Raw genomic sequence first — 56,541 nt, forward strand, 5'->3', positions numbered from 1 at the left:
AGCGGGGAGGAGACCATATATGGTTTCCGTGGCACAAAACCTTTTCTTTTCGTGTTCTTTCGTGGATTTAGTGGCAAAAATCAGCCTTTAAGGCCCAAAACATCCTGCATGTCATACAAACCAGCCGCCTTACCCTCAAGCCACAAAGCAGCCCGCATAGCACCTTTGGCAAAGGTCATCCGGCTACTGGCCTTATGGGTAATCTCGATGCGCTCGCCTTCGGTGGCGAACAGCACGGTGTGGTCGCCTACCACGTCCCCGGCACGGATGGTTTCGAAACCGATTTCCTTGCGGGTGCGTTCGCCGGTGAAGCCTTCGCGGCCGTACACTGCACACTCTTTCAGGTCGCGGCCCAGGGCGTCAGCCACGACTTCGCCCATACGCAGGGCTGTGCCGGAGGGGGCGTCTTTTTTGTGGCGGTGGTGGGCTTCGATGATTTCCACGTCGTAGTCGTCGCCCAGGGTCGCAGCGGCGGTGCGCAGGAGGTTGAGGACGACGTTAACGCCCACGCTCATGTTGGGAGCGAAGACGACCGGGGTGGATTCAGCGGCCAGGGCGAGCTGTTCTTTTTCGGCGTCGGTCATGCCGGTGGTGCCGATGACCAGCATCTTGCCGTTAGCGCTGCAGAACTTGGCGTTTTCCAGGGTTAGATCCGGGAAGGTGAAGTCCACCAGTACGTCGAAGTCGTCTTTGACGTCGTCCAGGCTGCCAGCCATTTTTACGCCGGTTTTGCCAACGCTGGTCATTTCGCCGGCGTCGGCGCCGATCAGGCTGCTGCCCGGCTCGACGATGGCGGCGCCGAGTTCAAGGCCCTCGGTGCCGTCTACCGCTTCGATCAGTACCTTGCCCATGCGCCCGGCGGCGCCAATGATTGCTACCCGCATCTGTTCTGCCCTCAGAATTTCATTTCGTCGAAGAAGTTTTTCACACCCTCAAACCAGGAGGTTTTCTTCGGAGCATGATGGGTGCCGTTGCTGCCGTCCAGCGTTTGCTGGAATTCTTCCAGCAGTTCTTTCTGGCGCTTGGTCAGTTTCACCGGGGTTTCCACCATCACCCGGCACAGCATGTCGCCGGCAGGGCCACCACGCACCGGGCTAACGCCTTTGTTGCGCAGGCGGAAAAGCTTGCCGGTCTGGGTTTCGGCCGGGATTTTCAGTTTCACGCGGCCATCCAGCGTAGGCACTTCCAGCTCACCACCCAGGGCAGCATCCACGATGCTGATGGGCACTTCGCAGTACAGGTTGCGGCCGTCGCGGGTGAAGATGGAGTGTTCACGCACAGCCACCTGAACGTACAGGTCGCCTGGCGGGCCACCATCTACGCCCATTTCCCCTTCGCCAGACAGGCGGATGCGGTCGCCGGTATCCACGCCGGGCGGCACTTTGACCGACAGGGTTTTGTCCTGGCGAACACGACCCTGACCGTGGCAGGCCTTGCAGGGATCCTTGATGATCTGGCCAGAGCCACGGCATGTCGGACAGGCCTGCTGCACGGTGAAGAAGCCCTGCTGCATGCGTACCTGACCCATGCCCTGACAGGTGCCACAGGTTTCCGGCCGGGAGCCTTTCTCGGCGCCACTGCCTTCACAGACGTCACATTCCTTGTGGCCCGGAATCTTGATTTCGACGGACTTGCCCTTAACGGCTTCTTCAAGGTCCAGCTCCAGGGTGTAGCGCAGGTCTGAGCCACGGGTATTGCGGCCACGACCGCCACCACCACCGAAGATATCGCCAAACACGTCTCCGAAGATGTCGGAGAAGCTGCCGCCACCGCCGAAGCCACCGGCACCGGCCTGGCCGTCTACACCGGCATGACCGAACTGGTCATACGCAGCACGCTTGCCGGAGTCAGCGAGCACCTCGTAGGCTTCGGTGGCCTCTTTGAATTTACTGTCGGCATCCTGGTCATCCGGGTTACGGTCTGGATGGTATTTCATCGCGAGCTTCCGATATGCCCGCTTTATTTCCTTCTCATCCGCTCCCCGGGCAACCCCGAGTACTTCGTAATAATCGCGCTTGGCCATACTTCAAAACCCTGTTGCTATAACGCGGAAAACGCGGGGCTACCCCCGCGTTTTCCAACTGCCTGATGTACTTCGGATTTACTTCTTGTCGTCGTCTTTGACTTCTTCGAACTCGGCATCAACCGCGTCGTCTGCAGCTTGGGCACCTTCCTGCCCGTCGGCCTGCTGCGCCTGGTCAGCCTGATCCGCGTACATTTTCTGGGCCAGCTCGGAAGAGACTTCAGTCAGCTTCTGGGTCTTGGCTTCGATATCTTCCTTATCGGTGCCCTTCAGAGCTTCTTCGAGGTCCTTGATGGCGCCTTCGATGGACTCTTTCTCAGCCTCGGTGACTTTGTCGCCGGCTTCGGTCAGGGTCTTGCGTACAGCGTGAACCATGGCGTCGCCCTGGTTACGAGCCTGTACCAGCTCTTCGAACTTGCGATCTTCCTCGGCGTTGGCCTCGGCATCGCGCACCATTTTCTCGATTTCGTCATCGTTCAGGCCGGAAGAGGCCTTGATTACGATGGACTGCTCTTTACCGGTCGCCTTGTCTTTGGCAGACACGTTCAGGATACCGTTGGCATCGATGTCGAAAGTCACTTCGATCTGCGGTACACCGCGGGGTGCCGGCGGAATGTCGGCCAGGTCGAAACGACCCAGTGACTTGTTCTGTGCCGCCTGCTTACGCTCACCCTGAACAACGTGGATGGTTACCGCAGTCTGGTTGTCGTCCGCTGTGGAGAAGGTCTGCGATTTCTTGGTCGGAATCGTGGTGTTCTTCTCGATCAGCGGAGTGGCCACACCACCCATGGTTTCGATACCCAGGGTCAGCGGGGTGACGTCCAGCAGCAGTACGTCTTTCACGTCGCCAGACAGTACCGCACCCTGAATGGCAGCACCCATGGCTACGGCTTCGTCCGGGTTTACGTCTTTGCGCGGCTCTTTGCCGAAGAATTCCTTAACCTTCTCCTGCACCAGCGGCATACGGGTCTGACCGCCCACCAGGATAACTTCGTCGATTTCAGAGGCCTTCATGCCAGCGTCCTGCAGAGCCACTTTACAGGGCTCGAGGCTGCGCTGAACCAGCTCTTCTACCAGCGATTCCAGCTTGGCGCGGGTCAGTTTCACGTTCATGTGCTTGGGACCAGACGCATCTGCAGTGATGTACGGCAGGTTTACGTCGGTCTGCTGGCTGCTGGACAGCTCGATCTTGGCCTTTTCGCCGGCTTCCTTCAGGCGCTGCATTGCCAGGGAGTCACCGCGCAGGTCGATGCCGCTGTCTTTCTTGAACTGGTCCGCCAGGTATTCGATGACCTTCATGTCGAAGTCTTCACCACCCAGGAAGGTGTCACCGTTGGTAGCCAGCACTTCAAACTGGTGCTCACCGTCTACGTCGGCAATCTCGATGATGGACAGGTCAAAGGTACCACCGCCCAGATCGTAGACCGCCACGGTACGGTCGCCGCTCTGCTTGTCCATGCCGTAGGCCAGCGCTGCGGCGGTCGGCTCGTTGATGATCCGCTTAACTTCCAGGCCGGCAATCCTGCCTGCATCTTTGGTGGCCTGGCGCTGGCTGTCGTTGAAGTAAGCCGGCACGGTGATAACCGCTTCGGTTACTGTCTCGCCCAGGTAGTCTTCTGCAGTCTTCTTCATTTTCTTGAGGACTTCGGCAGAAACCTGCGGCGGAGCCATCTTCTGGCCTTTCACTTCTACCCAGGCATCGCCATTGTCAGCCTTGGCGATCTTGTACGGCACCATCTTGATGTCTTTCTGAACCACGTCGTCTTCAAAGCGACGACCGATCAGACGCTTGATGGCGTACAGGGTATTTGCCGGGTTGGTGACCGCCTGGCGCTTGGCAGACTGGCCGACCAGTGTTTCGTTATCGTCTGTGTAGGCAATGATGGACGGGGTGGTACGATCACCCTCGGCATTCTCGATTACCTTTACCTTGTCACCATCCATGATGGCCACGCAGGAGTTGGTGGTTCCCAGGTCGATACCAATAATTTTGCTCATCGAATCACTCCAAGATCTTTCTGAATTCTGCTCCGGAGTGAGACCACCCCGGCTGTCGCTGTTTAATCGCTATATTGGCGCTTTCAGCGGCTTTTCAAGCCCCGGCGGCGCCTTTTTTGATCAATTTTCTGCTTTTGCTACTACAACCATGGCCGGACGAACAACACGGCCGTTCAGCAGATAACCCTTCTGCACCACCGCCACCACACTATTGGGCTCGGCGTCCGGGGCCGGCACCATAGACATGGCTTCGTGCTGCTGCGGGTCGAACGGTTCACCCACCGGGTTCACCTGCTCCACGTTGAATTTCTTCAGGCTGCTCATGAACAGGCTGAGGGTCATTTCCGCGCCTTCGCGGATAGAAGCCACCAGTTCGCTGGCGTCTTCCTGCCCTTCCGTGCTTTCCACGGCCTTCTCCAGACTGTCGGCCACCGGCAGCAATTCCTTGACGAATTTTTCCAGCGCAAACTTGTGCGCCTTTTCCACGTCGATCTCGGCCCGGCGGCGCACGTTCTGCATTTCTGCCTGGGAGCGCAACGCCTGGTCCTGGTACTCCTGCAGCTTGGCCTTCAGGGCATCCAGCTCGGAACCCTCCTGCCCCGCCTCGCCAGCTTCCGGCTCGGCATCAGCCTGTTCCGCCTGTGCGGCTTCGTTCAGCTCTTCTTCTACCTGTTCGTTGCGCTTTTCGTCAGCACTCATGACAACTCCTGATGGATTTTCCCAGGGCCCGAAGGCCTGCGGCTGGTTTAAGCCCCGCCCGTTTCAGGGCAGGAAAATACGACTTTGCGAACGGATATGGGGCCCGCCGGGCGGGTTTCAACCTTCCGGGATACATTCTTTACAAATTCGGGGCACAGGTTATTTGCAAACAGAAAAAACCCTGTATATATTCACAGCAACTGTATGGAATCACAGTATTCGAAATTTTCAGAGACAACAGACTCTGAACGGAGGTAATCGGCATGCTTATCCAACTTACGGTCTCGAACTACGCCATTGCTGAACGGGTTGAACTGCAGTTCAGCAAGGGTATGACAGCACTCACCGGCGAAACCGGTGCCGGCAAGTCTATCGTTCTGGATGCCCTGGGCCTGGCCATGGGCGGCCGCGCAGATGCCGGAGCTGTGCGCCACGGGGCCGAGCGTGCCGATATCAACGCCAGTTTCGATATTTCGAGAATTCCGGAAGCCCGGCAATGGCTTGAAGCCCACGAGCTGGATGACAAGGAAGACTGCATCCTGCGCCGCACCATCCGCAAAGACGGCCGCAGCAAGGCATTTATCAACGGTCAGCCCTGCCCGCTGTCCCAGCTCAAAGAACTGGGCGGCCTGCTGATGGACATCCACAGCCAGCACCAGCACCAGTCACTGCTACGCAAAGACACCCACCGCAAACTGCTGGACGAGTTCGCCGGCGCCGAACAACTCGCCGACCAGGCCCGCACCGCCTGGAAAGTCTGGAACGCCACCCGCCAGAAACTGGCACAGCGCCGGCACAATGCCGACGAAGCCGAGGCCAGGCTGCAACTGCTTCGCTACCAGGTAGAGGAACTGGACCGGCTGGCACTGGAAGACGGCGAACAGGAGGCCCTTGAGCAGGAGCAGGCCCAGCTGAGCCAGGCGGATGCAGTACTGCACAGCAGTCACCAGGCAGCCCTGCTCTGCACCGAAGATGACACCAGCGCAGCCGCCCTGGTACGCCAGGCCCTGCAGCAACTGGAGCAACTGCCGCTGGAAGTCCCGGCACTGGCCGATACCCTGCAGATGCTGAACGAAGCACAGATCCAGATTTCCGAAGCCGGCGACAACCTGCGCCGGTTTGTTGACGACTATGAAGCCGACCCGGCGCGGTTAGCCGAGGTGGAAGAACGCCTGAGCGCCATTTACCAGATGGCCCGCAAGCACCGGATTACCCCGGAAGAGTTGCCGGAACTGCACCAGCGCCTGGCTGCAGAACTGGCCGAACTGGACGGCGGCGAAGGCAGCCTGGAACAGCTTGAAGCTGAGCTGGAAAACCTGCGCAAACAATTCGATGAGCTGGCAGCACAGCTGTCTGCCAAACGGGAACAGGCCGCCATGGAACTAGACCAGCGGATTGCCCGGGAACTGGCCCAGCTAAGCATGCCCAACATGCAGTTTGTCACCCACCTGAGCGGCAATACTGACAACGAGCCGGCACCCCATGGCATGGAAGATATCGAATTCCTGGTCAGCGCCAACCCCGGCCAGCCGGCGCGCCCACTGGCCAAGGTGGCCTCCGGCGGTGAATTGTCACGGATCAGCCTGGCCATCCAGGTGGTTGTGGCACAAACCTCCACAACACCCACGCTGGTGTTCGATGAAGTGGACGTAGGTATTGGCGGCGGCACTGCCGAAGTGGTGGGCCGACTGCTGCGGTCACTGGGGGATAACGGCCAGGTACTGTGTGTGACTCACTTGCCGCAGGTGGCCGCCCAGTGCCATCAGCACCTGTTTGTCAGCAAGTTTACTGAGAAAGAAGCGACTTACTCGCGCATTGAGGCACTGGATGACCAGGGCAGGATCAGCGAGGTAGCAAGAATGCTGGGTGGCGTGGACATGACCGAGCACACCATTGCCCATGCCCGGGAGATGTTCGTAAAGGGCCAGGCGACCCATCACTGAAATCCCCTCTCGATTCGGAGAGCTTCGGGGCCGGCACTTGCTGGCCCCTTTTTTTATCGTTTGATTACTTCTTGCCGGAGTTCAGAGGTTTTACGTACAGGATCAGGCTGTGATCGACAATCTCGTAGCCGTGTTCTGCCGCAATCTTCTGCTGACGCTCTTCGATGATCTCGTCCACAAACTCGATCACTTCACCGGTCTGGGTGCAGACCATGTGGTCGTGGTGATCGTCACCGGCCATTTCGAACACCGCATGGCCGCCTTCAAAGTTGTGGCGCAATACCAGGCCAGCTGTCTCAAACTGGGTCAGCACCCGGTAAACGGTCGCAAGGCCCACATCGTCACCCTGATCGAGCAACTTCTTGTAGACGTCTTCAGCACTCAGGTGATGCTCCTTGGCGTTCTCCAGAATATTGAAGATTTTCACCCTGGGCAGAGTAACCTTAAGACCGACTTTTCGTAATTCGGCGTTTTCAGATGGCATGCTACTATTCACTCGTTGGTGTGCCTTACGGCTTCCGGTATGATGAAGCCGCCGTTCAACGGTTAAACCCGTTTCACACCTGCCAAAGGCAGGCGATTTCAAGATAGAGGATTTCCCCTGGCGATGCAAAAGCTCACCGCTATCATTCTTATTGGCATTTTATCCTTGTCAGGCTGCGTCTTCCCCGGCGTTTACAAGATCAACGTACAGCAGGGAAACATTGTTACCGACGAAGAGCTGACTGAACTCTCCGAAGGCATGCCACGCAGCCAGGTACACGCGGTACTGGGCAGCCCGCTGATGCTGAACCCGGTCGATCCTTCCAGGGAATACTACGTGTACACCTTCCAGCGCCGGGGTGGTGACATCGAAGAACAACGCATCATCGTTTACTACAACGGCGACCAGTACAGCCACTACGAAGCCCAGCTGCTGGAAGAAACCCCGGCCTACTAAGCTTCAGGCTTTCTTCTTGGCCCGGTTCAGGCGCGCCTGTTTCGGGTCTATCTTGAGCGGCCGGTAAAGCTCTACCCGGTCGCCTTCCCGCAACTCGTGGCTGGCCGGATCTTTGATCACCTTGCCGAACACGCCCATATCAATCGTGTCCGGCTCGATTTCCGGAAAGATATCCACAATACCCGAAAGCTTTACCGCCTCCAGCGCCGTAGCGCCCTCCGGAACCTTAACCGGCACAATCTGCTGCTTGTCGGGCCGGGCGTATGCCACCTCTATCTGCATTACACCAATCCTCCGCGATAGATTTCATCCGCGCGACGGCAGAAGGCGTCCACCATGGTGTTGGCAGCCTGGTTGAATACCGGGCCGAAGGTCATTCGGGACAACGAGCCGCCAAATTCAAACTCCAGCGTGAGGATAACCTTACAGGCATTGTCGTCCAGCGACCGGAAATGCCAGCGACCGGTCAAGTTCTTAAGCGGGCCATCCACCAGCTTCATTTCGATGCTTTCGGGCATCAGCAGCTGGTTGCGGGTAGTCAGGCGATGTCGCACACCACCCTTGGCGATTTCCAGTGACGCCATAATCTCGGCATCGGTACGCTCGTGCACTTCCGCCCCGGCGCACCAGGGCAGAAACTCGGGATAACGCGCCACGTCATTGACCAGGTGGAACATGCGTTCGGCCGAATGCATCACCAGCGCGGTTTTATCAATCTGATGAGCCATGTAAAACGGAATTCCTGCGCTTTTTTACTACTACTGACACCAACCGCTGTCACCGGCCGATGGGTCATTCACCATGATACTGGATATCCGGCCCGTTTGGGGCGTTTTCAACAGGTGCCGAAGCTTCAGCAACCGGCGTACCCGGCCCGCACCAGATCGCATCGTTACCGTTATCACAAAGATTGGACAGTGAAAAAATGGTGTACTGGATACCGATCCACAACGCCACAACCGGCAGCACCAGCCGCATCACCCAATACCAGAGCTTGCGGAAAAACGCCGGGGCATCGCCCAGAATCTGCGCACTGTAGCGGCGAGTCAGACACCAGCCGGCGAAGGTGGCAACAAGCATGGCAACCACCGGAATCAGGATGCCGCCGGTCACAAGCTCCAGCCAGCGGTAAACCGTCGCACCCGCCAGCTGATAGTCGGCCCAGACGTTGAAAGAAAACAGCGAGGCCAGGCCCGCCAGCCACACCGCCAGGCCCACACACACCACAGACCAGCCCCTCGGCGCGCCCAGCCATTCCCGCAACCAGCCCACCACGGGCTCCAGCAGGGAGATAGACGTCGCCCAGACAATCAGCACCACCAGCAGGAATACCGCGGTGATCACTACCTGGCTGAACGGCACCTGGGCCAGTGCCACCGGCAGCGAGACAAACAACAGGCTGAAGCCTCGCTCGCCATCCAGGCTGGTGCCGTCAAGCGCAATGGAAAACATCATCACACCGGCAACGATTGCCACCAGGGTATCCATCAGCACCACCGCCAGAACGGATCGTTTCAGGCGGGTTTCCGCCGTGGTGTAGGCACCAAAGATCGCCCATACCCCGACCCCGAGCCCCAGGGTGTAAAAGGCATGGAAGAAGGCTGCCTTGATGCTGTCGAGGCTTAACTGTTCCGGCCGGAAGGTCAGAATGTGATCAACCCCGGATTCCAGCCGCCCATGCCCGGCGGACAGGGCAAACAACATCGCCAGCAACACTAACGTGCAAGGCACAACAATGCGCAGCGAACGCTCCAATCCCTTCACGACACCCCGTGCCGACACCGCCAGTACCAGTAGCAGGAAGAACCCGTGCCAGGCCATAAACTCCCGGTAACGCTCCGGGCTTGAAACCAGCTCGGTCAGCACCGCCGAAGCGGAAGTTGTGGTCGCACTGCTGAACTGGCCGGAAGCACCGGCAAACACATAGGCCAGCACAATGCCGCCAAACACTGCGGTAAATGACAGTACCAGGAAGGCTGCAATCACACTCAGGGGACCGGTCAGGTGCCACAAGCGGTGGCTGCCGGCGTTGCGCACAAAGCCATCCATGGCCAGCACGATCCCGTGCCGGGAGTGCCGCCCGAACACCGCCTCTGTCACCATCAGTGGCAAAGCCACCAGCAACAGGCACGCCAGGTACAACAGGATAAACAGACCGCCACCGTGAATACTGGCCAGGTAGGGAAACTGCCACAGGTTGGCAAGGCCCACGGTTGCACCAACCGAGGCCCAGAAGAAGCTGGATTTTCGGGTAAACGACCCTATGGATGTCTGGTACTTGTGCGGCATTCCGGCCCCTGAAAAGCTATGGCCGCTTATTGTAGCCGATACCGGTGGCGGCAAACGACCATTGTGGCACCCCGGCGGCGAAATCGTGACCCGTCTGGCAGACCTGAGCTACAATGCCCGCTTTGCCGGCCCTCTGTTAACCGCCGGCCAAGTCATTCTTCCGATCCCGGACAGGATTCATGAGCAAGAAGAAAGCAAGCGGACCAACCAGTAACACCATTGCCCTGAACAAGAAGGCAAAGCACGAATACCACATCGAGGAACGCTTCGAAGCGGGCCTGGCCCTGCTTGGCTGGGAAGTGAAGTCTCTGCGTGCCGGCAAGGCGCAACTGGTGGATGCCTATGTCCTGCTCAAAGACGGCGAAGCCTGGCTGCTTGGCGCCCACATTACGCCGCTCAACACGGCGTCTACCCATGTGATTGCCGACCCCACCCGCACCCGGAAACTGCTGCTGCACGCCAAGGAAATTGCAAAGATTATCGGCCAGGTCAACCAGGCCGGGCACACATGTATCCCGCTGGCGCTATACTGGAAAGGCAACAAAGTGAAGTGCGAGATCGCCCTGGTAAAAGGCAAGAAGCTGTTCGACAAGCGGGCGACAGAAAAAGAGCGGGACTGGAACCGGCAGAAGCAGCGAATTATGCGCGAAGCCAACACCTGAGGCTGAGACACAAGGAGGGGGTATGTCACCACAACGGGCAGCCATGTCGTCGGTAGACCGGTCCTGGCTGCGCATGGACACCCCGGAAAACCCCATGATGATTTCGGCGGTATTGATGTTCGAAAAGCCGATCGACATCAATCGCCTGAAGCGCACCCTGGAGGAGCGCTTCCTTAAGTTCCGGCGCTTCCGCCAGCGCATCGTAGACAAAGGCGACAGGGTTTACTGGGAAGACGATCCGCTGTTCGATCTCGACAACCACCTGCACCGCATTGCCCTGCCCGGCAAAGCCGGCAAAGATGAACTCCAGGCGCTGGCCAGCGACTTCAACAGCAGCGCCCTGGATTTCCGGCGCCCGCTCTGGCAAATCCACTATATCGACAATTTTAACGGCGGCTGCGCGCTGCTGGTGCGCATTCACCACTGCATAGCAGACGGCATCTCCCTGGTTCGGGTACTGCTTTCCCTTACGGATAAATCCCCCGAAGCCAGGCTGAAAAAAATCTCCAGCAAACCGAAACCTGCCAAAAAACCGGAAGGCACGGCCGCCTCCCGCTTCCTGCACCGCTTGGTAGACAGCAGCCAGGCAGGATGGCAGCAGGCGAGACTGCTCCTGGATTCCGTCCGTGAAGAACCCAACTACCCGCTCAAGCTCGCCACCACGGCCGGCGGCATTGCTGCGGACCTGGTAAAACTCGGGCTGGCTCCCTTCGAACCAAAAACCAGCCTGAAACAACAACTGGTTGGCCGCAAACAGGTCGCCTGGGCCGAACCGCTCGACCTTGATGACGTCAAAGCCTGCGCCAAAATACTCGGCGGCACCGTTAACGATGTTTTGTTGTGCGCCGCCACCGGTGCCCTGAGCCGGCACTTCACCGAACAACACCAGACCATCCCGGACTGCGGCATTCGGGTAGCGGTGCCTTTCAACCTTCGCCCGCTGGACCAGCCGATCGAGACCCTGGGCAACCAGTTCGGCCTGGTACTGGTGGGCCTGCCCGTTGAAGTTACCGACCCTCTCATGTGCTTCCGCCAGGTGCAGGAAAACATGAACCGGCTAAAGCGTTCCTACCAAGCCCAGGTCACCTACAGCCTGCTTGATCTGTTCGGTCGCGGCCCCGATATCCTGGAACGACGGGCACTGGACCTGCTCAGCAACAAAGCCTCTGCGGTACTGACCAACGTGCCCGGCCCCCGACACGCTGTGTACCTGGCCGGCAGCAAACTGGTTCAGCCCATGTTCTGGGTACCTCAAAGCGGCAACATCGGCATTGGCATGAGCATTTTCAGCTACGCCGGCACCGTACAGTTCGGAATTACCATCGACAAAGGCATCCCGGCAGACCCGGTTGCAGTGATGGAATACTTCCGCGACAGCTTCCGGAATCTGTACCAGGCCGCAAAGGCCAAGGGCTCGACAGGGGATCTTCGCGCTGCGTCGTGATACGGATAGGTACAAATAACCGCCACGATAGTGAAACACCCCTTGAAGTATCGGGAGCCGCCCACATATACTCCAAGTAAGAGGGGACGACATGGCTTCGACGCTGGTGGCGAACCCTTGGGTGCATGTCGAGATGGCAGCCAATCTCGTTAATCCAAAGCTGCAACGCAATAGTCGCAAACGACGAAAACTACGCACTAGCAGCGTAAGCTGCTAGTCGTCCTGACCGGGTCGCCCGTAGCTCGGAAGCAACATCTCAGGACGTCATCGCTTACGGGATGCTCCTTTATCCAGAGCTCACTGGCTAAAGGCTAAGATTTAAAGAGCTCGCCTCTTGCACCCTGGCCTTCGGGTCGCTTGAGGTTAAAACAATAGAAGGACACTAAGCATGTAGATCTCAAGGCCTAGTGCTGGCGGACGCGGGTTCAATTCCCGCCGTCTCCACCACCTTCAAAGAATTAAGCCCCTGTTTATAGGGGCTTTTTTCGTTTATACCCTCGCATTTTCGTCCTGTGCAAGCCAAAGCATTAAAAAAAGCTCCTTATTTAGATCTTTTTTTCGATCTAATTTTGATATCATGGAACTGTGCCACGGAAATGATGAGGTGCCCTGAATAATCGCATGTGAAGACTAACGATGTTGAACGGGCTACAACGAATGAGTACGGCACGGAGGAAACAATACATGAGAAGCCTATTTGCGAGGCTTGCTGCCACCATTTCGGAGCTCAAGGCTAATCCGAATGAGGTGCTCAACCAGGCTAATGGCGAACCTGTGGTGATTCTGAGTCATAACAAGCCCAGAGCCTATATGGTGCCTGTCGAGACATTCGAGCAGATGCAAGAGCAGCTTGAAGATTACCGGTTACTCCAGGAAGCTCGCAAACGCATGGATGATGAATCAATACCGGTGAGCATCAATGAGCTACGAACTGGAATTCAAGAGAAAAGCGCTCAAGGAATGGAGCAAGCTTAGCCCTACCGTCCAGGCAGAGTTTCTGAAAATTCTGGAACGCCGCCTGGAGAACCCGAGGATCCCTAAGCATAAACTAAAGGGATCTTCGGACTTCTACAAAATCAAACTGCGATCCCAAGGCTTTCGCCTTGTCTATCATGTGGACGACGGGAAAGTGGTTGTCACCGTGATCACAGTTGCCCGTAGAGATACCGTTTATAAGACCTTTTAGGTGTCCACCAAGCGTCAACGCAACGGCGACTTTCTATGGGCCAGCAAATAGATGCGCCACCGGATGCAATCTCCTTCGTCTGTTTCACTTGGCTCCAACACTGAACTGCTAAAGAAATCTTAGCAGTTCAGTTGTTGCAAATTTTGCACATACTGCCAAGACCAGAAGAACTGGAACCATCCGGCATTTCCGGAAAGTTCGATCACGGATTAGACGCATACATACGAAACCGGCAACCACCGAGGATTTCTAGGTAGTTGCTAAATAGGCAACGTTCCCAATGCCTCGAAACGAATTTACACGTACGCAGTCTTTTTTCGTTTCAGCCCCACCAAAACAACCAGCCCAATATTTGCACAACTCCGAACCCTGTGCTTGGATAAAACCGATAGGCCAGTTGGATGGCACAGCCTTTCGCCCCCCATATCCGGCGCACCCACACTGGCTGCCCGGGTATCGAATCCTTGAAAACGGAGTTGGTGTTGTTATGGCTTACGAAACGATAGACGGACAAAAATACGAAAAAGAACTGCTCGATCTGGCCCGCAAGCACACAACCGGGCGTGGTGAAGGCAAGTTATCGAAGGATGAGGTTGCCGATTTATTCGAGTCCGCCCAGGACGGCCCCGGCGTAACCGATACCGAAAAGGCCACGCTGGCCTACATTCGCAAGAGCTTTGAATTTACCGATGCGGCCGCAAAGGACTTTGATGCCGCCTTTGCCAAACTCTAACCATTTTCCACAAAGGCTCCCGGTGCCGGGAGCCTTACCCTGCCCTGAGCAAACTGGCTTCCGCCAGCCGGCATTCGCAGCGACACAACACTAAAGCTGCCGGGTCAGTTCCGCCAGTTCCTCGTCGAACACCCGACGGTTCTCACTGTAATCCACGGGTACATCCACCAGATGCACGCCACCAGCGGCGAGGGCACGTTCCAGGGTGGGGCGCAGATCCTCGGTGCGGACAACCCGGTGACCGGTGACGCCATAGGATTCGGCGTATTTCACAAAGTCCGGATTGCGGTAATCCAGCCCGAAATCCGCCAGCCCTTCCTGGGCTTGCTTCCACTTGATCATGCCGTAGGCGCTGTCGTTGATGATCAGCACCACCAGGTTGAGGTCCAGCCGGACCGCTGTCTCCAGCTCCTGGCTGTTCATCATGAATCCGCCATCGCCGCAGATGGCCATCACCTTCAGGTCCGGGTACAGCATGGATGCCATCATGGCACTGGGCAGTCCGGCGCCCATGGAAGCCAGTGCGTTGTCCAGCAGCACGGTGTTGTTGTCGTAGGCCGGATAGTTACGGGCGAACCAGAGCTTGTACATGCCGTTATCCAGGGCAATGATGCCGTCCTCCGGCACCATTGCCCGTACGTCGTGAACAATGCGCTGGGGAATCACCGGGAAGCGATCATCCTCGGCCTTGTCCCGGAGGTGCCGGTCGACGGCAGCCTTCACTTCCATGAAACAGGTGAAGTCGTGGTTGTGGCAGATGCCACAGTTCTCCGCCATGTACTCGACACTGTTGGCGATGTCCCCGACCACCTCATGCTGGGGGAAGTACACCGGGTCCACGTCGGCCCCGGAGAAGTTCACATGGATGACCTTCTTGCCTCCCGGCTGCATGAAGAACGGCGGCTTCTCCACCACATCGTGACCGACGTTGATCACCAGGTCGGCATGGTCGATGGCCCGGTGCACAAAGTCTCCGGCCGACAGGGCGGCGTTGCCCAGGTAACGGGGATGGCGCTCGTCGACCACGCCCTTGCCCATCTGGGTGGTAAAGAACGGGATGTTGGTGGTGTTCACCAGGTGAATCAGTGCCTGGGAGACCCGCTTACGGTTGGCACCGGCCCCGATCATGATCAGCGGGTGCTTCGCCTCACGGAGCATGTCGCAAGCGATCTCCAGACTCTTCTGGCTGGCCGAGGGGCGCCGGGCATCACTGGGCGCGAAGATGTGGGTGTCCGGTGCCGGCACTTCGGCGGCGATGTCCTCCGGCAGTTCCAGGTGCACGGCGCCGGGGCGCTCCTCGGATGCCAACCGGAACGCTTCCCGGACTTTGGCCGGAATGGTATTGGCGTTGGAGATCTGGCGGGTGTACTTGGTGAGCGGCCGCATCAGGTCCACCACATCGAGGATCTGGAACAGCCCCTGCTTGGAGGATTTGATCGGCTTCTGCCCGGAAATCATCATCATGGGCATACCACCGAGCTGGGCATAGGCCGCGGCCGTGACCAGGTTGGTGGCGCCGGGCCCCAGGGTGGACAGGCAGACCCCGACCCGGCCGGTCAGACGGCCAAAGGTGGCGGCCATGAAACCTGCCGCCTGCTCATGGCGGTTGAGGATCAACCGGATGTCGCTCTTCCGGAGCGCCTCCAGCAGATCCAGGTTCTCCTCGCCCGGTACTGCGAAGATGTACTTTACGCCCTCGTTCTCGAGGGCCCGGACGAACAGTTCTGCGCCATTACGCGGCGTGGCTTGCGCGTTGGTCATACTCTGCTTCCCCGTCAGGCCAATTTGCCTCCGAGCATAGCATTCTTTCCAACGCTGTCGGCAATCAGTCGGTACCGGGAGACTCAGCTTGAAGGCGGACAGCGGGTTATCCCCACTGTCCTCTGCACTTTCGGCGCTGCCGATACTGATTGGTTATATCAAACGAGATTCAGGGTTGAAAGTGTGCGCTCACGCACCTTGTTCAGCAACTGCTCGTCTTCCACCAGGGTCTGGCCGTAAGACGGTACCAGCTCCTTCATGCGCTCCTGCCACTCGGCAGACTGCATCTTCTCGGGGAAACAGCGCTCCAGCACATTCAGCATGGCATTGGCTGCGGTAGACGCGCCCGGTGATGCACCCAGCAGTGCCGCCAGCGAGCCGTCTTTGGCCGCCACGATCTCGGTACCAAACTCCAGCTTGCCACCGCCTTCGGCAGTCTGCTTGATGATCTGCACTCGCTGGCCAGCCATCTGCAGGGCCCAGTCGTCTTCCTGGGCATCCGGGAAGAAGTTGCGCAGGGATTCCACACGGTCAGTGTGGGACTGGAACACTTCGCCGATCAGATACCGGGTCAGGTCCATGTTGCTCTTGCTCACCGACAGCATTGGCCGCAGGTTGGTCGCCCGCACCGAACCAAACAAGTCAAACACCGAACCCTGCTTCAGGAAGCGGGTGGTGAAACCGGCAAACGGCCCGAACAGCAGCGCCGGCTCACCGTTGATGATCCGGGTGTCCAGGTGCGGAACCGACATGGGCGGCGCGCCAATCGGCGCCTTGCCGTAAACCTTGGAATGGTGGGCTTTGACCACATCCGGCTTCTGGCACACCAGCCACTGGCCACTGACCGGGAAACCACCGTAACCACGGGCTTCGTCAATACCGGACTTCTGCAGCAGCGGCAACGCGCCACCACCGGCACCCAGGAATACAAAACCGGCTTCCAGCTTGGTCAGCTCGCCGGTTTTCTGGTTCTTCACCCGGACTTTCCAGCGGCCGTTGTCACGCTGGTCGATGTAGTGCACCGGGCAGCTCAGCATCAGTTCGAAGTTGGGCTGGGTTTCCAGCCACTTCACCATGCTGCGGGTCAGTGAACCGAAGTCCACATCAGAACCGTGCTTGATGCGGGTAGCGGCAACTTTCTGCATCGGGTCCCGATTGCTGACAACCAGTGGCATCCACTCAGCCAGGTCTTCCGGGTTTTCGGTGTATTCCATTTCCCGGAACAGGTGGTGGGCTTTCAGCTTCTGGAAACGGCGCTTGAGGAAGGCAACGTCTTTCTCGCCCCAGACAAAACTCTGGTGCGGCGTGCGGTTAATGAAGGTGGACGGCTCGGGCAGAATGCCCTGCTCTACCAGGTAAGACCAGAACTGCAGGGAAACCTCGAACTGTGCGTTGATCTGCAAAGCCCGGGCAATTTCAACATCGCCGTTTTCGGTTTCGGGAGTGTAGTTAAGTTCGCAGTAGCCGGCATGGCCGGTGCCTGCATTATTCCATCCATCGGTGCTTTCATGGGCAACGTGGTCAAGACGCTCCACCATGACGATGTCCAGGGACGGATCCAGCTGTCTGAGCATCATGCCGAGAGTAGCGCTCATGACGCCCCCTCCGACCAGCACTACGTCTGCCTGTCTTACGGCCATTGGTTTTCACCCTAGCTTAGTGTTGAAGCCTGATGCCACTCCACGATCAGCAAAGCGGCCTGTCGGAAGCCGGTCGGGCGCGAGGTAGGCGGCGCTGCCGTATGCTTCCGGTATGAGATTGAGCGCGATTATCCCGATTTTTATCGGAATAATAAATTGCGATTGTCAATCGACGTGTGTCGGGCAAACTATGTTGTTTGCGACCATTCTCGCCTGTTTTGTTAACAATATCAGCGCCACTTTAGTCTGATACCAGCGAGGGGCCAATGCGGATCACCCCGTATAGCGGTATTTCCGATAGCCCGGGGGCTGACCTGAAACGCCCACTTACTGTATCTTTGTGCGCCAACTGTGACCTCGCCTGCGTAACCTGCGGCGACAACCTGAACTAACGAGGTCTTCCTATGTTGATGGCTATAGGTGCCATTATTGCCGGGCTGGTGTTACTGGTCTGGAGCGCAGACAAATTTGTGGAAGGTGCGGCCGCCACGGCCAAGCATCTGGGCATGCCTACCCTGCTGATTGGCATGGTGATTATCGGCTTCGGCACCTCGGCACCGGAACTGGCGGTCTCCGCCATGGCGGCTTCAGATGGCAACCCGGGATTAGCCCTGGGGAACGGCTACGGTTCGAACATTACCAACATTGCCCTGATTGTCGGCCTGACCGCCATCATCGCGCCCATTGCCGTGCATTCCCAGGTTATCCGCAAGGAACTGCCACTGCTGCTGGTGCTGACCCTGATTGCCGGTGCACAGCTGCTGGACGGCGAACTGTCACGGCTTGATGGCTGGGTGCTGCTGGGTGTTTTTGCGGCCGTTATGGGCTGGTCTATCTACCAGGGTTATCAGGGCAAGGAAGATCCGCTGGCCGGGGACACCGAAACCGAGATGATCGCTCACCCCATGCCCCTGAAAAGCGCCATCATCTGGCTGGTGGTCGGGCTGGTTCTGTTGATTGTCAGCTCCCGGATTCTGGTCTGGGGCGCGGTAACCATCGCCCAGAGCCTGGGCATCAGCGACCTGATTATCGGGTTGACCATCGTCGCGATCGGTACCTCCTTGCCGGAACTGGCATCGGCACTGGCCGCAGTAAAGAAGAACGAGCACGACCTGATCCTTGGCAACATTCTGGGTTCCGGGATTTTCAACACCCTGGCCGTGGTGGGCCTTGCCGCGGCTATTGAGCCACTGTCCGTCGCCCCGGAAGTACTCTACCGCGACTGGACCCTGATGTTCGGGCTGACACTGGCCTTGCTGGTGATGGGCTTCGGCCTGACCGGCTGGCGCAAGCTGATATCAAGGGTAGATGGCGCCCTGTTGCTGCTGGTGTACGTTGGTTACACCGGTTATTTGTTCTCCACCATGGCAGCAAGCTGAACCACTTGCCGTCCGCGAGGCTGGCGCATCAGCCAGCCTCGCCATCCCCCAGTAACTCTTCCAGCCGCTGGCGCACTTCTTCCATGACCCCGGCCAGGTCTTCCTTGGACTTCCCTGCCGTATCGATGGGCGTTCCTACCCGAACATCGACTGGCTGCCCCAGGTTAATCTGCATGCTCCGGGCGGGCAGCACCCGGTGAATACCCCGGATGGCCACAGGAACAATCACCGCTTCGGTGTCCAGCGCCAGGTGGAAACACCCCTTCTTGAAGGGCAGCAAGTTACCATCCGGTGACCGGGTACCTTCAGGCGCCGCCCACAGCACTATCCCGCTCTCCATCATCGCCCGTGCCCGATCCAGGTCACGCACGGCATTTTGCCGGTTGGAACGGTCTATGGACGGAAACTCGGCGGCCGCCATGGCCTGGCCTAACAAAGGGATCTTGAACAGCTCTTTCTTCGCGAGCATACGAATGGAGCCGGGCAGCGAAACAAAGCTGACCGGAATATCGTAGTGACTGGCATGGGTGCTCATGATGATATACCGCCGGCCGTCGTTGAAGTCCGGAACCTCCCCGCGAACGGTCAGGCTGGTTCGTACCAGTTTCAGCAACGCGGCAGACCACTCCCGGCAGTACTTGTCGACAATCCGACGGTCCAGTTTGCCGAACAACGCCCGTAACAACACCAGTAACGAATAAAGCGCCGTCAGCCCCACAGACCCCAGCACCACAGCCGCGCGCCGCAGCAGGGTTGCCGATTCAGTTAACGGGCTCAAGTTCAGTCGTTTCATGCTGAATGCTCTGTCTCCCGGAACACCAGAGACACCGAATTCAGGCAATACCGCTGACCGGTGGGTGGCGGACCATCGGGGAACACATGGCCCTGGTGGCTGTCGCAGCGGGCACAGCGGATCTCGGTTCGCACCATGCCAAAGCTGGTGTCCTCAATGTAGCGGATATGCTCCGGGTCAAACGGCTGGAAGAAGCTCGGCCAGCCTGTGCCGGAATCAAACTTGGCATCGGAGCTGAACAACGGCAGGTCACACAGCCGACAGTGGTATACCCCGGTCTTCTTGTTGTCCAGCAGGGTACCGCAGAACGGGTGCTCGGTGCCGTGGTCCAGCAACACCCGTCGCTCTTCCGCGCTCAGTGCGCTGGCCTTGTCTTCAATGTCCGCTTCGCTCAGCGGGGTCAGGTCATAGCCTGATGCCGATACACTCATTGCATTCTCCTCAGGCCAGGTCCTGGTCGTCCTGGCTGAATTCGGGTTTCAGTCGGTCCGGCCATGCGCTGGCCAGCTTTTCCATCTTCGGGGCGGCTACGGCCATGATATAGGGCTGGTACGGATTACGGGCCGCAAAGTTCTGGTGGTGCGCCTCGGCCGGGTAAAACGCCGTCAGCGGCTCCAGGGTGGTAACCACCGGTGCCGGGTAAACGCCGGACTCATCCAGTTGCCGGATGTAGGCCTGCACCAGCTGCTTCTGGGCATCGGTTTCATAGAATACGGCAGACCGATACTGGCTGCCGATGTCGTTGCCCTGCCGGTTCAGCTGGGTCGGGTCGTGGGCCACCGAGAAAAACACCCGCAGCAGTTCGCCGAAACCGACCTTTTCCGGGTTGTAGTGCACATCTACCACTTCAGCATGGCCGGTGCTGCCGGAACAGACCGCCTCATAATTCGCCGTGTCAGCCGAACCGCCGGCATAGCCGGATTCAACCCGGGTAACTCCGTCGATAGCCAGGAACACCGCTTCCACGCACCAGAAGCAACCACCGGCCAGCACCACATGGGCTTCGCTGCCGGCTTCAGGCAGTTCCTGTTCCGGGGTCGGGAACCGGCTGCGCGGCACATTCAGGCCCGGAATATTGCAGCTTTCGGTCATAGTTTGTCTCCAGTTTCTGGTTGCACAGGTTATACCCGTGTATACGACCACCGATGATAAACAGACACAACCGCAACATGAAATTATGTCAGGGCGGTTGCACATGCCCTGTCAGCCACCATAATGAAAACAGGGGCCAGAGATAAGGCCCCGCTCGGCATCAGGGAACCAGCATGACAGCAAAAGTCCGCGAACCGGAAGATCAGGACGAGCTTCTCCATTACCGCCTAAGCCTTCGGCTGGGGCCGGTACACGCCCGCCAGCGCCTGGGCATAGAGCAGGAATCCGAAGCCCTGGTTCTGGGCCGCGACAAGCGATCATTTCACCTGGAAAACCTCGCCAATGCGCCGGGTTTCATCCGTTTTTGCCTGCAGGCGGTCGGTCTGTTTAACCGGGCCCAGAGCAACAGCCGCAAACTGCGAACCGCCCACAACAGCTTCGTGCTGCCAGACCTGCCCGAGGCCTTTGAAGGTTTCAGGATACTGCACCTGACCGACCTGCACGTGGACATGGACGAGCAGAACCTGCAAGCCGTCATCCGCCAGATTGAACCGCTGGACTACGATCTGTGCGTACTGACCGGCGATTATCGCCAGCGCACCTGGGGCCCGGTAGATGCCGCCCTGGCGGGCATGGAAAAGCTCCGGGAGGCGATCCGGGGAGACACCTACGCGGTGCTGGGCAACCACGACAGCGTGCGCATGGTTCCGGCACTGGAAGACATGGGCTACCGGTTGCTGATGAATGAAATGGTGCCACTGGAACGGGAACAGGCCAGGATTTACCTGGCCGGAGTAGACGACGCCCATTACTACAAAGTGCACAACCTGCACCGGGCCGGCGACGACATTCCCGCAGGCGGTATCAGCCTGCTGCTCAGCCACACGCCTGAAATCTGGCGCGAAGCGGCCCACGCGGGCTATGACATGTTTTTATGCGGCCACACCCACGGGGGGCAGATCTGCCTGCCCGGCGGCATTCCGGTCACCCTCGACTCCGACTGTCCCCGCAGGCTCGGCAAGGGCTCCTGGCAGGTGAACGGTATGCAGGGGTATACCTCGCCGGGGGCGGGAACCTCGGTGCTGAATGTGCGGCTGAACTGCCCGCCGGAAGTGACACTGCATACCCTCACCCGGGGCCCGGCCTGAGGCCCTCAGTGAGGCTGCTTGCGGATACCCAGCCGGAACAGCAGCGGCGACACCACCACGTTGGCAATGGCAAACAGCACAGCCACCGAAACCGCCTGCCATAACGCCAGCGGCAACCAGTACCAGGCCATCAGCATGGGCAACAGGGCTTCCGGCAGCTGATCCAGCCACAGGGCGCGGGAACTGGACACGAGCCCTGCGCGGCGCTTGATAAAACTGCTGAGCAAATCCCCCAGCAACGCCAGCAAGCCGAACAGCGCCCCGAAAATCCAGCCCAGCCCCAGCCAGGCCGCGAATAACAGACAGGACAGCACACCGGAGGCCAGCCCGCGCCAGGTTTTGCTGTGGCCAAACACCGGCCGGCCGTCACGCCATAGCCGGTCACCATCTACCGGCCAGTCCCAGCGATTGTGCAACAGCCGGGCCACCACCACCGGAGATCCATTGGCCAGAACCAGCATGACAAACAACTCCAGCGACAACAGCACGGGTTACCTCCGGCGGGACTGGCTCAGGCGAGCCCTCCACGGGTCAGCTTGAGCGGATCCATCAGCTCTTCCAAACGCTGACGGCTCAAGCCACTGCGTTCTTCCGCCACATCAATCACCGGCCGGCCTGTGCGGTAGGCTTCCTTGGCAATGTCCGCCGCCAGGGCATAGCCGATCTCCGGGTTCAGGGCCGTCACCAGCACCGGGTTGCGCCCCACACCGGCATTCAGGTTATCGGCATTGACCGCAAAGCCCTGAATGGCCTTGTCGGCCAGCATGGTTGTGGCATTGGCCAGCAAGCCGACCATATCCAGCAGGTTGGCGCCCACCAGCGGCAGCATCACGTTCAGCTGGAAATTGCCGGACTGGCCCGCCATGGCCACGGCGTTATCCAGCCCCATTACCTGGGCTCCAACCATGGCCACCGACTCCGGAATAACCGGGTTCACCTTGCCGGGCATGATGCTGCTGCCCGGCTGCAGCGCCGGCAAGCTGATCTCTGATAGGCCATGTATGGGGCCGCTGTTCATCCAGCGCAGATCGTTGGCGATCTTGGTCAGCACCACCGCAAGCCCTCTGAGCTGGGCCGACAGCGCCACCGGCGCATCCACCGCACTCTGGGCTACGAACTTGTGGTTGAGGGATCGAAAACTGTAGCCACTGTTTATCTTGAGGAACTTGATGAACTGCCCGGCAAACTCGGAAGCGGCATTCACCCCGGTGCCGACCGCCGTGCCCCCCTGGGGCAGGTCTGCCAGCTCGTCCATCGCCGCTTCAAGCCGCTTTTCAACTGCTGCCAGCTGTTCCCGCCAGGTTTTCAGTTCCTGGCCGAGGGTAACGGGCATGGCATCCATCAGGTGGGTTCTGCCGGTTTTCACCTGCCCTGCCAGCTCACCCTCGCGCTGGTAAATCACCCCGCGAAGGTGCGAGATGGCTGGCAACAACTTGTTCTTTACCGCCAGCACCGAGCTGATGTGAATGGCCGTGGGGATCACATCGTTCGAGCTCTGGCTCATGTTCACGTGATCATTGGGATGCACATCCACGCCCTGCTGGCGGGCGATGGCGGCTACCACTTCGTTCACGTTCATATTGGTACTGGTGCCGGACCCGGTCTGGTAGCGGTCAACCGGAAACTGGTCAGCAAACTCGCCCATGCTCAGCCGACCGCAGGCCTGCACAATGGCATCCCGACAGGGCGCATCCAGCAAGCCCAGGGAAGCATTAGCCTGGGCGGCAGACCACTTCACCAGTACCACCGCCTTGATGAAATCGGCCGGCATGGGCTGGCCGCTGACCGGAAAGTTGTCGATGGCCCTTTGGGTCTGGGCGCCCCAGAGGGCCTCTGCGGGTACTGCCACTTCGCCCAGACTGTCCTGTTCGGTTCTGTAGTCGGTCACCGGTTTCTCCTGTAGGTATTCCGTTTGCTCCTGCAACGGTAACTCAAATATTGTCGCCTGTCAGACAGTACCCGTTGCGAGAAGGCTGGTTAGCAGAGCCCGTAACCGGTTGGGTTTGACAGGTTTATTCAGTGCGGGAAGATACTGGGCCCTAAGCAACGAGCGGGCTTCGTCACTCCGGTCTGCAGTTATCACTGCGGCAGGGATATCGGCTTTCAGATACTTGCGAACCCCGTAAATTGCATCGAATCCGGTCAAATCATGATCAAGGTGGTAATCGACCAGAAGTGCGTCAGGGCGACCACCATCCTGTGCAAGCCGTTCCAACGCCTGAACCCGGCTGGTGGCCGTCATTACCCTGCATCCCCAGCGTTCCAGCAGCGCCTGCATGCTCTCGAGGACCGCAGGCTCATTGTCTATAACAAGCACAGACACTCCGTCAAAACCATTACCGGGAGGCTCCGGTATGACCGGCCGAAACCAGGCCTGCAGGCTAGGAGCTGAAGCGAGGGGAAGTGTCAGGGTGAAGCGCGAACCGGTATCTGGCCTCGATGCCACATCAATGCGGTAGTCCAGGACCCTTACCATACGTTCCACAATGGCAAGCCCAAGCCCTACACCCTGCCGGCCACCGGAACCGTGAGGAACGATCTGGTGAAACTCTCTGAAAACATCCCGCAGCTTGGCCGGTTCTATTCCGACGCCGGTATCCCATACCTCTACCTTCAGGGTATCTGCACGGCGGCGCAGGGCCAACAGCACGCCGCCCGTCCGGGTGTATCGGAACGCATTGCTGAGAAGATTCCGGATGATTCGGGTCAACATACGCTGGTCAGTCTGTACCATGGCAGGTAATGAACGCACCCGAAAATCCAGTCCGGCGTTCTCGGCAACGGCTTCAAACTCGGCCCCGAGCCCTCTCACCAGCGCATCCATATCGGTATACACCAAGTCCGGCTTCATGGCTTGCTGGTCAAGCTTTGAAATGTCCAGCAGATCTGCCAGCAGATCCTCCGCCCCTTCCAGCGCACGGTGAACCTGTTCCACCATCCGCCCTTCTTTATCAGGCAAATGGCTGTCCTGCAGGGCCGAAATCATCAGCCGAGCTGCATTCAGCGGCTGTAACAGGTCATGGCTGGCTGCGGCAAGATACTTGTCTTTGCTGCGATTGGCGTTCTGAAGCTCTTCGGTGCGCTCTTCAACCCTGCGCTCAAGTTCCGCATTCAACTGTTCAAGCTTCTGCCGAGCCTGCACGCGGTCGGTAATGTCGGCAACAAAGGCTTCAACTACCTCCGGCCCCAGATCCGGCCGGCGCAGCAAGGTAACCGCCACATGCACGGGAGTCTGGTCTGAGCGCTGGAACCGGGTTTCACGGGCATTCAAACTTCCTTCATCGAGCAAGGCCTGGCGAATTGCATCAAACTCTGAGGAGCTGCAAAACAGCTGTTCCCGAAGCCGGATTACCCGGGCCCTGAGCTGCTCTGGGCTGTCATAGCCGCAGATACGAGCCATGGCCGGGTTGCACGCCACAAAACCACCTCTGAGGTCGGCCTGGAAAATCCCATGCAGCGCGTTTTCAAACAGCCACTTGTAACGGTTACGCTCCTGTTCCAGCTCTTCTATCCGATCCTGCAGCGCCGGGTAATAGTTCTTACGTACAGACTGACTACCCAGCCCAAGCAGGTCGCCAATACCATACCCGTTTTCGCCGGGGTCAGAGGGCTTCTTCATAAACCACCTGAACGTCCCGCAGAGAAGATTTTCGGGGGTTGGTCAGAATGCACGGGTCCTTCAGGGCATAACCAGACAGGTAGGGGATGTCTGAGCTGGTTACGCCCAATTCCTTTAGCCTGGCCTCCAGTCCCACTTTCCGCTTGAGTAGGACAATCCTCTCCATCAAGCGTTTTTTCACGTGGGCATTACTCATTCCACGGGTATCAATATCCATAGCCTCTGCAACACGGCGGAAACGATCCTCAGTCGACGGGAAGTTGTAGGCCACCACATGCTCCAGCAACAAGGCATTGCAAAGGCCATGGGGCAAATCCAGGAAGCCGCCCAGGCTGTGGGACATGGCATGCACAGCCCCGAGAATGGCGTTCGAGAAAGCCAGCCCGGCCTGCATCGAAGCCAGCATAATCTGTTCCCGCAACACCGGGTCTGCCGGATTGGCCACCAAAGGCTCCAGGTTACGGTTAATCAGCCGGATGGCCTCCAGGGCGTGGGTATCGGTGAGCGGCCCGCTGCCGGTGGATACAAAGGCCTCGATAGCGTGCACCAGGGCATCGACACCGGTGCAGGCGGTAAGATAGGCCCCCATGGTTTCAGTGACTTCCGGGTCAATCAACGAAACATCAGGTACCACCGCCTTGCTGATAATAGAAAATTTGAAGCGCCGGCCAGGGTCAGAAATGATCGCAAACTGTGAAACGTCTGCCGATGTGCCCGCAGTGGTGGGAATCAGAATCATCGGTGGAGGGGGATTGGTAATGGTGTCCACCCCTTCAAATTCCAGAATATGCCGGCCGTGAGTGGCCACAATGCCGATGCCCTTGGCACAGTCCATCGGACTGCCGCCACCAATAGCCACAATGACATCGCACTCGCTGGACCGGTACAGCTCGGCGCCGGCCATAACTTCGTCAACCTTGGGGTTAGGAGAAATATCCGTGAAGGTGGTGCAGCGCAGGCCTGCATCCAGCAGCAGTGTTTCAATCTCTCCTACCCAGCCAGCTTCCGACACACCGGGGTCCGACACAAGAAAGACATGGCGGGCACCGAAGTTACTGGCGAAGTTAGCCACAGAACGACGGGAACCGGCGCCGAAAACAATTTCCGGCGAGACAAACTTACGCAGTGCAGATATGTCGTAGCTCATAAGGCGTCTGATGCAACCAGCTTGTTGTTATAGGAATTGCTGACATACTAACTCATGTTTCGAAGTGCTTCATTGAGCATTTGGTTTAGAGTAGAAACACCAAAGCCGGTCAAGCATCTGCGCCTGGTTACCTGAACACCGGAAGCCATGGGCTTCATGCTCAAACCATACCAGCTGCGCCGGCTTCCCGACCTTTCGCATGGCGTTTACCATGCTCCGGGTTTGTTCCGGCACCACAACAGGATCCTGCCCGCCCTGAAAGAAGATGGCCGGGCATGAAATGCGCTCAGCCATCCGCTGGGGCGTTTTCTGCCGCCAATACACGCCACCCTCTCCCGCCGGCCCCAGCAGCCAGTCCAGATAGCCGGATTCAAACCGGTGGGTAGATTCCCGCAACCGCAACGGATCGGTTACCCCGTAAAGGCTGGCCAGGCCGCTGAGCCTGCTCCCGGGCGCCATGGCAGCCATCAACGCAGTATAACCACCGGAGCTGCGCCCCTGAATAAACAAGCGCTGCGGATCTGCCCGCCCCCGGTCAACCAGGTAATCCGCCATCCGGAACATGTCCGCCACGTCTGCCAGGCCCCACTGGCCAGCAAGGGCCTGGCGAAAAGCCCGGCCAAATCCGGTGCTGCCGGTGTAGTTCACTTCGGCTACCGCAAAGCCTCGCTGGCACCAGTACTGAATCTGTGGATTGAAAATGGCATAGGCTGCAGAGGTGGGCCCACCATGGGCGATCAGGATCAAAGGTGGTTTGCCCCCGTTTCGGTTCAGGGACGCGCCGGAGGGTGGATAGAAAAAGCCCTGCAATGCATACCGGCTGTCCTGGCCAGCGGGCACCACGATGCTTTCCGGCGACACAGGGACTCTCTCTGTCCATGGCCGCTGGCCGCCAAACAAAACCTCGAAATGCCCGGTTGCCGGACAAATCCGCAGTATGCTGTCGGTACGGTCCGGACTGCGGGCAATGCACAGAAGGTCGTTTTCCAGCCTTGCCAATGAACGAAAATCACTGAACCTTTCGGCAACCCGTTGCTGGCCACCCTCACGCTCAAGCCAGAGCTCAGCAATTCCGTTCCGGTACCGAACCCTGGCCCAGCCTGACGGTAGCCGGCAGGCATGGCGCTCACCCAGCTGCCAGGGAGCATTGGCATGGTCTGCTTCCGCCGTACTACCAGGCTGCCACAAAAACTGCCCGTTTGCCTGCCCGATACAAAACGGCTGCCACCACCCCCGGTGATCAGAGATCACCCAAAGCTGATTACCCGCATACTGAGGTTGCTGGACAGACCCGCCACCGGGAGGTGCTGCGCTGACAACGCGGGGCAGGTCGCCATGGCCCCCAACAACGGCGGTGCACAGAAAGGACTGATCCCAGGGCATATCTGGCAGCATCCAGCTGACCCAGGCCAGCTCACGGCCATCGCAGGAAACCGTCGGCGCACCGTAGAAGTCAAAATGGTCATGCAGCACCGATAACCTTCCATCGGGATCGATCGCCACCAATGCCTGCCGGCCGTGGCACTCACGAACAGCGAGCCAGCGGTTGCGCAGTGAATCTGCCACCACTCCACCCCAGACAGCTCCTCGAGTGCCCACAAGCTTGCGTCTATGGCCGTTATCGAGATCCATAACCCAGAGATGCTGGTCCTCGGATATCCAGCATACGACGCCGTCCATCACCGCATAGGCGCCACCGCCATAGCTATTCAGGCGGCTGCGAACACTACCTCCGGTATCGAGCCTTCGGCTACCTTGCCGGCTATAACACCAGAGCGCCGTGCCACCGGCTTCAGGCTCGGAGGCCAGCCAGAACACAGAACCTCCAGACACCTGAAGTTCCGCGCACTGCTGAAGTGCCCGGCAGGCTTCCTGGGCGGACAACGGTTCAGCTTCGGCAGAACACACGGGAATTGCGGGCATTTCGGTAGGTGAGATCTTCCAGCCCTGCAGTGGCATGGTCGGCCGCGGTGCGGGCGGCCAGGATCCGGTCATGTTGAGGCGACTTGGCGCAAACCGGGTCAGCATTATCCGCGTTGCCGGTGAGCAGGTAAGCCTGGCAGCGGCAGCCACCAAAATCCTTGTCTTTCTCGTCACAGGAACGGCAGGGCTCGGGCATCCAGCCGTCACCACGGTAGTGGTTAAACCCCGGGCTTCGGTACCAGATATCTTCCAGCGAGGCCTGCGTTACATTCGGAAACTCAATGGGCAGCAAACGGGCGCTATGGCAGGGCAAGGCGGTACCGTCCGGAGCCACCGTGAGAAACAGGCTACCCCAGCCGTTCATGCAGGCTTTGGGGCGCTCCTCATAATAATCCGGCGTCACGAAGATCACTTTCATGGGGTGGTCCCGCTCGACCAACTCTGCCCGGTAACGGTTTACCCGGGTTTCTGCTTCCGCCAGCTGAGCCCGGGATGGCATCAACCCCTCCCGGTTAGCAAAAGCCCAGCCGTAATACTGGCAAGTGGCAAGTTCTACATAGTCTGCCCCGAGGTTCTCGCACAGGGCCAGAATATCCGTCATCTGGTGGATATTGTGCCGGTGGATCACAAAGTTCAGCACCATCGGATAACCGGCTTCCTTGACGGCACGGGCCATGGCCAGCTTCTGTTGGAAGGCTTTACGGGAACCTGCTACTGCGTTGTTCAGTTCCGGGTCGGAGGCCTGGAAGCTGACCTGGATATGATCCAGCCCGGCATCGGCGAACGCCTTCACCTTGGTTTCGGTCAATCCGAGGCCAGAAGTGATCAGGTTAGTGTAGTAACCAAGCTCCCGGGCGCCGCCAATAAGCTCCGGCAAATCCTGGCGAACCAGCGGCTCACCGCCGGAAAAACCGAGCTGGGCCGCCCCCAGGGCACGCCCTTGCTGCAAGACATCCAGCCACTGCTGGGTGGAGAGTTCCTGCTCCTGACTGGCATAATCCAGTGGGTTTGAGCAATAGGGACATTGCAGCGGGCAACGGTAGGTCAGTTCCGCCAGCAGCCACAGGGGCGGGCCGATCTTATGGTCAGTATGGGAAGTTGTCATAGCCACTCGATCCAGTGTTGGCGGCTCGCCTCATCCAGGAAGGCGAAGACGTCGTCCGACAAAGCCCCCGCATCGGGGAACCGTGCTTCCAGCGCAGCCACAATATCGGCCCGGGATTTCACACCATCCACCTCGGCCAGAATCGCACCGGCACTGTCATTGAGCTTGACCATGCCTTCCGGATACAACAACACATGGCTCTGCTGGGCAGGCTCCCACTGGAACCGGAAGCCACGGCGCAATCTTGGAATGGTTTCCATGGCACTCTCCTTACAAGCCCCGGTGCCAGACCTGCTCACCGGTGACTGTGTGGTACGGGGGCGTATTGTGTACATAGGCCATCGACATGGCATCCAGCATGGTCCACAGAATATCCAGTTTGAATTGCAGGATTTCCAGGGCCCGGTGTTGCTGCGTCTCGGTAACAAAATGATCAAGGGTAATCGAGAGCCCGTGTTCCACGTCACGACGAGCTTCCGACAGGCGTTTGCGGAAGTAGCGATATCCATCCGCCTCAATCCACGGGTAGTGATCCGGCCAGCTGTCCAGCCGGGACTGGTGGATCTCCGGCGCAAACAGTTCGGTCAGTGACGAACACGCGGCCTCCTGCCAGCTGGCACGGCGGGCAAAGTTGAGATAGGCATCCACCGCAAACCGCACGCCCGGCAGCACATGGCGCTGGTCAACGACTTCCTCACGGCTGAGGCCTACGGCTTCCGCCAGCAACAACCAGGCCTCGATGCCGCCGGCGTCATCACTATGGCCATCATGGTCCAGAATCCGCTGCAACCACAGCCGGCGCACCGAGGCATCCGGGCAGTTCGCCATAATGGCGGCGTCTTTCTGGGGAATCTTAATCTGGTAGTAATAACGATTGGCGACCCAGCCACGGATTTGTTCTGGCGAGCAATCACCACCGTACATGGCCCGGTGAAAGGGATGATGGATGTGGTAGTAAGCCCCTTTTGCCCGCAACGCCTGCTCAAAGTCTGTGCGGTTTAGCGGAGTATTGGCTCTGGCGTTCATGGCAACCTCACAGATCAATGTGCATACCATCCCAGGACACTTCGATACCGTGGGCAGCCAGATAGGCACGCTCGGGTGAGTCTTCGTCCAGGATCGGATTGGTATTGTTGATGTGAATAAGTATCTTGCGGCTGGCTGGCAGACTGTCGAGCAGCTCGATCATACCGCCTTCGCCGGCCTGGGCCAGGTGTCCCATTTGCTGGCCGGTACGGGTTCCCACCTCCTGCCGGATCATTTCATCGTCGTGCCACACGGTGCCATCTACGAGCAAAACATCCGCCCGCTGCATCCAGGCCCGGATACGCTCATCCGGCTGGCCAAGGCCCGGAGCGTACAACAGGGACTGGTTGCGCACCCGGTCTCGGATGAACAGCCCGATGTTGTCCCCCGGATGCGGATTATCACGCCTTGGTGAGTAAGGCGGCGCATTGCTGAGCAGTGGAATGGCCGTCAGTTCGATCGACGGAGCACATGGAATACTGAACGGTTGCTGTTCGGACGGGTTAATTTCGCACCAGTTCAACCCACCATTCCAGTGCTGGAGCATCTTGAACAAGGGAAAACCGCTGCTCAGGTCATCGCGCACCTGGGCTGTGCACCAGATGTCCAGTGGCAGCCCCTCGCGGAGGGATAGCAGGCCGGTGGTGTGGTCCACCTGGCTATCCATCAGAACAATGGCAGAGATACCGGTGTCCCGGAGTGCCCGGGCCGGCTGCATGGCGGGAAAGTCTGCCAGCTGTGCACGGATGTCCGGCGATGCGTTGAACAGAATCCAGTACTCGCCGTCTTCACTGATGGCAATGGATGACTGGGTACGGGCGCGGGCCTTGAGAGTGCCGTTGCGGAAACCGGAACAATTCCGGCAATTACAGTTCCACTGGGGAAAACCGCCGCCCGCCCCGGAACCCAGAATTCGAATCTGCATGGGAGACCTCCTGGGCAGAAATCAGACAGCCAGCACGGAGCTGGCTGTCTGTGCTCTCAGCGGTTGGCAAAGTACATGGTTACTTCGAAACCGATGCGAAGGTCTTCATAAGCTGGCTTGGTCCACATGATGTTCACCTCTTGTCATGATTATTAGTGCGTTGCATGTATCGGCACCCGTGCAAAAGCCAAGGGTACGGTTTCATGCTAATGACAGAGGTCGGGCAACCATATGGTACTTTGGAACTGTTTTCGCCCGCCTTAAAGTAGCAGCGCTTTGGCCCGGAGGTTCTATTGAGGCTATCCGGCAGGCTCCTAACATGTGACAGATACAATAATAATGTCAGGAGAAGTCTCATGGTCGGGCGCGTGTTGCTTATGATCCTGCTGGTGTTGTCTTCCCACAGCCACGCCACAGAGCCGCCGGAAGAAACCCGAGCCGTCATCCAGGACCTGTTCCCCTCCGCCACGGTGATTGAGGACAAACTGCCCGATTTTCCGGTATACCCGGTGTATCAACTACAGGAACTTCTAGGCTACGCCTACGTTTCCACCGATTTCGTGAAACTTCAGGGCTTCGCCGGTAAACCCATCACCATGATGATCGGGCTGGACACCAAAGGCCGGTTCACCGGAGTAAAAGTACTCCACCATCACGAGCCGGTCTTCCTCCATGGCCTTGGGGAAGGGCCGCTAACCGAGTTTGTCGACCAGTACGAAGGACGCTCCCTGACCGAGCAGATCATTGTCCAGGCCTCAAGCCGCTCTGCCCGTAACAACAGTGGCAATCAGGTGTATTTCGACGGCGTCAGCAAAGCGACTGTCTCAGTACTGATCATCAACGACAGCGTTCTGTCATCTGCCCTACAGGTGGCACGCAACAAACTGGAAGGCTTTTCCCAGGCAGCACCAACCAGAGCCCGGCAGGACTTCTATGAGCCACTGACCTGGCAGCAGATGCTGGATCGCGGTTACATCCACCAAGCCACACTGTCTGCCGAGGCGGTGGAGGCCGAACTCGGGCGCCCTCTGTCGGACTACCCGGTGGATCTTGAACCTGCATCCGGAGAACCCTTTTCAGAGGTTTACTACGCATACATGAACTCGCCCATGGTGGGCCGGAACCTACTGGGAGACCAGGCCTATAACGCCTTCAGGGAACGACTGGCCGATCAGGGCAAGGTGATGCTGGTGATGTCCCGCGGGGTATACCCTCATATCAGCCCGGACTTTGTACCCGGCAGCACTCCCAGCCGGATTGGCCTGAACCAGGGCCAGTTAGCCATCGAGATGCGCGACCTGAACTGGCTGGAGCCAGGACAAGCCATCGCTGCGCAGGGGGCGCCAGCAATGGATGCCATGAACCTGTTCCGGGTAGGCGGCAATGCCGGGTTCAACCCGGGTGCTGAGGCGGGTTTTCACCTCGACGTGTCGCTGCCGCGCAACCACCTGGTATCCGACAACGCCCGCTTCACCATGCCCGTCACCTTTGCCGGCGAGCTGTTTGAAACCGTGGAGCTGGAACCCGACCCGCAACAAGGCCGGGAGCCGGTCTGGGTAGGGCTGTGGAAAGAGCGCTGGTGGCAAATCAGTCTGCTGGTAACAAGCCTGGCCTTATTAACCGTGTTCTTTGCCCGCCAGAAAACCCTGACCCGTTACCCGAAACTGGTACACCGGTTTCGGTGGGGCTTTTTGTTCTTCACCCTGTTCTTTATTGGCTTCTATGCCCAGGGCCAGCTTTCCGTGGTGAACATCTACACGCTGTTTCTGGCGCTTTGGGACGGTTTTTCCCTGAACGTGTTCCTGCTGGATCCGATTATCTTCATTCTCTGGACGTACACCTTCGTCACTCTCTTTATCTGGGGGCGGGGGCTGTTCTGCGGCTGGCTGTGTCCGTTCGGGGCGCTACAGGAAATGCTGTCCTGGCTGGGCCAGAAGCTCGGGTTGCGCCAGGTCAGAGTCCCGGAACAGTGGCACCGCCGGCTGATATTACTGAAATACCCGATTCTGCTGATTCTGGTTGGCACCGCTTTCCATTCGTTAACGCTAGCGGAGCAGTTAGCGGAGGTTGAGCCATTCAAAACCAGCATCACCCTGTACTTTGTGCGTTACTGGCCGTTCGTGGTCTATGCCCTGGCCCTGCTGGCCATCGGCATGTTCATCCACAAGTTCTACTGCCGCTACCTGTGCCCGCTGGGTGCAGGGCTGGCGGTGCTGGGGCGCTTCCGTCTGTTCAGCTGGCTGGAACGGGTCAAACGCTGCGGGCAGCCCTGCCAGCACTGCAAGAACGAGTGTGGCATTAACGCCATTCGCAAGGATGGTCGGGTGGACTATGACGAGTGCATCCAGTGCCTGGAATGTGTGGTGATATTGCGTGACCAGAACCAGTGCGTGGATGCCATTGTTCGCAACAAACAACGGCAAAAACAGGCACGGATCCTGGCCACGGATGCGGTCGGGGCCTGATTCAGCCCGCCACGGGGATTACGATACGACCACGAATCTTGCCATCCATCAGCCGGCCAGCGGCGTCGATGGCATCATCAAAGGCCACTTCGGTGATCATGCTGTCCAGCAGTTCCGGAGACAGATCCTCGGCCAGGCGCTTCCAGGCATACACCCGGTCCGCTTTCGGGGCCATCACACTGTCGATGCCACACAGGGTCACGCCACGCAGGATGAACGGAGCCACGGTTGCCGGAAGATCCATGCCGGCTGCCAGGCCACACGCGGCCACTACCCCGTGATACTTCATGCCCGCACAAACATTGGCCAGTACCTGGCCGCCGGCCACATCCACAGCACCTGCCCAGGTTTCCCGGGCCAGCGGTTTGCCCGGCTCACTCAATTCGGCCCGGTCCAGAATCTGTTTGGCGCCCAGGGATTTCAGGTAAGCTTCCTCTTCCGGCCTGCCCGTTACCGCAGTCACCGAGTAGCCCAGCTTGGCCAGAATGGCCACCGCCACGCTGCCAACACCACCTGTAGCACCGGTTACCAGGATGTCGCCGGATTCTGGCTTAACGCCGTGTTTCTCCAGAGCGATGACACACAGCATGGCGGTGTAACCCGCGGTGCCGATGGCCATGGCCTGGCGGGCCGTGAACGGCGCCTGCAGCGGGATCAGCCAGTCACCCGAAAGCCGGGCTTTCTGGGCCAGGCCGCCCCAGTGTTTCTCACCCACTCCCCAGCCATTGAGCACCACTTCGTCTCCGGCCTTGAAGTCGGGGTTGGACGATTCAGTCACCACACCAGCAAGGTCAATACCCGGAACCATCGGATAGGTCTTGGCGATGGGCGCACGGCCGGTAATAGCCAGACCGTCCTTGTAGTTCAGGGTGCTGTACGCAACATCCACTGTCACATCGCCTTCCGGCAACCGTGCTTCATCAATGGATTTGAGAGAAACCTGCTGATCGCCCCGACTTCCTTCAATCAGAATACCTTTGAACATCTGCCCTCCAGAGATCAGTTATCGAGGAACACGCCAGATTTACGATGGCGAACCCCAGACACAAACAGTTTGTGGATCCATTCTCACTGTAGCGTATACCGTTTTAACAACAGAGAACAAAAAAAAGGCCCTGGGAGGGGCCTGAAGAGGTTGGTAGATCTATCCCGTGCTCCGGAGAGCAGCCCGGCAGGTGCCGGGCCCAACAAATGCACAGTCCCTGTGCTTTCACACGAAACGGGGCCCAGGCGGGCGGGCCCCAACTGCCGCTTGCAGATCAGAAGAACCCGAGAGGGTTGGTGTCGTAGCTGGTCAACATACACTTGGTCTGCTGATAGTGTTCCAGCGCCATCTTGTGGGTCTCGCGGCCGACACCGGACTTCTTGTAACCACCGAAGGCCGCGTGCGCCGGGTATGCGTGATAGCAGTTCATCCAGACCCGACCAGCCTGGATATTGCGGCCCATGCGGTACGCCAGGTTGGTGTCGCGGGTCCATACGCCGGCACCCAGACCAAACTCGGTGTCGTTGGCGATGGCCAGGGCTTCTTCCTCGGTTTTGAAGGTGGTGACACCCACCACCGGGCCAAAGATTTCTTCCTGGAACACCCGCATCTTGTTGTCGCCCTTGAACAGGGTCGGCTGGATGTAGAAACCGTTGTTGAACTCGCCTTCCAGATGCTCGCGGTCACCGCCGGTCAGCACAACCGCGCCTTCCTGACGACCAATTTCCATGTACGACATGATCTTGTCGAACTGCTCCTTGGATGCCTGGGCACCCACCTGAACGTCGGTATCCAGCGGGTTGCCACGCTTGATGGCCTTGGTGCGCTCAACCACTTTCTGCATGAACTCTTCGAACATGTCTTCCTGAACCAGCGCCCGTGACGGGCAGGTGCAGACTTCGCCCTGGTTGAAGAACGCCAGCACCAGGCCTTCCACGCACTTGTCGACAAACTCCGGCTCAGCCTTCATCACGTCGGAGAAGTAGATGTTCGGGGACTTGCCACCCAGCTCAACCGTCGACGGAATAATGTTTTCGGCTGCACACTTGAGGATGTGCGAGCCAACCGGGGTGGAGCCAGTGAAGGCGATCTTGGCAATACGCTTGCTGGTGGCCAGGGCCTGGCCGGCTTCGATGCCGTAGCCGTTGACAATGTTGAGCACGCCCGGCGGCAGCAAGTCGCCAATGATTTCCATCAGCACCAGGATGCTGGCCGGGGTCTGCTCGGCGGGTTTCAGCACGGTGCAGTTACCGGCGGCCAGGCATGGGCCCAGCTTCCAGGCCGCCATCAGCAGCGGGAAGTTCCAGGGGATAATCTGACCAACCACGCCCAGCGGTTCATGGAAATGATAAGCTACGGTGTTGTGGTCGATCTCACCCATGTGACCTTCCTGGGCACGCAGGCAGCCTGCGAAGTAACGGAAGTGGTCGGCCGCCAGCGGGATGTCGGCATTCAGGGTTTCACGAACGGCCTTGCCGTTGTCCCAGGTCTCCGCCACCGCCAGCTTTTCGAGATTGGCCTCGATACGATCAGCAATTTTAAGCAGGATGTTGGAACGCTCTGTAGGAGATGTTTTGCCCCAGGCCGGTGCGGCCTTGTGGGCGGCGTCCAGCGCCAGCTCGATGTCTTCAGCGCTGGAACGCGGAATTTCACAGAAAACCTCGCCGGTGACCGGCGTGATATTTTCGAAATACTGGCCTTTTACCGGCGCTACCCATTCACCGCCAATGTAGTTCTCGTAGCGGGATTTGAATGAAACAACGGAGCCTTCTTTACCGGGTTGTGCGTAGATCATGACGTTGACCTCTTTGTTGTGTTTGTCGCTTGGCAACGCGGCCTTTCGCGTTTACGTATTCAATGTAGTCGCCACACGCTGATTCGTGAATGATTCGTTGGAGGGGAACCACTGGTACCTTGGTAGTAGATGCCGGGGTGCCAGCAATCGCAAAGATAAAAAAAGGGCCACCCGCAGGCAGCCCGAAGAGACACTCAACTCAGCTTATTTAGCGGCAACACGATCCTTCGGCAGCTTGAACGTCCAGACGGTACCACCCTGGTTGAAGTCCTTGACCACCTTGGCCACTTCACCACCCCAGAGCGGAACCGCGCCGCCCCAGCCGGTTGAAACCGAGACATACTGCTCGCCGTCCATGGTCCAGGTCACCGGCGTGCCGACAACGCCGGAACCGGTGTTGAAGCGGTAGAGCTCTTCCCCGGTCTTGGCGTCAAACGCCTTCAGGTAACCTTCCGGAGTACCGGTGAATACCAGGTTGCCTGCGGTGGTCATCACGCCACCCCAGAGCGGGGCCGGGTTCTCATAGCGCCAGACTTCTTCACCGGTTTTCGGATCCATGGCCCTCAGCACGCCAATATACTCGTCGTTGGCCGGTTTGATGGTGAAGCCTGCCCCCAGGAATGCCGCGCCTTTCTTATAGGAAACTGGCTCGTTCCAGATATCCATGGACCATTCGTTGGACGGCACATAGAACAGACCGGTGTCCTGGCTAAAGGCCATCGGCATCCAGTTCTTGCCACCCAGGAAGGCTGGCTGGGCCACGACCGTCTCGCCCTTGTTACCGTCGAGGTCCGCCGGGTTACCGGGACGACCGCCGTCGGCAAAGATCGGACGACCAGTCTCCGGATCCAGGCCTTCGGCCCAGGTGATCTTGTCCACGAACGGGAAGCCACGAATGAAGTCGCCATTCTCCCGGTTCAGAACGTAGAAGAAACCGTTACGGTCGGCAGTCGCCGCCGCTTTGACGGTTTTGCCGTTCTCTTCGTAATCGAAGGAGATCAGCTCGTTGACGCCGTCATAATCCCAGCCATCGTTCGGGGTGGTCTGGAAGTGCCACTTGATGCTGCCATCGTCCGGGTCGATCGCCAGACGGGATGACGAGAACAGGTTATCGCCGGGGCGCAGATGCGAGTTCCAGGGCGCCGGGTTACCGGTACCGAAGAACAGGGAATCGGTATCCGGATCATAGGTGCCACCCAGCCAGGTTGCTGCACCGCCGTTCTTCCACATTTCGCCGGGCCAGGTTACCCCTGCCTTGCCGCCGGAAATGCCGTTCTCGACCTTCTTGCCATCCTTGTAGACGTAACCCATGTGGCCTTCGACAGTCGGCCGGGTCCAGACCAGATCGCCGGTGTTGGCGTCGTAGGCTTCAACCTTGCCGACAATACCGAATTCACCGCCGGAAACACCGGTAATAACCTTGCCCTTCACGACAATCGGAGCCGCAGTGATCGCATAGCCGGCCTGGTAATCGGCCACTTTCTTGATCCACATCGGCTTGCCGGTGTCCTTGTTCAGGGCAACCAGCTTGGCATCGAGGGTTCCGAAAATCACCTTGTCACCGTAGATGGCAGCGCCCCGGTTAACCACGTCACAGCAAGGCATGATGCCGTCCGGCAGGCGGGCATCGTACTGCCAGATTTCCTCGCCGGTTCTGGCATCAATTGCGTAAATGCGCGAGTAGGAGGCGGTCACATACATGACGCCATCCTTGATCAGCGGCTGGGATTCCTGGCCCCGCTGCTTCTCGCCGCCGAAGGAGAATGCCCAGGCCGGCTGCAGATACTGAATGTTGCCGGTGTTCAGGTCTTCCAGAATGCTGTAGCGCTGGCCCTGGGTGCCCATGCCATAGCTGACTATGTCTTCCGGGGTCTTGTGATCGTTGAGGATGTCTTCGTCGGTTACCGCATGGGCTCCGCAGGAAACTGCCAGGGCCAGGGCACTGGCCGCAATGCGAATCCCGAACTTGTTGGTTCTCATGGTTGCGCTCTCCAAGTCTCTTGTTTTCGATTTCTCGGTGAACCGGGAACTTTTCCCGCCTCTGGTACGATTCTTCGCATTGGCGGCAAAACCGACAATTGCCCCCCGGAACAGGTTTCCTCATCACTTGGTAGTACTACTTCCCAGAGTTCACCGCCCGAGGGGGCCTCAATGGACGGTCAGCGATCCCCTTCCGCCCGGGCAATGGCCTTCTCATCCAGAAAGTCCCGGTAGTAACCGGGCACGCTGTAGCGAAGATTCTGGCTGGCCATGAGCTCATTCATCTCTCCGGTTTTCACCAGTCTGTCGACGATGGCCTCCAGGGCATAACCCAGCTGCCGATGGGTATGCTTGATCGCCATGCCTACATCCCAGACCTGCTTGCCGATGCCCGGGAAGCCATTGCCAGCAGCCTTGAAGTCGCCGTTTTGAGGCTTGGCAAGTTCGTGATCTATCTCCGACCGCATACCCATGACCGCGCTGACCTCACCGTTACGCATTGCCTCGAATGCCTCGGCCACCTTATGGAAGTGGCGCACCTGTTCGCGCATACGGCCGCCAAACGCTGAAGTCAGATAAAAGTCGGGAAGGGTATCGATCTCGACGCCGATCGGGTTGTACTGGAACACCGCCACGGTTTCGACACTGTCAAGCTTTTCCGGGTTGTAGGCTATCTGCCAGGTTTCCTGCTGGTAAGGGCCGAACAGCACAACCTGCTCGTTGATGTATTCGCCGGTGGAATCCTGCATATAGGCGTAGGTCTTGTCGTAGGGCACCCGCAGCATCACATCGGAAAGCCGCTGTTTGGCCAGGTAGTGGCCTTTCCAGACGTTGTTGCGCAAGTCGTCTCCCAGGTTTTCATCCGGGATAATCCAGTGCACCTTGAACTCAACACCCATTTCCTCGGCAATCCGGCGGCCGAGTTCGATATCGATGCCTCGGGGCTCACCATCAACCTGGTAGGAATAAGGTGGAAAATTCTCATAGACGCCCACTTTCAGATAGCCGGACTCCAGAATGATGTCGTAGGTGCGATCTGCAGGCCGGTTGAGGAGTTCGTTTCCGTCGTTTACCTCCTGGGCAAGGACAACCTGGGCAAACAGCAGCAGGGCAAGCATTCGAGACAGTATTTTCATTGTTTTCTCCCACCTTTTCTCTCAACGACGAAGGGCCGGCACAGGGCCGACCCGAATTCAGGCGTTCGTTTTGCTAGAAGCCGTGCTCATCACTCTGGCTTGGGCAGGGATTCCACATAGGTGCGGATCGCCCACATGGCGTTCTGGTCCATGCTCTTTTTCCAGGACGGCATGCCCCGGTCGGTACCATTCATTACCCGCCCGATGTAGTACTCGTCATCCCATTCGGTCAGCTCGCGAAGATCCGGTGTCAGGCCGCCGGACATCGCCCGGATACCGTGGCAGGCGGCACAGTTACCAGCGTAGGCACTCTCGCCGACCTTGACCGCCTGGGCGTTGAACTCGCCGAATTCATTGCCTTCACGGAACGGATTCTCAATGCGGACGTCATCGCCCAGCTCCGGCAGATTGCCCGTGTCCACTTCCTGTGGTGTGACATTGCCGTGCGCAATAGCGAAACCGGCCAGGCCAAGCATGGCCGCGGCCATGATGGTTTTGAGTGAAAAGGACATTGCCATTGGTCTTACCTCTGTTATTGGATTCCCCGTGGTTGGCTGTTGGATTTGTCAGTTGCCAACTTGCTGATCTCCAGTCTAGGAATCCCCTTGTCCAATCCGAATGCCACTTTGGGGTTTTTGGCTTAGTTCCTTGGTAGTAGACGCTCAGAGCGAAGGCCAAAGCACGATATGCCGGCCTGAAAACCTGAAAACCTCCATTTTTCATGAAGAAGGAGCCTTTTCGGGAAGTTTTCCCGGTTTTTGAGGCCAACTTCCCGATTCCGGGATGGACTTTTCCGTCGCCACAGCGAATCGCCTGCGCCGATACTCGAAGCGTCGATGCCATGAGCAAGACGATGGTTACAACAAAAACCAAGGGGAAAGACTATGAACATCAGAACACGCAAACACCCGCTGCTTCGCGGGATCGGACTGGCCCTGGCTCTTGGGTCAGCAGCAGGACTGGCCGCCCAGGCCAGTGCCAAAGACGTTACCTGGGAAGATATCGCCAACGATGCCCAAACAACCGAGAACGTGCTGGGCTACGGCATTGGCCCCAAGGCCCAGCGGTACAGCCCGATGACCACGATCAACCGGGACAACGTCGAGCGTCTGGTTCCTGCCTGGTCATTCTCGTTCGGCGATGAGAAGCAACGGGGCCAGGAATCCCAGGCGCTGGTCCACGACGGCGTCATCTACGTGACCGGCTCCTACTCACGGCTGTGGGCCCTGGATGCAAAAACCGGGGAACGACTCTGGGAATACAACCACCGCCTTCCAGAAGGCATCCGTCCCTGCTGTGACGTGGTCAACCGGGGCGCAGCCATTTTTGGCGACAAGGTTTTCTTTGGCACCCTCGACGCCGGCATCGTTGCACTCAACAAGGACACCGGCGACATCGTATGGCGTGAAAAATTCGCCGACCACGAAGCTGGCTACACCATGACCGGTGCTCCGACTCTGGTGAAAGATCAGGAGACCGGCAAAGTCCTGCTGATTCACGGATCGTCCGGGGATGAATTCGGCGTGGTCGGCAAGCTGTTTGCCCGGGATCCGGATACCGGCAAGGAAGTCTGGATGCGCCCCTTCGTTGAAGGCCACTATGGCCGTCTGAACGGCGAGAAAAGCACGCCCACCGGGGATCCTCGCGCGCCCAGTTGGCCGGATGATCCCAACACCGAAACGGGCAAGGTTGAAGCCTGGAGTCATGGCGGCGGCGCCCCCTGGCAAAGCGCCAGCTTCGACGCGGAAACCAATACCATCATCATTGGTGCCGGTAACCCCGCGCCCTGGAACACCTGGAAACGCACATCGCCCGGCGGTGACCCTGCCGACTACGACAACCTGTACACCTCCGGCCAGGTGGGTGTAGACCCCACTACTGGCGAAGTGAAGTGGTTCTACCAGCACACGCCGAACGATGCCTGGGATTTCTCCGGCAACAACGAGCTGGTGCTGTTTGAATACGACGAGAACGGCGAAACCGTCAAAGCGACCGCCCATGCTGACCGCAACGGTTTCTTTTATGTGGTCGACCGTGAAAACGGTGAGTTCAAGAAAGGCTTTCCGTTCGTGGACAACATTACCTGGGCCGAGCGCATTGGTGAGGATGGCCGCCCTGTGGAGAGAAAAGGTCAGCGCCCGCCACCTGTAGCAGAGGGTGAAACCCGTGGCGAGGCCATTGAAGTCTCTCCACCTTTCCTCGGCGGCAAGAACTGGAACCCCATGGCTTACAGCCAGGACACCGGCCTGTTCTACGTGCCTGCCAACCACTGGAAAGAGGATTACTGGACAGAAGAGGTGACCTACAAGAAAGGCGCCGCCTATCTGGGCCAGGGCTTCCGGATCAAGCGCATGTATGACGACCACGTGGGCATCCTTCGCGCCATGAATCCGCTCACCGGCGAGATCGAATGGGAGCACAAGGAACGGTTACCACTGTGGGCCGGGGTGCTGGCCACCAAGGGCGGACTGGTGTTCACCGGCACCGGCGACGGCTTCCTGAAAGCCTTCGATGCTGAAACCGGGGAGGAACTCTGGAAGTTCCAGACAGGCTCCGGAATCATCTCGTCTCCCATCACCTGGGAAATGGACGGCGAGCAGTACATCGGGGTTGCCTCCGGCTATGGCGGCGCGGTTCCTCTCTGGGGCGGCGACATGGCCGAGCTGACCAAGCCTGTCTCCCAGGGCGGGTCATTCTGGGTCTTCAAGATGCCTTCCTGGGCGCAGGCCTCCCGCTAACTGTCCTCCGGACTGGGTCTGGCAATTTGCCAGGCCCCCTTTTTTCCGGCCAAGATTCAGGAGTGAAATCATGAGACCTCTGGCTACCGCCTCACTTTTAGTGTTCATGGCACCGGCACTGGCCGGCGATTATATGGCCGACCTGGATAACGTCCCTGTTATCAACGGCTGCAAGCTGGAACGGAAGACCAGCTGTGCCGGCGCTGACCTGCAGGGAGTGGATCTGTCGAATATGGATCTGCGCTCTGCCAACTTCCGGGGAGCCAATCTGTCTGGCGCCAACCTGAGCCATACCAGCCTGCGAGGTGCCAACCTTGATGGCGCAAACCTGGAGGGCGTCACCGGATACCGCCTCCAGGTCTACCGGGCCAGTATGCGCGGCGCGTCGCTGAAGAATGCTCAATTACAGGGGATGCAGGGCGAGTATCTGTTCGCCCAGGGTGCGGACTTCAGCGGGGCAGATCTGACCGGCGCCAACTTCGACTTCTCGCGTTTTTCCGGTGCCACCCTGGTTAACGCCATCATGCCCTTTAGCAGCTTCGAGATTTCCTGGCTACCGAAGGCGAATCTGGAGGGGGCTAACCTCAGGGGCGCAAACCTTCAGGAGGCCAAGCTGGGGCTGGCCAACCTGGCTGATGCGGACCTGACCGGAACCCGAATCCACTATGCAACCTTTGAGGGCACCTATATGGAGGGCTGTACGGCCTGCCCCTTTGACTGGTAACCCCGGGGCGGGCTCAGACCCGCCTCGCTTCCTCCAGCTGACCATAACGAATCAGACCGGCATCCACCGCCAGATGAATCAGCTCCACGGATGACGACACCTGAAGCTTGTTTTTCAGGCCGGCCAGGTGGTTGGAAACCGTTTTACTGCTGACACACAACCGTTCGGCGATTCCGCCGACACTCTCGCCCCTGGCGTACATCAGCAATACCTCCATCTCCCGCTGGGTCATATCCCTGAGCCGATGATCCACAGGCCGCTCCTGGTTCATGGCCAACCGGGTGGCAATCGGGTGCTCAATGTAAGGCTGGCCTGCAGCGACCCGCTTCACGGCTTCTGCAAGCTCCTCGGGGGCGCAGCTCTTGGATACAAATCCTAGACCACCAACATCCAGGGCCTGCCTAACCATCGGTAGCTCATCGTGCATGGTAAAAAACAGGATAGCCGCCCCACGCCAGCGCTGGCGCAGCCGACGCCCGACTTCCAGACCGGAGATGTCGGGGAGGCCCATATCGAGCAGCACCACGTCCGGTTGCAACTCGCCATACCGGGCAACCGCGTCCTGACCGTTGTCGACTTCGGTAATGGCCACCGCCGGCAGCATCGAGCGCAGCAGATTGGCGATGCCCTGGCGGACTACCTGGTGGTCATCCACAATCATCAGTTTCACAGCACACCTCCGGTATTCGGGCTGAGCGGCACAGCAAGCCGAATGCGAGTTCCCTCGCCCATACGGCTCAGAAACCTGACCTCACCACCCAGGCAGCGGGCCCGCTCACACATGGAACGTACGCCGAGACCCGCATTGCCGGGCAGCTGATCATTGCCGACACCGTCATCACGCACCTCAATGCTCAGCTCGTTGTCTTTGCGGGCAACGGCCAGCGTTGCGCAGGACGCGTTGGCATGTCGGGAGACATTGTTCAGGGCTTCCTGCAGGAATCGGTAAAGGTGGGTCTGCTGCTCACCGGTAAATTCCGGCAGGCGCTCATCCATGGCCAGTCGACACTCCAGACCGCTGAGCTGTTGCCATTGCTCAGTCAGATGCCGGATTGCACTGCCCAGGCCCAGTTGTTCCATCACCAGTGGGTGCAAATCCTGCAACAGGTGCCGGAAATGCTTCTGGATAGTCTCGCAGTGCTCCGCCAGATCCCTGGCCTGCTGTTTTTGCCGGTCACTCAGTTCCGGATCATAGAGCAGGCTGCGTGCCTGGGCGCGAATGCCGGTCAGGTACTGGCCGAGGTCGTCGTGCAGCACCCGGGCGATGTGTTCCCGTTCCCGGTCCTGCAACTGCAGCAGTTCATTAAGCAGACGACTGACAGTCTGCTGCTCCGACTCCAGCGCCCCGGCCATGGAATTGAACCGGCAAACCAGCGCGTCCAGTTCCTGCTCGCCCTGACGTGGCAGCCTGGAGGTCAGCTGACCTGCGGATACCGCGCCCATGGCCTCGGCCAGACTGGCAAGTGTGCGTATGCCGCGCCGGACCATCACGTACAGAGCCAGAAAACACAGGCACATACCGATTGCGTAGGCACCCGAAATCAGCAGGAACCCTTCCCAGATTTCCTCAACTTCGTCAGCGGGATCAACCTGCCAACCATTGACCACCGGCCGGGAAGATTCTCTGGTAACCATCGCCACGAACCAGGCGGGCACTTCGCCGCCGGTCCCGGATTCCATTTCAGCCGCCGGGGTCAGGTGACGCATGCTACTGACGACAGATTCCGGAAGATCAGCGGGGCTTCCCAGACTCTGTGCCAGGCCGGCCACACCGTCGAGCTCGCGCTGGACATCATGCCGGGCCTTCTGGGTGTAGAGCAGCGCGCCAAGCAGGTAGACCAGGAGGAAAACCGCCAGCATCAAGAGGGAAATCTTCCGGTATACGGTCATTGTTTTTATCCGTTGCGGGTAAACAGTCTTTCTATCTCCATGCTAAAGCCGCCAGTTTTCACCGGAATAGTTCTTTAGTACCGCCACTTTCCTACTTTCTGAATATTTCCGGGACTTTTTCCCTTCTCTAAGCTGGAAGCACAACAACAAACCGGAGAATCCCATGTCTTTTCTGTCCCGGACAGCGGCCACTTCACTGATCACACTGGCGGCGGCAAGCCCACTTCAGGCTGAGAACCTCGATGTGCGGATTGGTTATCTGCAGTGGGTTCCGGATCAGGGACCGGTGCTTTCCAATGTCATTCCGGAACCTGAGGACGCGGGCCTGCGAGGCGCCGAACTGGCCATCAACGACAACAGCACCACCGGCAAGTTTCTGGGCCAGACCTACTCACTCCAGAGTGAGGTTGCCGATTCGGAAGAAGGCGCCATCGCAGCCTTTGATGCCATGCGCGAGAATGGTTTCGACCTGTTTGTGGTGAATGCGCCTGCCTCGACCCTGAAAGCCCTCACCGAAAAGGCCGGGGACAACACCCTGATCTTCAACGCTGGCGCCAAGGACGATGCCCTCCGCACCGGCCAGTGCCACGTCAACCTGCTGCACACCATGCCCAGCTACTCGATGCTCACCGACGCCCTCGGCCAGTGGCTGAACCAGCGGCGCTGGGATGAAGTGTTTCTGATTACCGGGCCCACTGAGGCCGACAAGGGCTGGGCCGATGCCTTCCGCCGCTCGGCCAAGCGTTTCGGACTGGAGATCGTCGAAGACAAGCCCTGGACCTTTGACGCCGACCTGCGTCGCACCGCCTCCAAGGAACTGCCCCTGTTTACCCAGGCCAGCGATTACGACGCGGTGGTGGTCGCTGACGTGCGGGGCGATTTTGGCGAGTACGTGCCGTTCAATACCTGGCTGCCGCGCCCGGTGGTGGGCACCCAGGGCATGTCACCGGTCACCTGGCATCGGGTGGTGGAGAGCTGGGGTGCGGCGCAACTCCAGAACCGTTTTCGCGAGCTGGCCGACCGGGATATGAACAGCGAAGACTATGCCGCATGGGCGGCCATTCGCTCAATCGGCACCGCCGTAACCGACCTGAATTCCGCCAGCACCGTGGATATCCGGAACTTCCTGTTCAGCGACAAATTCCAGCTGGCTGCGTTCAAGGGCCGCAAAGTCACTTACCGGGACTGGAATGGCCAATTGCGACAACCCATTCCCCTGGTTCATCCCAGAGGGCTGGTCGCCACCGCCCCGTTCGAGGGTTTTCTTCACCCGAATACCGAAATGGACACGCTCGGCTTTGACCGTCCCGAGAGCAAGTGTCGGATCAACGGCTGACCCAGTGAGTTGCCAACTTTCAAAACAAGAAGGAGTCACAACATGAAAACCCTGTTCAAACAGACCGCACTGGCCGCCATGATCGGCCTGTCGACACCGGCACTGGCCAGCGTTGCCTATGTGTCCAACGAGAAAGACAACACCCTGTCGGTGATCGATACCGAAACCCAGGAGGTTCTTGAAACCATCGATGTCGGCCAGCGGCCCCGGGGCATTCTGCTTTCCAAGGACTACACCAAGCTTTACATCTGTGCCAGCGACGACGACACCGTGCAGGTGCTGGACCTGGCCACCCGCAAGATTGTGGACACCCTGCCCTCGGGTGAAGATCCAGAGCAGTTCGCGCTACACCCGAACAACAAACACCTGTACATCGCCAACGAGGACGACGCCATCGTGACGGTGGTGGATGCGGATACCAAGGATGTTCTGGCGCAGATCGATGTGGGCATCGAGCCCGAAGGGATGGCGGTAAGCCCCGACGGCAAGTGGGCGGTGAACACCTCCGAAACCACCAGCATGCTGCACTGGATCAACACCGAAACCTTCGAGATCGAAAAGAACATTGTGGTGGGCCAGCGCCCGCGCCACGTGGAGTTCAGCAAGGACAGCAAGATTGCCTGGGCCTCCGCGGAAATCGGCGGTACCGTGCACATCATCGACGTCGACAACCTGGAGCAGATCCACGAGATGTCCTTCAAGGTACCGGGCGTGAATCAGGATCGGGTACAGCCGGTAGGCATTGAACTGACGTCCGATGGCAAATACGCCTTCGTCGCGCTCGGCCCCTCCAACCATGTAGCGGTTGTTGATGCCCAGACCTATGAAGTTCTGGATTACCTGCTGGTCGGCGCCCGGGTGTGGCAGCTTGATCTGGACAAGGACGAGAAGCACCTCTACACCACCAACGGCGTGTCCGGCGATGTCTCCGTGATCGACGTGGAAGACATGAAGGTCATCAAGTCCATCAAGGTAGGCCGCTACCCCTGGGGTGTGGTCATCGATCCGACGTCATGACCATTGAAGCGAGCAACCTCGGCTTTCGCTACGGCGACAAGCCGGTGCTCCGGGAGGTCAGCTTCGCGCTGACCTCTGGCCGTTTTCACGCATTGCTCGGGCCCAACGGCGCGGGTAAGTCTACCCTGTTTGGTCTGCTCACACGGCTTCTGGCCCTGCAGCAGGGCGAACTCCTGCTGGCCGGGCAATCCCTGAAAAAACAGCCGGCCGAGGCCATGCGCCGGATCGGCGTTGTGTTCCAGCAGAACGCCCTGGATCTGGATCTGACTGTTCGCCAGAACCTGCAATATCACGCCGCCTTGCATGGTCTTTCCCGCAAGGAAGCCAGAGTCCGCGGTGACCGGGAGCTGGAACGCTTCAGCCTGCTGGACCGGGCCAACGATGCCGTCCGCCAGCTCAACGGCGGTCACCGCCGGCGCGTGGAGATTGCCCGCGCCCTGCTGCACGAGCCCTCGCTTTTGTTGCTCGACGAACCCACGGTGGGCCTGGACGTTGCCAGCCGCAAAGCGCTAAACGAGCACGTCCGAACCCTGTGCGAGGAAGACGGATTGACTGTGCTCTGGGCTACCCACCTGATCGAGGAAGTCCGTGCGGAAGACCGGGTCCTGATCCTGCACCAGGGCCAGTTGCTGGCCGACGGCAAGGGCCAGGCCATCTGCGAAGCCGAAGGCACCCGGGATCTGGCCGAAACCTTCCATTCCCTGACCGGAGCCGGCTGATATGAAAGCAGCTCACTACTGGCACTGTTTCGTAGGCATCCAGACCCGTGAATGGCTGCGCTTCTGGCAGCAGCGCACCCGCTTTGCCAGTGCCCTGGTCCGGCCACTGCTCTGGCTGGTGGTGTTCGCCGCCGGGTTCCGGGCCGTTCTGGGCATTTCCATCATCCCGCCCTATGAAACCTACATCACCTACGAGACCTACATTGCCCCCGGGCTATGCGGCATGATTATCCTGTTCAACAGCATGCAGGGCGCCCTGTCCATGGTCTACGACCGGGAGCTGGGCAGCATGCGGGTGCTGCTGATGAGCCCTCTGCCCCGTCCATTCCTGCTGGTCACCAAGCTGCTGGCCATGGGTGTGGTGTCCATCGGCCAGGTGTATGTGTTCCTGCTGCTGGCACTACTGGTGGATGTGGAACCACCGCTGTGGGGTTACCTGGCCGTGCTGCCAGCGTTGATTCTCACCAGCCTGATGCTGGGCGCGTTGGGCCTGCTGATCGCCACCTGGATCAAGCAACTGGAGAACTTCGCCGGGGTGATGAACTTCGTAATCTTCCCGATGTTCTTCATGTCCTCGGCGCTCTATCCGCTCTGGCGCATGAACGAAGCCAGTCCCTGGCTGTACTGGATCTGCCAGTTCAATCCGTTTACCCACGCCGTTGAAGCGATACGATTCTCACTGTATCTGGAATGGAATCCGGTGGCCTATGGCATTACAGCAACGGTGACTGTCGTCTTATCCCTGCTCGCGACGGCCGGGTTTAAACCTCAGCGCACCAGGATACTGGCAAACTCATAACCCGGGAGATCAGCGTTACTCATCAGATTCCAATGCTGCCTTTGCTCGCCAAAAATCGGCCAAGATCGGGTCTGCTTCGGTGCCTATGCCCTGAGCATAAGCTTGTGCCACTGCATGCATACATAGTCTGTCGCCGGCTTTTGCACCTTTCAAATACCACTCGAATGCCTTGGCATCACTTTGCTCCACACCCAAACCATTCGCGTACATATTCGCCAGATTGTAGATTCCCTGGTGGCTTCCCGATTCTGCAAGCGTCTGGTAGCGCTCGAAAGCCAGATCATACTGGCCCATCTTATAAACAGCATAGGCCTCAAGCACTTGAACCATCTCGCGAGCCACGCCCATTTGCTGTTCCGATTCGTCTGCATACAGGGCAAACGAAGGCAACAGCCAAAAACTCACGGCCATGACTGTCAATTTTCTAGCGTATTGGAGTTTCATAAATGCCTCCGGGGGTTTAAAAGGTTTCACTACGACGCACCCTCTGATTCGCCACGAAGCCGCCGGAGCACCCCCCCAATCAACCCCGACACACCAACATGATTATCCCATCGCAACCGAGCCGGCTTGCCGTCTAGATACCAAAGCCGGTTCGCCAAAATTTCCACATCCTGGCCATCGTGCGTCACACAGATCATGGCCATATCTGGATGGTCGTCCAGAATGCTGGCGATCAATAGTTTCAGGTCGCTGGCCATCACCGGATCCAGAGAGGCAAAGGGCTCATCAAGCAGCAGCAGATCCGGTTTTACTGCCAGGCAGCGTGCGAGGGCTGCTCGTCGGGCCATGCCAAGTGACAGCTGGTCGGGCAAATAACCGGCATAGTCCTGCAGTCCAACGTCAGTCAGAAGTTTCTGAGCTTCTGCCTCGCTGGCACCCACAAGTTTTAGGTTGGCCATCAAGGTCCGCCAAGGTAGCAACCGATGTTCCTGAAACAGATAGCCGATCCGCAGCTTTTCTCTTCCAACAACAGCAGGACCTTGCAACGACTGATCGAGTCCGGCGATGGCGTTTAGCAAGGTCGTTTTGCCAATGCCTGAAGGACCAAGGAGGCAAATGCGGTCACCGCGGTTGATGGTAGAGAACACCTCCCCAAGCACCGGCAAGCCAAAACTGCGACCCTCTATTCTAAGCTCAAGCATGTGCCACCTCCGGCTGACGCCAACGGCTGGCGCGGCGTTCGAGGGGCTGGAGAATGGCCAGCTCAATGAGTTGAACCACAACGATAAAGGCCAGGCTGTAGGCAAGAATGGCGGCCACGTCGAAAACCTGAAACGCCATATGTAATTGGAAGCCAACGCCGCTGGAACGGCCGAGCAGCTCTACCACAAGGACAATTTTCCAGATCAGGGCCAGGCCGCCTCTTGTAGCCGCCATGAGATAGGGAAACAGCTGGGGTACCCAGACTTCCCGCAATCGTTGCCATCGGGTGAACTCGTAAACGGTGGCCATTTCCTCGAGCCTATAGTCCAGGCTACGGGCACCTTCCCGGACAGTAACCGCCACGTTGGGCACTTTGTTGATCACAACTGCCATCACCGCAGCCACTTCCACCAGGCCGAACCAGACATACATGAGGATGATGGTGACCAGGGCCGGCAGGTTCAGCAAAAGCACCAGCAAGGGATCGAAAAGGGCATTGGTGGTTGGCGAACGGCCCATGACGATGCCGATGGCTGTACCAATGATCATGGCCAGAATAAAGGCGACCACCACACGCCCGAGGGTCGCGCCCAGATGATGCCAGAGCTCGCCGGTCGCCGATTCACGAATCAGGGTGTCGAGCACGTTCAGAGGCGTCGGCAAGAGGGGCGACTGAAGCAGCCAGGCAATGAGCCCCCAGAGCAGGACAAACGACGGCAGGACTACCCAGTAGCTCCACAGCGGCGGCCGGCCGGCACGGCCTTTCACGGCTGCCTCCGGTAAAACAGATGGGCCGGCATAAGGTTGTCCGGGTCGGCGCCGGTGAGGGTCATCAAACGTTGTAGGTCAGCGATTCTCTGGTCCGTTTGCGGCGCAGGCGTCCCGGCGACAAAGCCCTCTCGCAGTGCTGCGAAAACACTGTCGGCCGGATCTCCCATGAGAGGACGCAAGCGCTGCCAGTAGGATGTACTCTCCGCCAGCTCGGCTTTGGCCTGTTGCAGGGAAGCTGCAAACCGATCCATCAGCGGGTCATTGTCTCGCGCCCAGAGCTCTGGAAAGACATAACCAAGCACCGGCAGGTTGCGGTCCAGGTCCAGCTCAGTGAGCAGGTCAGCCATACCAAACGCCGATCGCCAGCCGCCCTCGCCCCTCAGGCGGGCCGCAAAATGCCAGTAGGTAACGATAACATCCACCTGCCCGCGCTTTAGCGCCTGGCTCAACAGAGGCGGGGCTGCGAACTGAAGTTCGGCGGATTCCTCCAGATTGATTCCCTGGCGCTGAGCCACCTTCTTGAGCAGTATCCAGCCCTTACTATCCGGCCCGCCCGCAATACCAATGCGCTTGCCGGCCAGATCCGCCACCGAGCGAATCGGAGAGTTGTCAGCGACGACGATATCGCCAATCTGGGAGGAGAACGGCACGTACAGGTAGGGCGTGCCGGCTTGGAATCGTGACTGTGCCCACAGCAGATCGGCTACAGCGCCGTGCACCGAACCGCTGGTGACCGCCAGCCTGGAGGCAGGCAGGTTGGCAACCGGTTTCAACTCCAGCCGATAGCCATATTCCCGGTCCAGCTCCCGATGCAGGAGATGATCGAGCTCCCAGTGGGCGGTTCCAAACTGCAACACGCTGACGGACAGCATGGGCAGGTCAGATGCTTCTTCCCGGGCATGGACACCGCCAGCAAGACTCAAAAGAAAACATAGCAGTGCGGCCATTGCCTGTTTGATCCATGGATCAGCAAGAGAGAATGCGGAGACGGTCGTTATTGTTGGTTGTAGGCTCATTACTACACGATACGAAGCCCGCAGCCCGGCAAGAATAGTACTTTGGTGCCTGTTTTTTGGTGCGATGGTCGCATTCAACCCGAGACCAAGATGGCGTGTAATGAAACCATCACAATAATAAACAGAGGATCGGAACCGACTCCGGCGATTCTCTGCACAGGAGGCCGCCATGCTGAACGAGCTCGATGCCGCACTGTCTTCCGAAAACCGCTATCATGACTCGGAAGCCATCCCCGACAATGAAAACAAGCAGGTAGAAGCAACCATGGAACCGGCGTATAAGATTCTGATTGCCGACGACCACCCGCTGTTCCGGGAAGCCATCAGCAGCGTTATCGCCTCCGGTTTCGAAGGCAGTGAAATCATCGAAACCGATGACCTGGACAGCGCTCTGGAAATCACCCGCGAGAATGACGACCTGGACCTGATCCTGCTGGACCTGAATATGCCCGGCATGCACGGGCTCAACGGCCTGATTACCCTACGTAACGAAGCACCCACCATTCCCGTAGTGATTGTCTCTGCCGAGGAAGACAAACAGATAGTGCTGCAGGCGATCACCTATGGCGCGGTAGGGTTTATCACCAAGTCCTCACCCCGGGCCCAGATGACTGAGGCCATCCAGCAGATACTGAACGGCAATGTTTACCTGCCATCAGACATTATCCGCACCAGTAAAGAAAGCTCCCACCGGCGTACTCGAAGCGATGAGAACCTGATTTCGCCGGAACTACTGAACTCTCTCACCCGGCGCCAGTTGTTGGTGCTGGAACGTATGGCCAAGGGTGAATCCAACAAGCAAATTGCCTACAACCTCAACATCGCAGAAACCACGGTCAAGGCCCACGTCTCCGCGATCCTGAGAAAGCTCGGTGTTCACAACCGGGTACAGGCTATCCTATCGGCTGGGGATGTGGACTTCAGTCAGTATCTCAAACGCTGAACGCAGCCGGCATCAGCACTCAGCAACGCATCACGTGATTGAGTACACTCCTGAGCTTAAGCGGTTTGACCGGTTTGTTCATCAACAGGTAACCAAGCTCCCGGATATGCTGTTTCAGTTCATTGGTGTAGTTGGCGGTGATCATCAGGACCGGCGCTGGCTGTAAGCGCTGAGCATTGATCACTGCCACCGCGTCGACGCCATTTTCATCATTATCCAGGTGATAATCCGCCAGTATCAGATCTACCGGAGCCCTTGCCACATCTACCTGCCCTGCCAGGCCCTCGGCAGAAACGGCTGTGGTGACCCGGCAACCCCAGCCTTCCAGCAAGGTCTTCATCCCCTGGCAGATAGCCAGATCATTATCGATCACCCACACCCGGGCGCCTTTCAAACCACTATCGAGCATCGGCAGGTGAGGCCCTCGGGGTGCCGGTTGGGCTGACTGAAGTTCTCCGAGGGGCACCCGGACGCTGAACACGGAGCCTTTTCCCTCAACAGATGATACCGAGATCTCATGGCCCAACATCCGGGCAATCTTGTCAACGATAGCCAGGCCCAGGCCCAGCCCTTTGTCTGCCTGGGCACCCTTGGGGCGAATCCGTTTAAACTCCTGAAAGATTTCGGTGAGCTTGTCTGCCGGAATACCTGGCCCGGTGTCCCAGACCTGCAGCAACACGTGGTCATGCTCGCGACGGCAACCAAGCAGAATCCGGCCCTGGCCGGTATAACGAATGGCATTGGTCAGGAAGTTTCGCAGTATCCGCGCCAGCAACTGTGAATCCGACTGAACCACTGCAGAGCAGGGCACGAAATCCAGCCGCTGCCCTTCAGCCAGGGCCATCTGCCGGAACTCCCGGGCGATGTTATTGAGCAGATCCCGGAGATCAAAGGCGGTCACGTCCGGAGTGATCACTCCGGCATCCAGCTTGGAAATATCCACCAGTGTGCCCAGCAGATTCTCTACATCATCCAACGAAGTACTGACCGAACGCACAAGGCTCTCGGCCTTGGGCCCGAAGCTCTGCTCAAGTAATGCACTGGTGAACAAGCGTGCGGCATTAAGCGGCTGCAGCAGATCGTGACTGACAGCAGCCAGGAATTTGGTTTTGGACAGGTTGGCCTGTTCAGCCTCCTGCTTCGCTTCCCGGAGACGGGCTTCCACTGCAGAACGTTCCGAAATTTCCTGCCGGAGTTGCTGGTTCAGGCCTGTCAAGGCGGCGGTGCGCTCTCGCACCCGGTGCTCCAGGTCGTCGTAGGCCTGCTCCAGCGCAATCGCGGTCTTGCGCCTTTCAGTGATGTCTCGGATCAGAACAAAAAAGCCGGTCACCTCGCCGGTTTCATCCCTGTTGGGCACATAGGAACGCAACATGTACCGCTGTTCACCATGCTCGCCGGTTTCCTCGAACTCAAAGTTCACACTGTGCCCGTCCAGTACTTCCAGTATCTGGGGCAGCAGACGCTGGTAGAACTCATCGGAATGCACTTGCTCCAGACGCTTGCCCAGTGGCGACACACCATTACGGCCATACCAGGCCTGATAAACCTTGTTGCAGAACTGGACGGTGAGGTCTGCCCCTACATAGGCAATCAACGCCGGCACATGGTCGGTGACGACCCGGATCCAGCGCTCGCTTTCTTCCAGCGCCTTGATGCGACGGGCCATTTCACTGTTCTTGACGTCGGTAATATCGGAGTAGAGCACCACCTGACCACCCTCACGGGTGGTACGCTCGGTCATTTGTACCCAGCGGCCGTTAGAGAGCAGGAACACTGTTCCTTCGGCGTCTTCGTGACTGTGCTCTTCAACCACCAGGCCGGAACTCAGGGCCAGGGCTTTCACCGCTTCAATGGGCGTGCCTGCTTGGGGTACCGGCACCCCCGCGTGGCGCCAGTAGCTCCGGAACCGGCTATTGGTCTGGATGAGGCAGTGGTCGCGGTCAAACAGCACAAATCCGTCGGCAATGCTTTCAATGGCATCACTCAATCGCTGCCGCGAGGTCTCAGCTTCTTCCCGGGCACGACTCAGAGCCTTGTTGCTGGCTTTGAGCTCTTCCATGGCCAGATTCAGGGCTTCGGTCCGCTCCCGTACCTGCTCGGCAAGGATGACCGAGTGTTCGAATGCCGCATAGGGAGCAGGCTTGTGCCCTGTGCCAGATTCCACCCGGACAATCAGGGCGTCGCGGATGCTGCGCAGGCGCTGGTTTTCCAGCTCCAGTTCAGCGATCCGGAGCGAAAGATCATCATCAGGGCCAGGCGATGGGGCACTAGGTACTGAATTCAGGCTGGCCAATGACCACCCCCGTAAACGTCTGATTGATGTGCATGCCGTTAAACTGTTCACCGTATGTGTTGAACCCGACCACTTTGTGCTGACGCAAGAAGCCAGTGACATCGTCAAGCTGGCCGGTCAGTTCCGCCTCAAGGCGCCGCAAGAAACAATCGCACGCCAGGGTCACCAGTGGTTTGCCCACAACCCGCTCCGACGCTTCGATTTGTGCCCGAACACTATCCAGCAATGAGCCTGGCTCCATGACGGTCATCACAATGCCGGTCTCGACGGCACAATAGAATGTCAGGCTGCCGTCTGGGTTCACCCGCTGAATGGATCGAACAAAATAGTTCCCCCCCACCCGCACGCCCAGCGGTTGTAAGGCAAACACTCGCCGGTCAAGCTGCTCGACCGGAACACCTACGCTGCGGGCATAGACATCGGCCGCCGGCTCCGCATTCAGCTCAAACACCGTCCGGCTTTCGGGGCAGGCACGGGTAACAACGAGCTTGTCTGCCTGATCCCGCATGTGATGGGTTGAAAACACGCGAAAATCCAGCGGTGTGTTCACCAGTACGACGGTGGCCGCCGCGCTGTGAAAATGCCCGTCGAAAAAAACGTGGGTGTCGGCAAGCCGTTCATCATCACCGGCCGAGCCGCCAAACTGGGGAATAGTACCCAAGGCCGCATTCAGGGTGGCCAGTACCAGCTCTTCCCGGCTCGAAAGACCATCCAGAAGGGTGATTGCAAAGGTATTACCTTTAACCGGTGCCAGCCGTGCATCGCGACAGGTGCTCAACAGCCCGTCAATAACCTGCTGCGCGTCCTGAAGGGTAAAGCGTTCAAGCTCGCTGATCAGTGCGCAGTCGATGGCGAAGTACCGGGCATCAAAGCCCAGTGCGCTGATACAGCCCCGCCCATAGCCTTCGCTGGTAATTTCACCAGCAGATGTACAACCAACCACCCGGATGCCAGGAAATGCCATCTTGAGCGCTGGCCCGAGGCGGGTAAGGTCGTACTCCACAGAACAGAAAAAAAGCACGCAGCCCAGATGCTCATGGCGCAACTGTCTGGCCAGCGCCTCAGCCGCCAGTTCCGGATCACGGACACGGGTGCTGGCTGTTTTCACCGGTGGCTCCGGATTGTGTGATGGCATGGCAACAGCTCTTGTCAGAGTACACAGTGGCTCTGATTCTACGCCGATGCCAGCGGAGGAAAATTCGACTTCGGTGCTTTTTATCGGTGCGCCAAAACGGTGATAACCCATTGATTATAAACTCCCTGAATCAATGACCAGTGGCCCAGCCAGGTTTTGGCACACACAAACCGGCACT

General features: G+C 58.7%; 53 protein-coding genes and 1 other RNA gene. 18 read left to right on the forward strand and 36 right to left on the reverse strand.

The genetic code is table 11. The features are described from left to right. Positions 1–80: 80 nt before the first annotated feature. The 4 genes from dapB to grpE form a co-directional block, all read right to left on the reverse strand. A complete protein-coding gene (gene dapB, locus B2589_RS09305; protein WP_232903155.1) occupies positions 81–884 on the reverse strand; it encodes a 4-hydroxy-tetrahydrodipicolinate reductase in 804 nt (267 codons plus the stop codon). An 11-nt stretch (positions 885–895) separates the two neighbouring features. Next, positions 896–2,023, reverse strand: a complete 1,128-nt coding sequence (dnaJ, locus tag B2589_RS09310; RefSeq protein ID WP_286816380.1) for a molecular chaperone DnaJ — start codon at positions 2,021–2,023, stop codon at positions 896–898. 78 nt (positions 2,024–2,101) lie between these two features. Further along, entirely contained in the window at positions 2,102–4,021 is a 1,920-nt protein-coding gene (dnaK, locus tag B2589_RS09315; protein ID WP_058341805.1) for a molecular chaperone DnaK, read from the reverse strand. Positions 4,022–4,141: 120 nt separating this feature from the next. Continuing rightward, the gene (gene grpE / locus B2589_RS09320; RefSeq protein WP_273133670.1) at positions 4,142–4,720 is read right to left on the reverse strand and encodes a nucleotide exchange factor GrpE; all 579 of its coding nucleotides are present in this window, start codon (positions 4,718–4,720) and stop codon (positions 4,142–4,144) included. Positions 4,721–4,983: 263 nt separating this feature from the next. On the opposite strand from grpE, the gene recN reads away from it, so the two are divergent. Continuing rightward, positions 4,984–6,663, forward strand: a complete 1,680-nt coding sequence (gene recN / locus B2589_RS09325) for a DNA repair protein RecN (RefSeq protein ID WP_286816381.1) — start codon at positions 4,984–4,986, stop codon at positions 6,661–6,663. Positions 6,664–6,727: 64 nt separating this feature from the next. Here recN and fur read toward each other — a convergent pair whose 3' ends face one another. Further along, on the reverse strand, positions 6,728–7,147 hold the full coding sequence (gene fur, locus B2589_RS09330) for a ferric iron uptake transcriptional regulator (protein WP_286816382.1): 420 nt from the start codon (positions 7,145–7,147) through the stop codon (positions 6,728–6,730). 123 nt (positions 7,148–7,270) lie between these two features. Here fur and B2589_RS09335 point away from each other — a divergent pair, with 123 nt between their 5' ends. After that, positions 7,271–7,603, forward strand: a complete 333-nt coding sequence (locus tag B2589_RS09335) for an outer membrane protein assembly factor BamE (RefSeq protein ID WP_058341809.1) — start codon at positions 7,271–7,273, stop codon at positions 7,601–7,603. A gap of 3 nt (positions 7,604–7,606) precedes the next feature. Here the strand turns inward: B2589_RS09335 and B2589_RS09340 are convergent, their stop codons facing one another. The 3 genes from B2589_RS09340 to B2589_RS09350 form a co-directional block, all read right to left on the reverse strand. Then, positions 7,607–7,885 carry an RnfH family protein gene (locus B2589_RS09340; RefSeq protein ID WP_286816383.1) on the reverse strand — a complete coding sequence of 93 codons (279 nt, stop codon included), beginning with the start codon at positions 7,883–7,885 and terminating at the stop codon, positions 7,607–7,609. Continuing rightward, a complete protein-coding gene (locus B2589_RS09345; RefSeq protein ID WP_022988314.1) occupies positions 7,885–8,331 on the reverse strand; it encodes a type II toxin-antitoxin system RatA family toxin in 447 nt (148 codons plus the stop codon). The genes B2589_RS09340 and B2589_RS09345 overlap by 1 nt, the downstream gene beginning before the upstream one ends. A gap of 64 nt (positions 8,332–8,395) precedes the next feature. Then, complete coding sequence (locus tag B2589_RS09350) at positions 8,396–9,892, reverse strand: sodium-dependent transporter (RefSeq protein ID WP_286816384.1); 1,497 nt, start codon at positions 9,890–9,892, stop codon at positions 8,396–8,398. A gap of 179 nt (positions 9,893–10,071) precedes the next feature. Between B2589_RS09350 and smpB the strand changes: the two genes are divergently transcribed. The 6 genes from smpB (at position 10,072) to B2589_RS09380 (ending at position 13,917) form a co-directional block, all read left to right on the forward strand. Beyond that, on the forward strand, positions 10,072–10,554 hold the full coding sequence (gene smpB, locus B2589_RS09355) for an SsrA-binding protein SmpB (RefSeq protein WP_022988316.1): 483 nt from the start codon (positions 10,072–10,074) through the stop codon (positions 10,552–10,554). Positions 10,555–10,576: 22 nt separating this feature from the next. Then, positions 10,577–11,998 carry a WS/DGAT/MGAT family O-acyltransferase gene (locus B2589_RS09360; RefSeq protein ID WP_286816385.1) on the forward strand — a complete coding sequence of 474 codons (1,422 nt, stop codon included), beginning with the start codon at positions 10,577–10,579 and terminating at the stop codon, positions 11,996–11,998. Between the two features lie 82 nt (positions 11,999–12,080). Further along, positions 12,081–12,445, forward strand: a transfer-messenger RNA (tmRNA) gene (gene ssrA, locus B2589_RS09365). Positions 12,446–12,682: 237 nt separating this feature from the next. Beyond that, entirely contained in the window at positions 12,683–12,973 is a 291-nt protein-coding gene (locus tag B2589_RS09370) for a type II toxin-antitoxin system Phd/YefM family antitoxin (protein ID WP_094625467.1), read from the forward strand. Further along, positions 12,918–13,184, forward strand: a complete 267-nt coding sequence (locus tag B2589_RS09375) for a type II toxin-antitoxin system RelE family toxin (protein ID WP_094625466.1) — start codon at positions 12,918–12,920, stop codon at positions 13,182–13,184. The genes B2589_RS09370 and B2589_RS09375 overlap by 56 nt, the downstream gene beginning before the upstream one ends. Positions 13,185–13,671: 487 nt before the next feature. Continuing rightward, positions 13,672–13,917 (forward strand): peptidoglycan-associated lipoprotein, encoded by a 246-nt coding sequence (locus B2589_RS09380; protein WP_022988318.1) that lies wholly within the window; start codon positions 13,672–13,674, stop codon positions 13,915–13,917. Between the two features lie 90 nt (positions 13,918–14,007). On the opposite strand, the gene B2589_RS09385 is transcribed toward B2589_RS09380, so the two are convergent. Next, entirely contained in the window at positions 14,008–15,678 is a 1,671-nt protein-coding gene (locus tag B2589_RS09385; protein ID WP_286816387.1) for an acetolactate synthase large subunit, read from the reverse strand. A 158-nt stretch (positions 15,679–15,836) separates the two neighbouring features. After that, complete coding sequence (gene mqo / locus B2589_RS09390; protein ID WP_286816389.1) at positions 15,837–17,318, reverse strand: malate dehydrogenase (quinone); 1,482 nt, start codon at positions 17,316–17,318, stop codon at positions 15,837–15,839. 404 nt (positions 17,319–17,722) lie between these two features. On the opposite strand from mqo, the gene B2589_RS09395 reads away from it, so the two are divergent. After that, entirely contained in the window at positions 17,723–18,697 is a 975-nt protein-coding gene (locus B2589_RS09395; protein ID WP_208618783.1) for a calcium/sodium antiporter, read from the forward strand. Between the two features lie 28 nt (positions 18,698–18,725). Here the strand turns inward: B2589_RS09395 and B2589_RS09400 are convergent, their stop codons facing one another. Genes B2589_RS09400 through msrA form a run of 3 tightly spaced genes read right to left on the reverse strand, consistent with a single transcriptional unit; the run spans position 18,726 to position 20,582 of the window. Further along, entirely contained in the window at positions 18,726–19,490 is a 765-nt protein-coding gene (locus B2589_RS09400) for a lysophospholipid acyltransferase family protein (RefSeq protein WP_286816390.1), read from the reverse strand. Further along, positions 19,487–19,921: a peptide-methionine (R)-S-oxide reductase MsrB gene (msrB, locus tag B2589_RS09405; protein WP_058341826.1), complete on the reverse strand. Its 435-nt coding sequence runs from the start codon at positions 19,919–19,921 to the stop codon at positions 19,487–19,489. Before msrB ends, B2589_RS09400 begins: the two co-directional genes overlap by 4 nt. 10 nt (positions 19,922–19,931) lie before the next feature. After that, complete coding sequence (msrA, locus tag B2589_RS09410) at positions 19,932–20,582, reverse strand: peptide-methionine (S)-S-oxide reductase MsrA (RefSeq protein WP_199458140.1); 651 nt, start codon at positions 20,580–20,582, stop codon at positions 19,932–19,934. A gap of 173 nt (positions 20,583–20,755) precedes the next feature. Here msrA and B2589_RS09415 point away from each other — a divergent pair, with 173 nt between their 5' ends. Next, complete coding sequence (locus tag B2589_RS09415) at positions 20,756–21,730, forward strand: metallophosphoesterase (protein ID WP_058341828.1); 975 nt, start codon at positions 20,756–20,758, stop codon at positions 21,728–21,730. Positions 21,731–21,735: 5 nt separating this feature from the next. Here the strand turns inward: B2589_RS09415 and B2589_RS09420 are convergent, their stop codons facing one another. The 10 genes from B2589_RS09420 to pqqA form a co-directional block, all read right to left on the reverse strand. Next, complete coding sequence (locus tag B2589_RS09420) at positions 21,736–22,218, reverse strand: CDP-archaeol synthase (protein ID WP_094625461.1); 483 nt, start codon at positions 22,216–22,218, stop codon at positions 21,736–21,738. Between the two features lie 23 nt (positions 22,219–22,241). Continuing rightward, a complete protein-coding gene (locus B2589_RS09425) occupies positions 22,242–23,618 on the reverse strand; it encodes a class II fumarate hydratase (protein WP_286816393.1) in 1,377 nt (458 codons plus the stop codon). A 60-nt stretch (positions 23,619–23,678) separates the two neighbouring features. Next, on the reverse strand, positions 23,679–25,349 hold the full coding sequence (locus B2589_RS09430) for a hybrid sensor histidine kinase/response regulator (RefSeq protein WP_286816394.1): 1,671 nt from the start codon (positions 25,347–25,349) through the stop codon (positions 23,679–23,681). After that, positions 25,333–26,496: an alcohol dehydrogenase-like regulatory protein ErcA gene (gene ercA, locus B2589_RS09435; protein WP_058341831.1), complete on the reverse strand. Its 1,164-nt coding sequence runs from the start codon at positions 26,494–26,496 to the stop codon at positions 25,333–25,335. The genes B2589_RS09430 and ercA overlap by 17 nt, the downstream gene beginning before the upstream one ends. 69 nt (positions 26,497–26,565) lie before the next feature. Continuing rightward, on the reverse strand, positions 26,566–28,329 hold the full coding sequence (locus B2589_RS09440; RefSeq protein ID WP_286816396.1) for a S9 family peptidase: 1,764 nt from the start codon (positions 28,327–28,329) through the stop codon (positions 26,566–26,568). Between the two features lie 55 nt (positions 28,330–28,384). Beyond that, a complete protein-coding gene (gene pqqE / locus B2589_RS09445) occupies positions 28,385–29,524 on the reverse strand; it encodes a pyrroloquinoline quinone biosynthesis protein PqqE (protein WP_094625456.1) in 1,140 nt (379 codons plus the stop codon). After that, positions 29,521–29,784, reverse strand: a complete 264-nt coding sequence (gene pqqD, locus B2589_RS09450; RefSeq protein ID WP_058341833.1) for a pyrroloquinoline quinone biosynthesis peptide chaperone PqqD — start codon at positions 29,782–29,784, stop codon at positions 29,521–29,523. The genes pqqE and pqqD overlap by 4 nt, the downstream gene beginning before the upstream one ends. 10 nt (positions 29,785–29,794) lie before the next feature. After that, entirely contained in the window at positions 29,795–30,550 is a 756-nt protein-coding gene (gene pqqC, locus B2589_RS09455) for a pyrroloquinoline-quinone synthase PqqC (RefSeq protein ID WP_094625479.1), read from the reverse strand. 7 nt (positions 30,551–30,557) lie between these two features. Continuing rightward, the gene (gene pqqB, locus B2589_RS09460; RefSeq protein WP_058341834.1) at positions 30,558–31,475 is read right to left on the reverse strand and encodes a pyrroloquinoline quinone biosynthesis protein PqqB; all 918 of its coding nucleotides are present in this window, start codon (positions 31,473–31,475) and stop codon (positions 30,558–30,560) included. 56 nt (positions 31,476–31,531) lie between these two features. Next, positions 31,532–31,603 carry a pyrroloquinoline quinone precursor peptide PqqA gene (gene pqqA, locus B2589_RS09465; protein WP_007153157.1) on the reverse strand — a complete coding sequence of 24 codons (72 nt, stop codon included), beginning with the start codon at positions 31,601–31,603 and terminating at the stop codon, positions 31,532–31,534. A gap of 228 nt (positions 31,604–31,831) precedes the next feature. On the opposite strand from pqqA, the gene B2589_RS09470 reads away from it, so the two are divergent. Next, positions 31,832–33,940 carry a NosR/NirI family protein gene (locus tag B2589_RS09470; protein WP_286816398.1) on the forward strand — a complete coding sequence of 703 codons (2,109 nt, stop codon included), beginning with the start codon at positions 31,832–31,834 and terminating at the stop codon, positions 33,938–33,940. A gap of 1 nt (position 33,941) precedes the next feature. Here B2589_RS09470 and B2589_RS09475 read toward each other — a convergent pair whose 3' ends face one another. The 5 genes from B2589_RS09475 to pedF all read right to left on the reverse strand — a co-directional run bounded on the left by B2589_RS09475 (position 33,942) and on the right by pedF (position 40,354). Beyond that, a complete protein-coding gene (locus B2589_RS09475) occupies positions 33,942–34,925 on the reverse strand; it encodes an MDR family oxidoreductase (protein WP_094625453.1) in 984 nt (327 codons plus the stop codon). A gap of 274 nt (positions 34,926–35,199) precedes the next feature. Next, positions 35,200–36,720 (reverse strand): aldehyde dehydrogenase family protein, encoded by a 1,521-nt coding sequence (locus B2589_RS09480; protein WP_286816400.1) that lies wholly within the window; start codon positions 36,718–36,720, stop codon positions 35,200–35,202. Positions 36,721–36,924: 204 nt separating this feature from the next. After that, entirely contained in the window at positions 36,925–38,700 is a 1,776-nt protein-coding gene (locus B2589_RS09485; protein ID WP_286816401.1) for a PQQ-dependent methanol/ethanol family dehydrogenase, read from the reverse strand. A 179-nt stretch (positions 38,701–38,879) separates the two neighbouring features. Continuing rightward, positions 38,880–39,836, reverse strand: coding sequence for a substrate-binding periplasmic protein (locus B2589_RS09490; RefSeq protein WP_286816402.1), 957 nt, complete (start codon positions 39,834–39,836; stop codon positions 38,880–38,882). Positions 39,837–39,925: 89 nt separating this feature from the next. Beyond that, positions 39,926–40,354 carry a cytochrome c-550 PedF gene (gene pedF / locus B2589_RS09495; protein ID WP_064229926.1) on the reverse strand — a complete coding sequence of 143 codons (429 nt, stop codon included), beginning with the start codon at positions 40,352–40,354 and terminating at the stop codon, positions 39,926–39,928. A 366-nt stretch (positions 40,355–40,720) separates the two neighbouring features. Here pedF and B2589_RS09500 point away from each other — a divergent pair, with 366 nt between their 5' ends. Together B2589_RS09500 and B2589_RS09505 are read left to right on the forward strand one after the other, a co-directional pair. Continuing rightward, positions 40,721–42,574: a methanol/ethanol family PQQ-dependent dehydrogenase gene (locus tag B2589_RS09500; protein ID WP_286816404.1), complete on the forward strand. Its 1,854-nt coding sequence runs from the start codon at positions 40,721–40,723 to the stop codon at positions 42,572–42,574. A 70-nt stretch (positions 42,575–42,644) separates the two neighbouring features. Further along, the gene (locus tag B2589_RS09505; RefSeq protein WP_286816405.1) at positions 42,645–43,298 is read left to right on the forward strand and encodes a pentapeptide repeat-containing protein; all 654 of its coding nucleotides are present in this window, start codon (positions 42,645–42,647) and stop codon (positions 43,296–43,298) included. 13 nt (positions 43,299–43,311) lie between these two features. On the opposite strand, the gene B2589_RS09510 is transcribed toward B2589_RS09505, so the two are convergent. Continuing rightward, complete coding sequence (locus tag B2589_RS09510) at positions 43,312–43,968, reverse strand: response regulator (protein WP_286816406.1); 657 nt, start codon at positions 43,966–43,968, stop codon at positions 43,312–43,314. Further along, positions 43,965–45,188 (reverse strand): HAMP domain-containing sensor histidine kinase, encoded by a 1,224-nt coding sequence (locus tag B2589_RS09515; protein WP_286816408.1) that lies wholly within the window; start codon positions 45,186–45,188, stop codon positions 43,965–43,967. Before B2589_RS09515 ends, B2589_RS09510 begins: the two co-directional genes overlap by 4 nt. Positions 45,189–45,351: 163 nt before the next feature. On the opposite strand from B2589_RS09515, the gene B2589_RS09520 reads away from it, so the two are divergent. Genes B2589_RS09520 through B2589_RS09535 form a run of 4 tightly spaced genes read left to right on the forward strand, consistent with a single transcriptional unit; the run spans position 45,352 to position 49,059 of the window. After that, positions 45,352–46,524: an ABC transporter substrate-binding protein gene (locus B2589_RS09520; RefSeq protein ID WP_286816410.1), complete on the forward strand. Its 1,173-nt coding sequence runs from the start codon at positions 45,352–45,354 to the stop codon at positions 46,522–46,524. Between the two features lie 42 nt (positions 46,525–46,566). Then, positions 46,567–47,541, forward strand: coding sequence for a YVTN family beta-propeller repeat protein (locus tag B2589_RS09525; protein WP_286816411.1), 975 nt, complete (start codon positions 46,567–46,569; stop codon positions 47,539–47,541). Further along, the gene (locus B2589_RS09530) at positions 47,538–48,260 is read left to right on the forward strand and encodes an ABC transporter ATP-binding protein (RefSeq protein ID WP_286816412.1); all 723 of its coding nucleotides are present in this window, start codon (positions 47,538–47,540) and stop codon (positions 48,258–48,260) included. The genes B2589_RS09525 and B2589_RS09530 overlap by 4 nt, the downstream gene beginning before the upstream one ends. 1 nt (position 48,261) lies before the next feature. Then, entirely contained in the window at positions 48,262–49,059 is a 798-nt protein-coding gene (locus B2589_RS09535) for an ABC transporter permease (protein ID WP_286816413.1), read from the forward strand. A 15-nt stretch (positions 49,060–49,074) separates the two neighbouring features. On the opposite strand, the gene B2589_RS09540 is transcribed toward B2589_RS09535, so the two are convergent. From B2589_RS09540 to B2589_RS09555, 4 genes are read right to left on the reverse strand one after another with little or no spacing between them, the layout of a single operon-like run. After that, a complete protein-coding gene (locus tag B2589_RS09540) occupies positions 49,075–49,503 on the reverse strand; it encodes a tetratricopeptide repeat protein (RefSeq protein ID WP_286816414.1) in 429 nt (142 codons plus the stop codon). A 29-nt stretch (positions 49,504–49,532) separates the two neighbouring features. Further along, positions 49,533–50,204, reverse strand: a complete 672-nt coding sequence (locus B2589_RS09545) for an ATP-binding cassette domain-containing protein (RefSeq protein WP_286816416.1) — start codon at positions 50,202–50,204, stop codon at positions 49,533–49,535. After that, a complete protein-coding gene (locus B2589_RS09550; protein WP_286816417.1) occupies positions 50,197–50,973 on the reverse strand; it encodes an ABC transporter permease in 777 nt (258 codons plus the stop codon). Before B2589_RS09550 ends, B2589_RS09545 begins: the two co-directional genes overlap by 8 nt. Beyond that, complete coding sequence (locus B2589_RS09555; protein ID WP_286816418.1) at positions 50,970–51,923, reverse strand: ABC transporter substrate-binding protein; 954 nt, start codon at positions 51,921–51,923, stop codon at positions 50,970–50,972. Before B2589_RS09555 ends, B2589_RS09550 begins: the two co-directional genes overlap by 4 nt. Before the next feature lie 334 nt (positions 51,924–52,257). Between B2589_RS09555 and B2589_RS09560 the strand changes: the two genes are divergently transcribed. Beyond that, the gene (locus B2589_RS09560; protein WP_058342435.1) at positions 52,258–52,935 is read left to right on the forward strand and encodes a response regulator; all 678 of its coding nucleotides are present in this window, start codon (positions 52,258–52,260) and stop codon (positions 52,933–52,935) included. A gap of 19 nt (positions 52,936–52,954) precedes the next feature. Here the strand turns inward: B2589_RS09560 and B2589_RS09565 are convergent, their stop codons facing one another. Beyond that, complete coding sequence (locus tag B2589_RS09565; RefSeq protein ID WP_414673949.1) at positions 52,955–55,228, reverse strand: NahK/ErcS family hybrid sensor histidine kinase/response regulator; 2,274 nt, start codon at positions 55,226–55,228, stop codon at positions 52,955–52,957. After that, entirely contained in the window at positions 55,203–56,363 is a 1,161-nt protein-coding gene (gene nosP, locus B2589_RS09570; RefSeq protein ID WP_286816419.1) for a nitric oxide-sensing protein NosP, read from the reverse strand. Before nosP ends, B2589_RS09565 begins: the two co-directional genes overlap by 26 nt. Positions 56,364–56,541: the final 178 nt, after the last annotated feature.

The organism is Marinobacter sp. UBA3607 (assembly GCF_002375525.1).
In the GTDB taxonomy this organism is placed as follows: domain Bacteria; phylum Pseudomonadota; class Gammaproteobacteria; order Pseudomonadales; family Oleiphilaceae; genus Marinobacter; species Marinobacter vinifirmus.

What these genes read in the sequence shown, in the direction of transcription:
- B2589_RS09560 (WP_058342435.1), top strand. Translation starts at nt 52,258, where the DNA reads ATGGAACCGGCGTATAAGATTCTGATTGCCGACGACCACCCGCTGTTC.
- B2589_RS09430 (WP_286816394.1), bottom strand. Translation starts at nt 25,349, where the DNA reads ATGAAGAAGCCCTCTGACCCCGGCGAAAACGGGTATGGTATTGGCGAC.
- ercA (WP_058341831.1), bottom strand. Translation starts at nt 26,496, where the DNA reads ATGAGCTACGACATATCTGCACTGCGTAAGTTTGTCTCGCCGGAAATT.
- B2589_RS09360 (WP_286816385.1), top strand. Translation starts at nt 10,577, where the DNA reads ATGTCACCACAACGGGCAGCCATGTCGTCGGTAGACCGGTCCTGGCTG.
- B2589_RS09535 (WP_286816413.1), top strand. Translation starts at nt 48,262, where the DNA reads ATGAAAGCAGCTCACTACTGGCACTGTTTCGTAGGCATCCAGACCCGT.
- B2589_RS09505 (WP_286816405.1), top strand. Translation starts at nt 42,645, where the DNA reads ATGAGACCTCTGGCTACCGCCTCACTTTTAGTGTTCATGGCACCGGCA.
- B2589_RS09555 (WP_286816418.1), bottom strand. Translation starts at nt 51,923, where the DNA reads ATGGCCGCACTGCTATGTTTTCTTTTGAGTCTTGCTGGCGGTGTCCAT.
- B2589_RS09540 (WP_286816414.1), bottom strand. Translation starts at nt 49,503, where the DNA reads ATGAAACTCCAATACGCTAGAAAATTGACAGTCATGGCCGTGAGTTTT.
- B2589_RS09480 (WP_286816400.1), bottom strand. Translation starts at nt 36,720, where the DNA reads ATGATCTACGCACAACCCGGTAAAGAAGGCTCCGTTGTTTCATTCAAA.
- B2589_RS09385 (WP_286816387.1), bottom strand. Translation starts at nt 15,678, where the DNA reads ATGACCAACGCGCAAGCCACGCCGCGTAATGGCGCAGAACTGTTCGTC.
- msrA (WP_199458140.1), bottom strand. Translation starts at nt 20,582, where the DNA reads ATGACCGAAAGCTGCAATATTCCGGGCCTGAATGTGCCGCGCAGCCGG.
- B2589_RS09350 (WP_286816384.1), bottom strand. Translation starts at nt 9,892, where the DNA reads ATGCCGCACAAGTACCAGACATCCATAGGGTCGTTTACCCGAAAATCC.
- B2589_RS09475 (WP_094625453.1), bottom strand. Translation starts at nt 34,925, where the DNA reads ATGTTCAAAGGTATTCTGATTGAAGGAAGTCGGGGCGATCAGCAGGTT.
- B2589_RS09400 (WP_286816390.1), bottom strand. Translation starts at nt 19,490, where the DNA reads ATGAAACGACTGAACTTGAGCCCGTTAACTGAATCGGCAACCCTGCTG.
- mqo (WP_286816389.1), bottom strand. Translation starts at nt 17,318, where the DNA reads ATGGCCGTAAGACAGGCAGACGTAGTGCTGGTCGGAGGGGGCGTCATG.
- B2589_RS09345 (WP_022988314.1), bottom strand. Translation starts at nt 8,331, where the DNA reads ATGGCTCATCAGATTGATAAAACCGCGCTGGTGATGCATTCGGCCGAA.
- B2589_RS09335 (WP_058341809.1), top strand. Translation starts at nt 7,271, where the DNA reads ATGCAAAAGCTCACCGCTATCATTCTTATTGGCATTTTATCCTTGTCA.
- B2589_RS09380 (WP_022988318.1), top strand. Translation starts at nt 13,672, where the DNA reads ATGGCTTACGAAACGATAGACGGACAAAAATACGAAAAAGAACTGCTC.
- B2589_RS09525 (WP_286816411.1), top strand. Translation starts at nt 46,567, where the DNA reads ATGAAAACCCTGTTCAAACAGACCGCACTGGCCGCCATGATCGGCCTG.
- B2589_RS09395 (WP_208618783.1), top strand. Translation starts at nt 17,723, where the DNA reads ATGTTGATGGCTATAGGTGCCATTATTGCCGGGCTGGTGTTACTGGTC.
- pqqD (WP_058341833.1), bottom strand. Translation starts at nt 29,784, where the DNA reads ATGGAAACCATTCCAAGATTGCGCCGTGGCTTCCGGTTCCAGTGGGAG.
- pqqB (WP_058341834.1), bottom strand. Translation starts at nt 31,475, where the DNA reads ATGCAGATTCGAATTCTGGGTTCCGGGGCGGGCGGCGGTTTTCCCCAG.
- B2589_RS09415 (WP_058341828.1), top strand. Translation starts at nt 20,756, where the DNA reads ATGACAGCAAAAGTCCGCGAACCGGAAGATCAGGACGAGCTTCTCCAT.
- B2589_RS09530 (WP_286816412.1), top strand. Translation starts at nt 47,538, where the DNA reads ATGACCATTGAAGCGAGCAACCTCGGCTTTCGCTACGGCGACAAGCCG.
- pqqC (WP_094625479.1), bottom strand. Translation starts at nt 30,550, where the DNA reads ATGAACGCCAGAGCCAATACTCCGCTAAACCGCACAGACTTTGAGCAG.
- B2589_RS09520 (WP_286816410.1), top strand. Translation starts at nt 45,352, where the DNA reads ATGTCTTTTCTGTCCCGGACAGCGGCCACTTCACTGATCACACTGGCG.
- dnaJ (WP_286816380.1), bottom strand. Translation starts at nt 2,023, where the DNA reads ATGGCCAAGCGCGATTATTACGAAGTACTCGGGGTTGCCCGGGGAGCG.
- pedF (WP_064229926.1), bottom strand. Translation starts at nt 40,354, where the DNA reads ATGGCAATGTCCTTTTCACTCAAAACCATCATGGCCGCGGCCATGCTT.
- B2589_RS09515 (WP_286816408.1), bottom strand. Translation starts at nt 45,188, where the DNA reads ATGACCGTATACCGGAAGATTTCCCTCTTGATGCTGGCGGTTTTCCTC.
- B2589_RS09470 (WP_286816398.1), top strand. Translation starts at nt 31,832, where the DNA reads ATGGTCGGGCGCGTGTTGCTTATGATCCTGCTGGTGTTGTCTTCCCAC.
- B2589_RS09490 (WP_286816402.1), bottom strand. Translation starts at nt 39,836, where the DNA reads ATGAAAATACTGTCTCGAATGCTTGCCCTGCTGCTGTTTGCCCAGGTT.
- dnaK (WP_058341805.1), bottom strand. Translation starts at nt 4,021, where the DNA reads ATGAGCAAAATTATTGGTATCGACCTGGGAACCACCAACTCCTGCGTG.
- pqqE (WP_094625456.1), bottom strand. Translation starts at nt 29,524, where the DNA reads ATGACAACTTCCCATACTGACCATAAGATCGGCCCGCCCCTGTGGCTG.
- nosP (WP_286816419.1), bottom strand. Translation starts at nt 56,363, where the DNA reads ATGCCATCACACAATCCGGAGCCACCGGTGAAAACAGCCAGCACCCGT.
- smpB (WP_022988316.1), top strand. Translation starts at nt 10,072, where the DNA reads ATGAGCAAGAAGAAAGCAAGCGGACCAACCAGTAACACCATTGCCCTG.
- B2589_RS09485 (WP_286816401.1), bottom strand. Translation starts at nt 38,700, where the DNA reads ATGAGAACCAACAAGTTCGGGATTCGCATTGCGGCCAGTGCCCTGGCC.
- msrB (WP_058341826.1), bottom strand. Translation starts at nt 19,921, where the DNA reads ATGAGTGTATCGGCATCAGGCTATGACCTGACCCCGCTGAGCGAAGCG.
- fur (WP_286816382.1), bottom strand. Translation starts at nt 7,147, where the DNA reads ATGCCATCTGAAAACGCCGAATTACGAAAAGTCGGTCTTAAGGTTACT.
- grpE (WP_273133670.1), bottom strand. Translation starts at nt 4,720, where the DNA reads ATGAGTGCTGACGAAAAGCGCAACGAACAGGTAGAAGAAGAGCTGAAC.
- B2589_RS09545 (WP_286816416.1), bottom strand. Translation starts at nt 50,204, where the DNA reads ATGCTTGAGCTTAGAATAGAGGGTCGCAGTTTTGGCTTGCCGGTGCTT.
- B2589_RS09500 (WP_286816404.1), top strand. Translation starts at nt 40,721, where the DNA reads ATGAACATCAGAACACGCAAACACCCGCTGCTTCGCGGGATCGGACTG.
- B2589_RS09340 (WP_286816383.1), bottom strand. Translation starts at nt 7,885, where the DNA reads ATGCAGATAGAGGTGGCATACGCCCGGCCCGACAAGCAGCAGATTGTG.
- B2589_RS09375 (WP_094625466.1), top strand. Translation starts at nt 12,918, where the DNA reads ATGAGCTACGAACTGGAATTCAAGAGAAAAGCGCTCAAGGAATGGAGC.
- B2589_RS09370 (WP_094625467.1), top strand. Translation starts at nt 12,683, where the DNA reads ATGAGAAGCCTATTTGCGAGGCTTGCTGCCACCATTTCGGAGCTCAAG.
- recN (WP_286816381.1), top strand. Translation starts at nt 4,984, where the DNA reads ATGCTTATCCAACTTACGGTCTCGAACTACGCCATTGCTGAACGGGTT.
- dapB (WP_232903155.1), bottom strand. Translation starts at nt 884, where the DNA reads ATGCGGGTAGCAATCATTGGCGCCGCCGGGCGCATGGGCAAGGTACTG.